We start from the raw sequence: 57671 nt of genomic DNA on the forward strand, positions 1-57671 counted from the left end.
ATACAAGCGGACTTTGCCCAGAGATGACATCCCCAACCCATGGAATATCCTTGATCAAGGGAATTTCCCATTTCGGTAGACCCACCATTTCATTATCGTAATAAGCTCCCTTTACATTAAAAATTGCTCGTAATAGGAAGGTCGTCATACCTGTTGCTAGAAAGTTCAATGATATCCCAACGACAATGGGATTAGCATTTAAGTTAATGCTCAAATAACCGAAGATGAGTGAGAATAGCATCACACACAATACTGCGAACAATACAGCTAACCATACATTCCCGAAAAGATAATTACCGACGATTCCCGAGAATGCGCCCACAAGGACAAATCCTTCAAGTGCTACGTTAAACAGCCCTACTCTCGAACAAATTGCCCCGCCTAAAGCAGCTAACAGAATGGGAGTCACCACGCGTAGCGTGGAACTGAATAGAGCCGCATCAAGTAGTTGTTCCATTCGTTTTTTTCCCCTTTCTGCGTTTCCAGATTGCATACCCTATCTTTGCGGATACGAACAATGTTAATACCGCTTGGATAACACTTGCCACTTCCAATGGCACATCGGTATTACGTTCAACACCCATCGCTCCCGTCTGTAGTGCTGCGAGCAGAATCGCTGCCACTGCCGTGCCGATTGGATGTGAATTCGCAAGCAACGTTGCCATAATACCACTCCACGCATAGTTGGCTGAAGTCATCGATCCATCAAGGAACCGGTACTGTGTACCGAGCACCTCTCCCGCTCCTGCAAGACCTGCAAGTCCACCGCTTACAAGCATCGCAATCATCATCATTCTTCCCCGCTTTACTCCGCCATAAGAAGCAAATAAAGGATTATTACCTAACATCCTAATTTCATAACCCATGACCGTCTTCTTCATAAAGAAGTACAATAACACCGCAGCCACAATAGCAATAATAAACCCAGCATGAAGCCCCATGCCTTGAAACAACTTCGGTAGCCACACACTCTGGTCAATCATCGCAGACTGAGCCATAGCCGCAGAACCTGTCTTATCCATGAATGGATAAGCGACCATGTATCCTGCAAATAGCGTAGCAATATAATTCAATAATAACGTCGTTATTAGTAAGTTCATTCCGAACTTCGCATCAAGCCAACCTGCGAAGAAAGACCATAGTCCACCTGTTACGATACCAGCGATAATCGAGACAACTAAGACCAACCAACCTGGACCTGGTAAATATATCGCGGTAAGCGCCGCAGATAATCCTCCCAGAATCATCTGCCCATCGGCACCCATATTAAAGAATCCTGCTCGAAATGCGAGCGCAACTCCGAGACCAGCTAAGATAATGGGTGTAGCCCTAGCTAACGTATTCGTAGTGAAGTAGAAACTACCGAATGCGCCTTTCCACATTTCCATATAAGTCTCTGTTACAGATCCACCCACGACTAGAATGGCGATCGCCCCAGCAATTAGACCAATAATAACCGCTATTAATGGTTGTATTAGTCCACGTAGACTTTGTTTGATAATACTCATGTCTGTCGATTCCCCCCTGACATCAGCAGACTGATCTTCTCTTCAGTCGCATCCATTGCCGATATCTCTCCTGCAATTTCTCCTTCATACATCACGACAATCCGATCGGACAACTGAAGAATTTCAGTCAATTCCGAGGATACAAGTAGAACACCAACTCCAGCATCTCTCTTACGAATCAGCTCGGTATGAATGATCTCCATCGCTCCAATATCAACCCCACGGGTTGGTTCAGCCGCAATAAGTAAATGTGAATCATGTGCAAATTCACGTGCAGCAATCAGCTTTTGTAGATTACCACCTGATAAGTTCTGGACATTATTATCAACCGTGCCTGCTTTAATACCGAACTGCTTAATCCACTCAGTTACCTTGGTACGTGCCTCTTTCCCTTTAACTAAGCCTCTTCGTTTAAGCTTATGATGGTGTCCCATCAGTCCATTATCCAGTACCGTCGCATCCTTAGCCGCCCCCCAGAGGTAACGGTCTTCAGGAATATGAGCAAGTCCCTGTTCACGAATATCGCGAACATCCATCCCTTGGATATCAACTCCAGAGAGTTGAACCTTTCCTTCATCTATAGAGCGTAATCCTGAGATAGCCTGTATGAGTTCGGATTGACCATTCCCCGATATTCCAGCGATACCGACAACTTCACCCGCTCGAACCTCAAGATGGATATCCTTCAGAAGAGCTTTACCCTTGGGTCCACGAATGCCAAGGCCTTTGACCTCAAGGACAGCTTCACCAGGCTCTACATCCTTCTTCACGATGGAGACAAGCTCTCTTCCCACCATCAAGCGAGACAATTGCTCTACATCCGTATCTGACGCTGCAAGCGTTCCTGTTACTTGTCCATCACGCAATACGGTAATACGGTCCGATACCTCCATCACCTCATGAAGCTTATGGGTGATGATGATGAAACTCTTACCTTGAAGGGCAAGGGATTTAATATTTACAAGCAGTTCTTTAACTTCCAGTGGAGTCAAAGCCCCAGTTGGTTCATCCAAGATAATGATATCTGCACCCTGGTATAGTACCTTAAGGATCTCAACTCGTTGTTGCATGCCCATTGGACATTCTGATACGACAGCCCACGGATCGACCGGCATCCCATATTTCTCTCCTAGCTCCTCTACAAGAGCAGCTGCCTTGTTACGGTCAAATACGCCACCTACAGTAGGCTCTCGACCGATCACGATATTCTCTGCAACTGTGAAAGAAGGAAATAGCATGAAATGCTGATGCACCATTCCAATTCCGCTCGCCATGGCACTTGCAGGATTATCGAAGGATACGTTATTCCCCTTCACCTGTACCGATCCAGATGATGGCTGCTCCATCCCGTACAGAATACGCATTAGCGTCGTTTTACCTGCGCCATTCTCGCCAACTAGTGCATGTACTTCACCTTCACCCAGATCGAAGTTCACAGCCTGATTAGCGGTAACATTACCATAATGCTTCGTTATGTTCTTCATCTGCAACAGCATAACCGTGCTCCCCCTTCTATCCCCGCTTGTTCATATCAATCATATTGACACCAAAACCGGCCCCCTACTGGCAGCCGGTAATGAATTCCCATCCTTACATTTCTGCTATCTACTATGGTTGCAACGGATTCGTAACTGTAATTGTACCTGCTACAATATCGTCTTTAATTTTCTTCACCTGATCGATAACTTCTTGACCAATAAACGGACTAAGTGGAGACACGCTCTCACGAGTTACAAATGTCAAACCAACACCGTCTTCTTTCAAGCCATAGTTCACTGCACCATATTCGAAATTATCATTCACGAAATCTTTTACTGTCTCGTAAGTCACGGTATCCGTTGATTTCAACAGTGACATCACGATGTGCTCTGGATCAATCACGGTACGGTCCACATCTACTCCTGAAGTATAGAAGCCTTTTTCTTTCGCAGCTTCGAATACACCAAGGTCTCCTGTTGCTGCTGCGCCTGCGATGAAATCAGCTCCATTACCGAACTGTACCAACGCCAATTCCTTCGCTTTAGCTGGATCGTTAAATCCCCCTACATAGCTCACAAGAAATTCAGCATTTGGATTGGTTGTTTTCAATCCTTCTCTGAACCCTTCTGTATACTTCTTAATCAAAGGAATATCTACTGCTGCGACCATACCTACTTTATTTGTCTTGGTAGATAGCCCAGCTGTTGCCCCAAGTAAATAAGAAGCTTCATATTCTTTAAAACCAACACTGCGAACATTAGGTAGATCTACAATCGTATCAACAATTGCAAATGGTTTATTTGGATTCTCTGCAGCGACCTTCTTCAAAGCATCTTCTGCTTGGAACGTTGCTGTAATAATCAAATCATAGTTCTCAGCGACAGTTGCACGCAGGTTTTGTTCAAATGCAGCAGGATCACTTGATTCGATCGTTTTCACTTCAGCACCGAATTCTGCACCAGCCTTTTTGAACCCTTCATCCATTTGAACGAAAAATGGATTAACTCCTATTTTTTCAGGTAACACCAAAGCAATCTTTTTCCCTTTTGCCTGAGTTTCCGGTTTTTCACTTGATTGTTCGTCTTTTGATCCATTATCCCCACAAGCAGCTAACATAATTGCCAACAAAACGATAGATAATACGAACGATAAACTTCTTTTCATATGAAATAGTCCCCTTTTAGCTGTTTGAGTTCATCCTATAAGATCGGTCGATATTTGTCAACAAAAAATGAAATTAGTCGAACCCTGCAATCATAATGTTGTTCGGATTTATACGAGTGTCCTGACCACACAAAAAAAGCATGTAATCCAGTATCTTATGATACTAGGGCTACATGCTTCTCTTTTCCATTAGAATGGATTCTATCCGTTATACATTATTAATTCAATCTAAGTCCTACAAGGACTTAAGCATCTCTTTTAGTAGATTCACTAATTTATCTGTTTGTGCAGAAGAGTCTACTGGAGTAGCTGGTACTGTAGATTCATCTGGTGTACTTGGTGTTGTCGGTGTAGTGCTTGTCTTGCTCAAATCAATAGAGAAGATTCCAAATCCTTTGTCATCTGTTTTATTCAAATATTTGATGTTAGTTGTCAACTTAGCAAATGCTTCCGCTTTTGGAGAAGAAGTAAACGTAACCTTCACATCACCGTTAATTGGTGCGATCGACCAGTTGTTATCAATAGAAGGGTTAATCTCTTTATTCGCTGAAATATAATCCATCAGAATCTGACGATTCTCATCTGGACTATCAATGATATAAGTACTTCCTTTGACACCAGGGAAGTTACCGCCACCGCTTGCACGGTAGTTGTTCGTAATAATAACGAATTCTTGATCCGGATTCACAGCTTTACCTTCGTATTGAAGGTTCATGATACGATTAGATGTAGCTGCATTCACAGTTCCATCTGCTGTGTATTTAGCTGGTTGTGTGACATCCACTTGATAAGTTACCCCATCAATAACGTCGAAATTGTACACAGCGAATGCAGAATTCAATAATGGCTGTTCCTCTTTGCTGGTTGGATCGATCTGATTGAATTTGCCTGCTGACATTTCCAACCATTCCTTAACAACCGAACCTTTTACAAGAATAGCTTTAAGCGTATTGTCATACAAGTAAAGATCGCCTGCACTCTTAATCGCTAATGGACCTTTTGCAATATCAGTGTACTCTTCTACACCATTACGTCCCGCTTTAAAAGGAGCTCCAACGGATAAGATTGGTGTTTGCGCGTATTTAGGAAGGTTCTTCTTAATATAGTCACTTACGTAATCTTTCTGAGCATTCGTCACAATCTGAACGGAAGGATCATCTTGTACAAGTGCAAAATAACTATGAATAGGTGAAGCCGTCGTACCAATTGGACTGTTCGCGTATTTAATCGTTGCTTCGTGATCCTCAGTTATTACATCTAGAATCGCTTGATCTGGTTCTACCGTCGATTTCTTAGCTACAGCATCATAAATAGCTCTAGTTGAAGATTGTGTAGATTTGACAGCCCATTTGCCTTCTTGTTTCTCAAGTGATAGATCGATAAGGCCTAGGTTAGCACCACCGTATCCTGCTTGAACGGCTGCAACACCGTTTATTGTTCCCTTGGCATTATCTACACCAGGGTACAATTTACCTGTGCTATCTTTGAAAAGGTTGTCCAAAGCCTTCTCACTTACAGCAGGGAATACTTTATGCGTATGCGAGAACGTAATGGCATCAATTCCAGGAACTTTACTTAAAGGTAGAATTGCATCTTCTGCATTTACGCTCGCTTGCGCATTACCATTAAATCCTGAGTGAGACATTACGATAATAAGATCTGCACCCTTCGCCTTCATCTCAGGCACGAATTTCTCTGCCGTAGCTACGATGTCTTTGGTAATAACTTTGCCTTCAAGACTAGCTTTATCCCATTCCGTGATTTGCGGAGTCACTAGACCTAACACACCGAGTTTTAGCGTCTGCTCTTTGCCTGCTTCATCTGTAAATGTTTTGGTAAGAATCTGATAAGGCTTGTACCGATTCACATCATTATCTGGATTCTTATCTTTATCGTCCACGAATACGTTAGCATTAACATAAGGGAAGTTAGCTCCCTTGATCGCATTATCTAAGTAATCCAGACCATAGTTAAATTCATGGTTACCGAATGTTGCTATGTCGTATCCCATAAGATTCATAGCTTTATATACCGTGTGAACTTCACCTTTCTTAATTGGAGCTATAAGTGCTTTGTAAGTTCCAAGCGGAGTTCCTTGAATTAAGTCCCCATTATCTACTAAAAGTGTGTTAGGATTCTCTTTCCGTGCTTCTTTAACGATTGTTGCCGTTCGTGCAAGTCCTACTGTAGGGGCAACAGCACTTTTATAATAATCATAAGACATCATATTTGTGTGAATGTCTGTTGTCTCCATAATTCTTAACTTAAGAGACGAGTTGTCTGATTCCGCTGCGGAAACAAAAGTACCTCCGATAGGTACTAGCAACACACTTAAAGCTAAAGACGATGCTACCATTTGGTGAACTTTATTTTTCAAAATCTTTTTCATCAACTATTCCATTCCCCTCAATGTTATACTTTGTAACTCTTACGAGTTACCCTTCTATAATAGAATAGATATAGGAAAAAATACACAGTTATTTAAGAGCGCTTACTTCGCTTTATCCCAAGTAAACCAAGGGTTAAATCTCGCTTTTTCGCTTCAGCGCAATACATTTACCTCCATTTTTTCGCTCGACCACTCTTGGATCATGGGTATCTTTTGGGTTTACTCCATGTTTCTAGTATAATGTGCATACTAAGAGTGTTACTAAGGAGTTACATCATGTCAAACAGAAAATGGAACCTAAGCATTGTGATTTTATTTGTTATATTTGCTACTTTAATGCTAGGTTTCTTGTTCTCTATGTTACATATTCGCGAATTAATACAACCCTTGAAATCCATACCTAACAATGATTCTGCCGCTCGTCATGTCGTATTGATCTCTCAAGAATTGGACAATCCCTACTGGCGTTCTATTGAAGAAGGAGCACGTAGGGCCTCTCTGAAATATGACATGAATCTTGAATACATCGGGCCATTCCGCATCAATCCTGATGAACAAATGATTCTATTAGAGAAAGCGATCGCTGCCAAAGCAGATGCTATCTTGATTCAAGGAATCAATGACCCCATATATCGTTCGTTAATTGATAAAGCCATGGACCAAGGAATTCCTATAATCACTATAGATACCGATGAACCTGGAAGTGGAAGATTGTCTTATGTGGGCACAGATAATTATGTGGCTGGGAAAAGAATGGGCGAACTTGTCGTTCAAGCAACCGGTACTCAAGCCAGTAGTATCGGTGTGTTGATTGGAAATGAGATGTCCTTCAATCAACAACAACGTCTACAAGGTTTCCGTTCGGTCATCAACCAACATGAAGATCTCACGATTGTCGAAGTCAGGTCATCTAATATATCTCGTCTTCAAGCTGCTGAGCAAGCAGAGGACATCCTGTTAAATCATCCAAAAGTTCGCTATATGGTTGGTCTTAGCTCACTCGATGGACTTGGCATCTTAGAAGCGACTCAGCGTGTCCCATTACGAGATATTACCATATTCGCATTTGATGATTTGGACGAGACGAAAACACGTATTAAGCAATGCAAGATCCTATCGACCATTGTGCAACAGCCTAGCCGAATGGGATATGACGCTATATCACTGGTCCATGAATATTTCCAGGGCCATACTCAACAACAGCAACATTTCACGGCAATTACAGTACTGGACCCTAATACATCCAGTGCTAAAGATGGGACCCGTTGCCCATGACGATTCGCAAAAAGTTACTCCTGTTTATTCCATTACTAGTCCTTCTCGTCAATTTAGTGACTTTCTTCTTATATGAAAGCGGAAAAACTGTTCAACAAAGCTACGATATTATGATGGAACGAATCCTTATGTATAAACAATCCTCCCAAAGTGCAGATCTTAATCTTAGGTTGCTTTATCGTGATTTGATCCATACTGAAGATAGTAACGCTACTGAACTAGAACAAGAGCAGAATAACCTAGAGCATGTACGTGCCATTCTCTCGGGCATTTCGAGTCCCTCTCTCGCACCATCAGATATGACAAGTTATGTCCATATGCTGGAGACACTCAAGGAGCAGATGAGCGCCGCCATTGCAGCAAGCAAAGCACAAACGCCACGCATTGCATTTGCCCATTACGAGGATGCAGAGCAAACAACTGGTTTTATTCGTGCAGAAGCGCAACGACTTGTTGATTCAGAGATTAGCTTCTATCAACCCATTTATCGAGAAATTCAACAAGAAAATACACGTATGAATTACTTAAGTTCAGCTATATTTGTTATCAATACGCTGATCAGTATTGTCCTCGCTTACTGGATCTCTCGAAGCATCACCATCCCGGTCAGTCAACTTGTCGGTATGGCAAGAAGGATCTCCAAAGGTGATCTGCATGTTCAACCTCTTACGACACGATCTGATGATGAGCTTGGCATATTGTCAGGAGCTTTTGAACAAATGACGAGCGACCTCTTAGTCTTTATCGAGAAAGATAAAGCAAACATACAACAAGAGAAACTTATCAAAGAATTGGAGTTACAAGCATTACAGAACCAGATGAATCCACATTTTCTTTTTAACACATTAAATGTTCTGTCTCGATTGGCCTTACTCGAAGGTGCAGAGAAGACAAGTGATCTCATCGTATCTATGTCGAATCTCCTGCGCTATAATCTGCGGAATTTAGACCAACCCGTGACGCTACAAGATGAGTTAGCCATGGTGCAAGAATACTTTACGATTCAGCAAGCTCGGTTTAGAGATCGTATTTCGTTCGAACTAGACATCGATGAATCTACGTTACAAGTATCCATTCCTGCCTTAACCCTACAGCCTATCCTAGAGAATTCTTTCTTACATGGGATACAAGGAATGGAACAAGGGGCTATCATCCGTCTTGAAATAGGTAGAGTTCCGGACGGTGGTGTACTTGTTACACTATCGGACAACGGGTGCGGAATGAACGAGATAACCAAACAATCCTTGCTGCGAATGGAAGCAGGCCCTGAGAAGGAACACTCCACAGGCCTCGGCACCAAAAATGTGTTCAAACGTCTGGAATTATTCTATGGGCAACAGAATCTTGTGAATATTCATAGTGCACCAGGGCGAGGAACAACCATTACTATCCTCATTCCACCTAGAAAGGAGGAAGAACACCAACATGTATCGGATATTGATCGCGGATGATGAAGCATTAGAACGTGAAGGACTGGAATGGATCATTCAACGTATGATGCCTGATACGTTTCAGGTGATTCATGCGGATAATGGGCGAACGGCGATTGAGCGAGCGGAAGAACATCGACCCCATATCGTGATGATGGATGTCAATATGCCAGGTATACAAGGCTTGGCTGCCATACGAGAGATTAAAGAACGACTTCCTGATACAAAGTTCGTCTTAGTCACAGCTTATGATTACTTCGCATATGCCAAGGAGGCGCTAACACTTGGCGTGAAGGAATACCTTCTTAAGCCAGCCAAACGTGAACAAATCGTAACGGTCCTCGAGGAACTAATCTCAGAAATAAAGGTTGAGAAGCAAAGGCGCCAGGATGTGCTAGAACTCAAGCATAAATTGTCGCAGTTATTACCGCTGGTCGAGAATGAACTCTCATTAATGTTCATGGTCGATCAGACATTGGATACCGATGCTGAACAATTATCCGAATGGCTCGACTTTCCTCTTGCGCAAGGATGTGCGATTGTGGTTGCATTCCCTGAACACGCTCACTCACAGTCCCATCAGAAAATATACGACATCATCCGAAGTTTCGCCAAAACCAATGAATCGAGCTGTATCATAAGTTCATTAATCGAACGTCATATGGCGATTTTCTTAGGAAAAGAATCCCGTATTCAGGAGGATCTATGGAGAGAGCAAACCAAACGGTTCGGAGAGAAACTTGCTATGCTGACAGAACGTCAGCTTCAATATGAAGTGTCCATCGGAATTGGAACCCTTGGAAGTGGTGCGGACGGGTTTCGCAAATCTTATTTTGAAGCCGTATTTGCATCTACCTACGACGCCCATCAGGGAAACGTCTGTCACTTTGATGAATTGAAACAGGCGGTTGTTCATCCCCTATCGGAATCAGAGAGCCATTCTTTCACTGCTGAATCTACTCATAGATCGTATGTCATATCCGCCTTGCACCATATCCGGGAAGAACGTGAGAAACAAACGTTAACGGTCCTCGACAGAGCCCAAGGATACATACAAGAAAGATTCACGGAGGATTTATCTCTTGAAGAAGTTGCGGATTTCGTCCATCTCAACCCCCACTATTTCAGTAAAATATTCAAACAACAAACGGGAAGCACATTTATTGATTATGTAACCAATTTACGGATCGATAAAGCCAAAATCCTAATGAGCTCAGATCATCTAAGCCTCAAGGAAGTATGCTACAAAGTAGGTTATAACGATCCCAACTATTTCAGCCGTGTATTTAAAAAAGTGACCGGAATCACCGCAAGTGAATTCCGTGGTCAGACTAAATCGTAAAGGTCCATGTCCTTGAACATGGACTTTTTTGTGTTGCTTAGACATATTTGTGCTAATTCAGCATCATCATAAGGCCATAAATAGATATTATGAATTAAATGCGGGAAGAACACCGATAAGTGAAGGGATTTGTTTCCTAAGACACCGATTATCCGTGATACAATGAGTTCGTTTTTAAAGGGTAATCTGGAGAGGAGTTAACTTAAGTTGGAGAGTACAATAGAGAAACAACATGAACACGTTAGTATGAAATTTGTTATTCTAGTGTCTATTGTATCCGCTTTGGGCGGATTATTATTTGGTTTTGATACAGCAGTTGTGTCGGGTGCCATCGGTTTTATGGGGGACCATTTTCAATTAAGTCAGCTACAGGTAGGTTGGGCCGTATCCAGTCTAATTATAGGTTGTATTGTTGGAGCAGCATCCTCAGGGGTATTGAGTGATAAATTCGGTCGCAAAAAAATCCTGATTAGCGCAGCCATCCTATTCATTATCGGTTCCCTCGGTTCTGGACTTTCAGATACGTTCTCACTTTATGTTATAGCCCGTATGATAGGTGGAATTGGTATAGGGATTACCTCTACCCTATGTCCACTCTACAATGCCGAGATAGCACCTGCGAAGTATCGTGGACGTCTCGTCGCATTAAATCAGCTTGCTGTCGTAACCGGTATCTTCATTACCTATTTCATTAACTTGTGGATTTCCAATTCTGGAGATGCCGCTTGGGGTATTAGCACTGCTTGGCGTTGGATGTTCGGAGTAGGTGCCGTTCCGGGAATACTATTTCTAATTCTACTCTTCTTCGTTCCTGAAAGCCCTAGATGGTTGATTAAGCAAGGAAGACCCGCCGAAGCATTGCCTATTCTACTTCGAATTCACGGTGAAGCATTAGCGAAGAAGGAAGTCGTCGATATTAAGAAGTCGTTCGAGCAGGAAAGCGGATCAATCCGCCAACTATTCAAACCAGGACTACGCATGGCACTCATCGTTGGTGTTGTAATCGCGGTTCTACAACAGATTACAGGAATAAATGCAGTCATGTACTATGCACCGGAAATCTTTAAGGCAACAGGTGCAGGTACCAACACTGCGTTGACCCAGACGATTCTTGTAGGTTTGGTCAATTTCCTATTCACGATTCTGGCCATTTGGCTCATCGATAAAGTTGGACGTAAAGCACTGCTATTAGTTGGTTCAGGATCGATGATGATCTGTCTGATTGTGATAGGTGCTGCTTTTCAAACAGGAAATACCTCAGGACCTTGGGTTCTGATCTTCATATTGCTGTATGTCGCTTCCTTCGCCATATCGCTAGGACCCGTCGTATGGGTCATTATGTCTGAGATCTTTCCGAACCGAATTCGAGGGAAAGCTACAGCCATTGCTTCCATGGCATTATGGGCAGCAGATTATATCGTATCCCAATCGTTCCCACCGATGCTTGGATCTATAGGACCTGGAATTACGTTCTGGATCTTCGGTGCAATGTCCTTGATTACATTCCTATTCACTTGGCGTGTTATTCCCGAGACGAAGGGCAAGACGTTGGAGGAAATCGAATTATTATGGTCAGCACCAAACAACCGTAAGACTCTTTAAGAGTCTTACGGTTTTCTTTTTAATAGACACTATATAACTACATCTATAATCCTTATTTATAATCATTATAAAAAAGTATTGATTATATTTTGAAAGTTGTTATCATATAGATATGAAAGATTGTTTAACCACATGTGATCGGTATTAACAATCCAGCTTTTACAAACTATCCTATGAGGTGATTCTATTATTATGACTAACAATAATCTTACAACCAGTTGGGGTGCTCCTGTAGGAGATAACCAGAACTCATTGACAGCAGGTCCACGTGGTCCCGTATTAATTCAAGATGTGCATCTCCTAGAGAAATTGGCGCATTTCAATAGAGAACGTGTTCCAGAACGTGTTGTTCATGCCAAAGGCGCTGGAGCACACGGTTACTTCGAAGTTACTAATGACTTATCCAAATATACGAAAGCTGCATTTCTTAACACTGTAGGAAAACGTACGCCTATGTTCGCTCGGTTCTCTACCGTTGCCGGTGAGCTTGGATCTTCTGATACGGTGCGTGACCCACGTGGATTCGCTCTAAAGTTCTATACAGAAGAAGGCAACTATGACTTGGTAGGTAACAACACACCGATATTCTTCATCCGTGACGCCATTAAATTCCCTGATTTCATTCATACACAGAAACGTCATCCTCAGACACATCTGAAAAGTCCAAATGCCGTATGGGATTTCTGGTCTTTATCTCCTGAGTCTTTGCACCAAGTATCTATTCTCATGTCCGATCGTGGTATCCCTGCAACCCTAAGACATATGCATGGATTTGGAAGTCATACGTTCAAGTGGGTGAATGCTGAAGGCCAAGCGGTATGGGTTAAATATCACTTCAAGACAGAACAAGGAATCAAGAATCTTAACACTGAGCTTGCTGCCAAACTTGCAGCTGATAATCCTGATTACCATACAGAGGATCTATTCAATGCCATAGACCAAGGCGATTTCCCTGTCTGGAAGCTACATGTTCAAATTATGCCACTAGCAGATGCGAATACGTATCGTTTCGATCCATTCGATGTTACTAAAGTGTGGTCCCAGAAAGACTACCCACTTATCGAAGTAGGTCGGATGGTCCTCGATCGCAACCCAGACAACTATTTCGCTGAAGTGGAACAAGCAACGTTCTCTCCTGGCTCATTCGTACCGGGTGTCGAGGCTTCTCCAGATAAAATGCTTCAAGGTCGTCTGTTCGCATACGGAGATGCACATCGTTATCGCGTGGGTGCGAACCATAATGCGTTGCCTATCAACTGCCCGCATGCAAAAGTAAACAATAATCAACGTGATGGACTTATGCGTCCTGATAACAATGGCGGAGGTTCCGTATATTATGAACCGAATAGCTACGGTGGTGCTACAGAATCACCTAAACATCAACCTGTAGCCTTTGAAGTATCCGGTCAAGCGGATAGCGTAGCCTATGATGAAGCTGATCATTACTCGCAAGCCGGTGACTTATACCGTCTTCTAAGTGAAGATGAACGTACCCGTCTAGTTCAGAACATCGTAGGTGCTATGACTCCTGTAGATAAAGATGAGATTAAGCTTCGTCAAATCGGTCACTTCTATAAAGCCGATCCAGAGTATGGACAGCGGATCGCAGATGGACTCGGATTGTACGTACCAGAATTGTAAGCCTCAGCACTTATACGATAAATATCACATATAAAAGCGGCTGTTCCATAGTAGATTTGTCTACTGACGGAACAGCCGCTTTTTTATTTCCTGTGGAAATTTATATTTCATATTATAGTTGGCAATTATTAGAATGCAGGTACAGCAATTTCATCGTAGTTATCTTTGAAGAATTGTTTCACTTCAGGACTAGTCATTCTCTTAGCTAGCTTCTGAATCGGTTCTGAATCTACATTATCTTTACGAGCGACTAAGGTAATGACGAAATCAGAATCATCGCCTTCTGTAATCAAAGCATCCTTCTTAGGTGTCAGGTTAAGCGGTTTAGCATACGCTGGCGTCATGGCAACAAGATCAACATCATCTAATGTACGTGCCAACATTAACAAATCCACTTCTTTGAATTTGAAATTCTTCTTGTTCTCAATGATGTCTGCTTGCGTTGCCTTGATTCCCACGCCTTCTGTTAACTTGATCAAGCCGTTTTTCTCAAACATGACAAGTGAACGACCGATATTCGAAGGGTCATTCGCGATCGCAATCGTTGCTCCTTCAGGTAACTCCTCAATGTTCTTATATTTCTTGGAGTATGCACCATAAATGGCGTTATAGATTGATTGCACGGGTACCAGTTCACTATTATTGGCCTCATTGTACTGCTTCATATAGGGAACATGCTGAAAAAAGTTAGCGTCAACTTCCTTATTTGCTAAAGCATTGTTAGGTTGAACGTTATCTGTCAGTACGACGATTTCAAGATTGATACCATCTTCTTTCAACATCGGTTTTACGATATCCAATACTTCTGTCATAGGTGGAATAAGCGTCGCTACTTTCAAAGTAACTTCTTCTGATGCGCTCACCTCTGCCTTGTTCTTGTTCTGTCCGCATCCCGCAATCACTAGCATGAATACGACCATTGTAATGATCATCATTTGTTTGTTTCTTTTCATCTGAATTACCTCCGTTGTCTAATTGCTTATCTTTTATCTAATACCCTCGCCATAAAGCTACCCGTATACTGGATAGCCTGCACCAAAATAAGCATGATAATAATCGTAAATATCATGATTTCCGTCTCAAACCTTTGATATCCATATCGGATGGCGAAATCGCCAATGCCGCCCCCACCTACAATTCCCATCACAGTTGAATAAGAGATGAAACTAATTGTAGACGTGGTCAATCCTAACATAAGACCTGAACGTGCTTCCACATAGAGAAATTTGACGATCATCTGCAATGTTGATGCCCCCATCGATGAAGCCGCTTCTATTACGCCTTTAGGTACCTCTAAGAGGGACTGCTCAACTAATCTGGAGTAATAAGCAATAGCCATGATAGATAAGGGGACAGACGCTGCAAGCGTACCTATGGCTGTTCCTACTACGAATCGAGTAAATGGAATCAAGAATACTACGAGTAGTAGAAATGGAAACGATCGAACAACATTAACGAGGATATTCAGAATAGCGAATAGAACACGATTCTCATACATTTGGCCTTTTCTGCACAAATATAATAATGTCCCAACCGGAAGTCCCAACACAAGGGCTGCAGCTATCGAAATCCCTACCATCATAAACGTCTCACCAATTGCATGCCATATCTCAGACTGATATTGCATGATATAGTCAAACATAAGTCTCCCCCACTTTAACCCCTGTCTGTGTCGCAGTCATTCTGGATAAATCCTCAGACGAAATGGTATTCCCCTTATCCGCCTTGAACGTATGAATCAAGCTACCGTTCTCCATCACCGAAACGGTCGTACACATGCTAGTAACCACATTCATCTCATGTGTTACTATAACGACCGTAACTCCAAAAGTACGATTAATATGTTTCAACACATCGAGGATGCCTATAGTCGTTTGCGGATCTAAGGAAGATGTCGGTTCATCACACAGCAACACCTTCGGGCGACTCACAAGCGCTCTAGCGATAGCTACTCGTTGTTGCTGACCTCCGCTTAAACGAGATGGATATTCATCTGCCTTATCCACAATCCCTACAAAGTCCAAATACTCTCGAACTCTCTCTGAGCGCTCCTTCTTCGGTATCCCTGCCATTTCGAGCGGTATAGCGACATTGCCACTTACCGTTCGATTGTTAACCAGATTGAAAGACTGAAAGATCATCCCCATCGATCTGCGGGCTTCCCGGAGGTGCTTAGCGGTCATTGAAGTCAGATCTTCACCATCTACGATAACAGTCCCCTCGTCTGGTCTTTCCAACAGATTGATCATCCTCAAGAGAGTTGATTTCCCTGCACCACTGCTTCCGATGATGCCATGTATCTCTCCCGCTCCCACATCGAGTGAAACCGCATCAACCGCTTGGAAACGACTGTTCGATGTAACAAACGTCTTACTCACTTGATGTAATGAGATCATCAAGATTCCCCTCCTTCTGTAGGGATTCATTCATTTAGTCATTATCCGCACCATTCATGAACGAATATATAGCCTTTGTAAGGCTAGACAAGAATAAGGCCCGCTAGACATAACGTCTGAGCGAGCAGTCATAACCACAATTAGTAATCGGATTTCTATCACGGTTCTAGGCAATGACATGCAGAAATTAGTATACCATAAATTTAATTAATAGAATTTCAAAAGATAATGGAAATCTCTGCATATTTTTTTGCTTAGTCATAAAACAACACTTATTTTCTATTAGTATACAGCTCATATTCTGAATTAATTCCTACGTTCAGAGAATATGCACCACTGACAATTACGGAGTTCTTAATAACCAACTTTATATCCCACTGCGTTCTATTTAAACATCTAAATTCTATCTGACATATGATCTCAACCAACCTATCACAACTTTACTGAAACAATCTATTTCTCATATATCGTACGTAATAATTTTGCCGCTGTCTACTACATAACTACTTCCACCTGAATCCTTTGATTAGTGAAAATTAAAAACAACACTTATCCCTAAAGACAGTCCACTCATATTATTCATTAACGGATTTTTTATTGGAACGCAACATAATCCTCTTTTATAACCTATTCTTGTAGCAACTCCTTAATTTTGATATAATCCATTCAAATATTTAGAAATTAAGGGATGTGACATGATTCGTGTTAAAAGAATTTAAAGCTTTCGCGCTCAAAGGAAATGTAATGGATCTTGCGGTTGCAGTCATTATCGGAGCTGCCTTCGGAAAAATCGTTACTTCCTTGGTTAATGACCTACTTATGCCATTGATTGGCTTGCTTCTGGGAGGTAAGAACTTTTCTGGATTGGAACTTCCATTAGGTGATGCCGTTTTGAAATATGGGCTATTCATCCAAACGGTTATTGATTTCATTATTATCTCTTTCTCTATCTTCCTATTTATTAAATTGTTGAGCCAATTTAAACGCAAAGAAGAGGCGCAACCTTCTGAGCCCCCAGCTCCTTCTAATGAAGAAGTATTACTAACTGAAATTCGAGACTTGTTGAAACAACAGAGTCAAGGTACGGATAACTAGATTATCTAACTCTATGAGGATGATTCGTTCTACATCGATTCTAATTCGGTCTAGAATGAATCATCCTCATTTGCAAAAAACAAACGAAATTTAGTCCGATAAGTCTAATCCAAACCTACAACTCTCTCATACATTGTTATCATCTCATAATAAGGAGTGATAGCAATGCAAGGGAATTTCTTCAATAACGGTGTTCGCCTCTCCATGTTCTCTGGAGCGAACTTTACAGGCAGACGTCTCACATTTAGACGCGGAGGGATAGCTGTTAGGAACCTAGGAGCATTTAGATTCAATAATGTGCTCACTAGTTTCAGACTTAGAAATGTATTATTTCCTTCAGCCGTAACACTTGTGCTGTTCTCTCGTAACAACTTTCAAGGTTCATTTCGTATATTTTGTGGGAGAACAAATGTCGCTAACTTAAGCAGATTCAACTTTAACAATGTGACCTCTTCATTTATTCTCGTAGGATCTAGACTCAGCGAAGGTCAAGTCCTCGAAATTCAACGTACAGGCAACCTACCTTGTGATATGGTGGTTGTCACACAGTAATCGATTTCGTTGGATTCAATATTCTGAAATTCAAAAATTCTGGAATAGCCAATTAAGCCGTTCCAGAATTTTTCTAAAATCCTTTATTTTGCGTATCATATTTGTTCTGTCCTCGAACTACTGAAGATCCTTTAATCCTATAAGCGTCTGTATAACATGATCGACAACCTCTGGAACATCCTCCATTTGATCCTCATTTATTTTACGTTGGAACCTCACCTCAATCGTATCCGTAAAGAGCGTACGCTCTTGTCCATATACATAACTTAAGGTTTGTGTCGGGGTTATCGAAGACTCCCAGATCTGAGGAAGCATCTGAGCGATTTGACTACACTGTGTCTCCACGTTCTCAATCTGCATAACAAATCGTAAACGTAACGTACAAGCAGGATTCTCATCGGGAAGTTCTAGTATTTCAGCCGCTAAATCTTGGAGTGATGCCTCTAAAGCAATCTCTGCCGTAATCTCCCTATGTTCAGCTAGTACGAACTGAATAGCGAACTCTCGTGACATGACCGACATTTCCATTCGGTCCATCCGATTCGTTATATGGATTGTTCCATCTATATTATCCAAATCGTACAACGTATTCTCGAAAGCGACCTTCAAATTCTCGTATACCGTAGGATCATACATATTAGGTTATATCCGCCGGGTACTGAAGACCAATCTGACGTCTAGTTTCCTCCATCACTTGCGCAACAGCTAATGATGTTGCTAAAGAATTGATAGATCCATCCCGCTTACCATTCGTAAGCAATCTCATAAATTCCTGAATTTCGTAATACATCGATTCATGTAGTTGCGGTTGAGATATATCTTCAATCGTACCGTCTCTATAATGAATTTTCACATCATACGGCTGACTTATTTTATCAATAACCATCGTTCCATTCTCTCCCTGAATCTCTGCAGGTAAATAAGAGTCACTAATCTTGGAATGCATCACAACGGCATCCATATCATTATATTTCATCACGATACTTCCTTCTCCGTCTACGCCTGAGGATAACATCACACCCACAGCGTGGACAGCATCCGGCTTACCGAATAACGCCACCATCGGATAGATACAGTAGATACCTAAGTCCATTAAAGATCCGTTAGAATATATTGGATTAAAAGCATTCAGTACATTCCCCTGCTTATATGCGTCATACCGTGAGGAATATTGGCAGTAGCCTGCAAAATAACGTCGAACCTGACCTAGTTTATATAAATTGTCTTTCATAATCTTGAAGTTCGGCATAAGTGTAGATTTCAACGCTTCCATTAACAGCACATCATTGTCCTTTGCTACGTTAATCATTTCTTGCATCTCCGTTGCATTGGAAGCCATAGGTTTTTCACATAGAACATGTTTCCCATGATTCATACATAGTATGGCTTGCTCGGCATGAAATGAATTCGGACTGGCAATATATACGGCATCAAATTGATCACTCGACACCATTTCCTCTAGATCAGTGTATACCTTAGGATTATTATATTTAGCAGCAAAAGTCTTGCCCTTCTCTTCCGTACGGGAATATACCGCAGTAAGAACGAATTGCTCTGTCTCCTGCGCCGCTTGAAGGAAGCGTTCTGTTATCCAGTTCGTCCCAATAATAGCGAATCGTATCATAATTTAAGCTCATCCCTCTCTTATGTGATCTTGATAATATCATTCTCTCATTATCGATTCTTCATGTCCAACTTCTAATCATAATCACAAAAAAATCCATTCAACCTCATTATTGAGATTGAACGGATTCTTGAGTATTATTTAACATTTCAATTAAAAATCATTTAAAGGGAAGGTTCTTGTGGTTGTGTCCCTGACTGCTGATTCATTTGTTTCGACATTTTAGCTGGCAATGTCCAAGCTGTCGCTACTGCAAACACGACAAAGAGGATATCCATTCCACCGAAAAATTCAGTAATATTATCTTGAAACAAGGTTATTAGCTCACTGTTGAACATACCATTAAATCCATCGTTGATTATGTAACTGAAAATAAAATACTTACCAAGTAAAATACCTATCAAGCTAGCGATGACTGCAATGATTTGATGAATCTGATTCGTCTGTTTTTTCGCTAAAAATGCTACCGTATATCCAGCTAACCCTCCGATACCCCACGCTATAAGCCCTAATTCATACTCTGTTAACACTGCTATCGTTGCCCAGATCGCGCCCCCAATAATTGCAGCTAATAACGCTCCTATTACAGGTAATACAATTCCATTTCTTTGCACTTTTACATTCCCCATTTTCTACATTTTTTAAAAAACACCTTTTCTATATTAACATAAATACTCCTATAATTCGACTATTTTTGTAAATATATTCTTCACACTACTAAAGGAAGAATGTAATATAATGTCGATCACTTGTAATATTCCTGCAATCTAATTTTCATCTTGCATTAATGTATCAACGTTACAATGAAGTTACCCCTTTTAATAATATATAAATTTAAAACCCACAGCCCGTTGCTGTGGGTTCCTTTTTTTTTATTTATTTAAACCATCCTTTTTCCTTAAAACGTGTGATGGCTTCGATTCGGTTAGTAACGTCGAGCTTATCTAGAATAACAGATATATAATTACGTACGGTTCCCGTTGTAATATACAAAGTGGTAGCGATTTCCTTCGTATTCTTACCATCGGCAATCATTTGTAGAACTTCTTTCTCCCGATCAGTAAGCGGACTTTCCTGACTGTAAGCACCATCTACGAGCTCTGGCGCATAGATGCGTCGTCCCGCCATTACACTGCGAATACTACTCGCAAGTTCCTCACTTGGGCTGTCTTTTAACAAATAACTGCTTACTCCCGCTTTAAGCGCACGTTCGAAATATCCAGGTCTAGCAAACGTAGTTAATATAATCACTTTACAGTTGTATGCCTTCAATTCCTCAGCCGCATCAAGGCCACTCTTCGCCGGCATTTCAATATCCATGATACAAATATCTGGTTGATGAAGGTGAACCAAAGATACGGCTTCTTCACCATTACTTGCTCTGCCGACAACCGTCATATCCTCTTCCAAATCAAGTAAGGAAGCAAGAGCACCCAGTAGCATTCGCTGATCTTCAGCAATGACTATACGAATCATAACCCCGTCTCCCTTTCCGGTTTCTTGACATTGTTAGGTACTGTAATGACCAGAAGCGTTCCACTATCTGACACGACTTTAAGGCTTCCATTAACAAATTCAAGCCGTTCCATCATACCGTTCAGACCATTACCTCTAAAGCAATTGTTACTTTCATCCATAACGATACCGATCCCATTATCTTTTACTCTGATAACTAGATCTGTCCGAGAAGCTTCAATGCCTATGGTGCATGAGGACGCTTCGCTATGTTTCACCACATTAGTAACAGCTTCCTTGAGGCACATACTAAGGACATTTTCCGTAAGCAATGAGGTGTACTTCAGTGTCGGATCACCTTCAATACTGCACTCAATATCAGCTGCCTTAAGAATCTGACTAACACGATAAATCTCATCTTCAACTCTTGTTCCACGCATCTCTGTAACCATTTCTCGTACTTCCTTTAACGCGCTTCTTGCTGTTTGGCGAACATCGTTAATTTCAGCTTGGGCTTGCGTAATATTCTTACTCATTAATTTGCTAGCTAGATCGCTCTTCAATCCAATGAGAGAAAGCTTCTGACCCAAAGTATCATGCAAATCACGAGCAATTCTCTGCCGTTCCTCTAGCTTTACAAGTTCAGATATTCGTTTATTTGCATCCTCAAGCTGACCTTGCAGCTTATCACTCTTGTTCCGATTATAGGTATTCACAGGAAGCAGAATTACCCCAATCAGACTCATGACAATAAATGGAAACTGTGTAATGAACAAAGGATTTTGTGATACAAATCCATAATTAATGCTTACAAATGTCGTGACAAGGTGAATGCAATACAGTGTAATAAATCCAGGTTTACTCTGAATATTTCCGATAAAAAGAGCTAAGAAGATAGCAAAATAAACATAACCAAACAACAAGGTCATGCCTATTGAGATGACAATCTGTACGCTTGTCCAAAAGTATATCTGCCATCCTCTTGTTACAAACGACAGCACATAACATCCTAGAAAGACAATAGTCATAATAACGCCGGAAGCGATCTGATAGGATGATGACGCGCGAAATATGAAATAAAAAGGGAGGATACAAAAGACGACCCATACGTATGGACTTAGTCCCGTGTTCTTATGGAATATTTGATACCATTTCGGCATGGTCGTCTCACCCTCTTTTTGTATGCCAACTGAATTTATTTGAATATATTCTAATCTATTTTAGTGTACCACACTTCATTATTTTTCTTGTAAACTAGGTTTAGTAACCTTTAATTTCTCTGCTACGGAATCCAAGTTACGAAGCCGATTTTTTAACTCACCAAAACCAATAAAGGTTTTATTCTTCTCATCCCACAGGCGGAAGTTAAGTGATTTCAGACTCGTCCTAAGTGTAATGGTAGTCGCATGATGAAGAGGTGGTGTTGAATTATGCGCTTCTTCCAAACGATAGTTCGGTACTTTTGGGCTCAAATGGTGAACGTGGTGGAAACCAATATTACCTGTGAACCATTGAAGAACCTTTGGAAGTTTGTAATACGAGCTTCCGTCCACTGCGGCTTTTACATAATCCCATTCATCTTCGTTCTCAAAGTAGGAATCCTCGAACTGATGTTGGACATAGAATAACCAAATCCCAAGACACCCTGACACGAAGAAGACCGGACCTTGAACCAATACAAATGCCTGCCAGCCAATAGCCCAGATCAACAATGAATAGATCGCTACAAGAGATATGTTCACAACGTAGGTATTAATACGTTCTTTGCGTTTCGCGCCTTTACGGTTAAAGCGATATTGAAACAAGAATACACTGATTGGACCGAGTCCAAACATGACTAACGGATTACGATAGAAGCGATATGCCAATCTGCGCATCTTAGAAGCCTCTAAATATTCATCTATGGTAAGAAGCCACATATCTCCTGTGCCCCGTTTATCTAGATTACTACTGGTTGCATGATGCATAGTATGCGTGTATTTCCATTGTTCGAAAGGAACCAACGCAACGATACCTGTAATCGTTCCAACGATCTTATTAGCTAATTTGTTTTTGAAGAACGCTTGATGTGTACAATCATGGAAAATAATAAAGGTTCTGATCACAAATCCAGAAGTGACAATCGCCAATACTATTGTCAACCAATAAGAAACAGAAAGACTAAGATAGGCGGCATACCAGAGCACTATTAAGGGTCCAATTGTATTTATTAGCTGTCTAACACTCGATTTTATCTCGGTTTTCTCAAAAGGTGCAACCTTTTTACGTAAGCTGTTGACTTGTTTAGCCTCGGACATCTCGTGTTTTCCTCCTCAGATACAACGCTTTTTGGGGAACGTATCACAACGTCAGCGTAGTTTACTTTCATTATTATAAATTGGCAACCTCGATCGTAGTAGTCATAAACGTCAACTCGAGAGTATGACAAACGTCATGTTTGCTGGTAATAAATCACAATGTTTAAATTCACATGTAGCCTATTCCTCCGTATTATTTCAGATTAACTAAACGATTACATTATATCCAACCACAACATCAATAACCTCCCCAGCTCGAATTGAGCATGAGGAGGTTGGTTCTTGACCCTTGTTTTACTGAATTTTATGGAGTAAATTCACAATAGCTTGAGCGCTTTCTGCACGGCTCGTGTTGGACTTCGGAACGAATTCTTTCTTGCTGTGTCCATTCATTAATCCAAGCGATGTAACCGCTCGAACCTCTTCAACAGCCCAAGAACTAATCTGCTGTTCGTCAATGAATGCAGACGCCGAACTATTAGGTACAGCTGATGCTTCGTTGTTCAACTGATAGGCACGCAGGATCATCATAGCCATTTCTTCTCGTGTAATGGTTGCTTGTGGTGCGAATGTGGACTCATTCTTACCCTTCACCAATCCATTGTGGTACGCAGTCGAAACCGCGGAAGCATACCAAGAACTACTATCGACATCTGTGAAGGACACGCTACCTGCATCCTTTAAGCTTAAAGTCCGAACGAGCATAGCTGCGAACTCAGCACGAGTCAACTTTTGGTCTGGATTAAATGTACTGTCCGTCGCGCCTTCTACCACATGCTTAGCTGCGAGTTCCATGATAGCAACTTGAGCCCAGTGACCTTGTACATCTGCAAACAATTTATTATATTCTATTACTACATACTTACCTGAATGGTTCACGTTCGCTTTAAGTTTACCATTCTCCCAATAGCCACCAACATACTCGACCTTTCCATCGTCCGAAACGGAGTACACACCAAGGAGTTTCTTATCTGCTGATGGATCAACAGTAAAGGCTACCGTTATTGCTGATGAGAAAGACTCTGTTTTCACTTCTTTTCCATCCTTCATTTTGAGCGATAGGTCGAAATCAAACATCTTACTTGCTAATTTCAGCTGCGTTGTCGAGTTATCTGATTTCCCGATAAGGGATTTTGCTGAAGCTTGGGTCACTTCATCCATCTTAAAGGAGATGACAGCGCCCTCAGATTGGCTAGCCGGAATCAACTCCTGAGTGACCTTCAATAACGATGAAGGAAGTTGAACCGAGAAATCGCCTTTATTGATTTCAATTGGATTGGCTCCCACAAGTTCTGCTGCTTTCAACGGTAGCAGAACACCATTCTCTTTCGCTGCGAGATCAATGGAAATTTTCTCTTTTCCTTTTCTCAATAATTCTTCACTCACGATCTTCTGCGTCTGGGTAGCACTATTGCTATTGCTATAGTTACTACTACTGTTACTATTGTCGGTTCCAGGTCCTACTCCAGTTCCAGTATCTCCCGGTACTGCTACAAGAATAACGGTTCCACCTTCATTCATCCCTGGAAGACTAAAGCTTACTTTCTGATCGTTCGTTACGTTATAAATCTTGCCGCTGTACTCGTCTTTCACTTGAATTCCTTTCTCAAACGGCACACAAATTGTAACGTCTTTAGTAGCTGTTCTTGTGTTAATGACTGTAACAACATTCTGGCTATCCACATTTTTGCTAAATGCCAGGTATCCTCCTTCATTAGAAGCAGCAAGTGATGTCCGTGTTCCTTTGGAGAACAATTTGGAATACTTAGCACGGATAGTCAACAACTTCTGGTAATGATCATGTAATGCTTTTTCCGTATCTAATTGATTCCACGGCATATCTGAACGGTTTTCGCTGAACTCCCCTTTACTCATATCACCCGCATTGTTTCCGGAACGACCTAATTCTTCACCGTAGTAAATAACAGGCTGCCCTTTAGAAGTAATTTGTAGCGCTGCAGCGATCTTCAGCTTGCCTTTATCTCCTTTTACGTAATCGTTCAAGAAACCATTCTCATCATGACTACTTAGGAACTGTCCCATAGTTCTTGTGTTATCCATTTGTGCTTCTCGGTTAGCTAAGTATGCTTCTACCGATTCTATCTTTCCATCGGCAAAGTCTCTTGCATTCTCTTTGAAGCTGAAATCAAGAAGACTGTCCATTTGACCACTTTGGAGCGTACCTCCGTCACTGCCTACGCTTGCACCAAAGTATTCTCCAATCATTTTGAAATCGGGATCAATCGTAGTCAATGCATTCTTGAATGCTTTCCATGTCGTGTCATCCACATGTTTGACTGTATCTACGCGGAAATAATCAATCGTATCTCCACGATCTGTTCTAGCCCGATCTAACCAGCCTGCCTGCCAATCAATCAGTTGCTTTCGAACGTCACGATCTTCTGTTTTTAAATCAGGAAGTTGTGCTAATTCTCCCTTAATTGGATCTTCCTCTGATGACATGCCATCTGTTCTCAGCATGTTAGCGAAACGATCCTTATCAGCCTGTGTGATACCAGGTCTAGCGTCATTTTCTTTAAGACCGTAGCCCGTATGATTCAAGACTACGTCTACCATAATCTTAATCCCTTTATCATGAGCTGTATCAATGAGCTCTTTGAACGTTGCTAGATCGCCAAGATGTTCGTCGATCTTCGTGAAGTCCTTAGCCCAATACCCATGATAACCATACTGTTTACTATTGAAATCAAGACCTTTGTTGAAATCGATATTGTCTACGATCGGTGTAATCCATAATGTATTTATACCCAACTGTTGCATATAATCCAACTTATCAATAAGACCTCTAAAGTCACCACCATGGTAAGCTTCGAGATGCGTTTTATCGACATCTTGATTGTTCGTTGGATCACCATCCTTATAACGATCCGTTAAAGCGAAGTAAATGCGGGCTTCGTCCCAATCGAAATCGAGTTTGCCTGTGTACGTTCTCGCCTTAATTTCTATGGTTGCTCGATGTGTATGCTTGTTACCGAATTGATCCACCAAAGTAATTGGAATGTTCTTCAGTCCGGTAGCAATGGAATCCTTTACACCAAAGGTTTGTTCCATAAGATCCGTATCGATCTTCACTTTTGAAGGTCCACCCAATGCCGTAAGATCCATATAGGCTTCCTTGTAGGTCGTCGATTGATCATTTGAAGAAACTTTCAGTTTCAATACAGCATTCTCCTTAGACGAGATTACCGTTGGATTGATGGTCGATTGAATTTTGACCACAGGGATGTAGTATTCCACGACCGATTTACCGTTAACCGTATTGTGCGGATCTGTAACTTCAATCGTTTTTCCATCATTCGTTATCAAGAATGTGTATTCATAAGTACCATTCTTCACGTTACTTAATGTATAACTAAACCATTCCTTCGTTCGATCGTAAGTCATAGCATATTCCGTACCGTTGACTTTCACTTTTGCATTCGTGATTTTGGTCATTTGACCGCTTTCATAAAGAGCATCGTCTCTATACATAAACGTAATGTTTCCATCATTCAGAACGGGTCCCCTGATGCTTGGCAATATATCAAGTTCTTGGACCATACTCGTCACATTAACTTTGGTAAACATAGCTCCAGGTGTCACCGGAATAGTGCGATCATCCGGAAAATCCTGTTTGGCAGTGTTCCAATCTGTCCCTTTGCGAAGAACAAAGCCGACGCCCATCGCTTGAGGTCCAATTTCAATCATCACAGACGCCACACCGTTCTCTACCTTTTCAAAATTAATCTGGTCATTCTTCACACCCGTGTTCCATACCCAAAGATTCCAATCTTTGTAATCCTTATCTGGACGGATGTAATTGAATTGGACGTAACGCTTGTCGTTAACGGGTTCCGTCGTAACGGTAACCGTTATGTTTGTTGTCTTGCCGCCATAAGTGACTTTAATCGTTGCAGTGCCTTTAGCGACTGCCTTTACTAAGCCTTTTGCCGTCACGGTAGCCACTTGCATGTCACTTGAACCGTAAGTAGCTTGATTCGTTACCGTTCTCTGGCTGCCATCATCGTATTTCGCATTTATGGCTGTTTGATGACTTTTACCTACTTCTAGAGCGTATTTGGTTGTGTCGGGTTCTAACGATCTAACTACTGCTGCTGCAGTATCTTGTTGGATAATAACTGCAGTTAAAGGATTAAGAGTAATCGAATCCGCCTTTAGTACAAATCCAGATTTCGTAGAAACCTCATTGAGTCCTGCTTCATCATTATCTACTAGAACCTTACCAGTCGTTAAATCTTCATCCAACGTCATGGTTCTCTCCTTACTGTCTGCATTCACAAATACATAATAATGACCCGTTCCATCTGTTGCTTTGTTCTTGTAACCCATAATAAGATCCCTTGATTGAACCTCTGGCGCTGAGATCAAAGTGATATTAGAGTCTACTAGTGACTTATCACCTAGTCTAAACGCATCCGTTGATTTTCTTAATGCTATCAATCCTGTTGTATATTCTCTAGTTGTATTGTTCACAGGATATTGCATTTCGTTCGTTGCTTTCTCCCAATCAAACTTGTTAATTGCATCGGAAGAGTCATAGGAGTCATGTACGAAATAACCAAACACACCACCTGCCTCATCTGCTAATTCATGATATTTCTGTTCTGGCTTTCCTGCTGCTTTCCACTGCTTGGTTCGCCCATATTCCTGTCCTGCATGGAGAAAGGCAGTCCCTTGGGACGTCAGTATTAACAGATTTCCAATTCGTATCCGCTTATGGATCTCCAGATCATTCGCCGCTATGGAAGGATCTTTCTTAATCGACTGAGCAATAATATCATACAACGGCAGGTTGTCATGGGCTTCGATATATTGCACCATGTCACCCGGGTCATCATCAGCCGTATTACTTGGCTGCGCTTTGATATTGTTGAGGATCACGTTGATGTCGCGCGCGCCACCCGTGATAAATCTTGGCTCTCCTTCATTACCAAAACCGGATTTCAATTCGTTTCTTATCTCATCGGAGAACACGCCCACACTGTCGGTTTTATCCATCCAGTCCTGGTCTGCCCCTTTACCTGCTAACGAAGGATCTGCCGCGGCTCCACCAAAGGTTCTCCACCCTTCGCCTATAAATAATGCTTTAGGATTGATTGCTTCTGCTGCATCATAGGCATTCTGTACAGCATCATAGGTTGCATCGCCCATCATATCCCAGCGCATTCCATCAATTTTGTATTCGTCAAACCAATATTTAACAGAGTCTACCATCAATTTCTCTGCCATCTTATGATTCGTTGCTAGATTGTTACCGAAGCCACCAATGTTGTTTCCATTTGCATCTTGAAATGCATAGTAGTTAGGGACGATATCATTCAATAAACTTGCTTGAGCCATATGGGTATATACAACATCTAAGACTACACCCATACCGGCATCATGGATCGCATCAATCATCGCTTTCAATTCTTTAATTCTGAGTTCCGGATCTGTAGGATCTTCTGAATAAGCACCATCCGGTGAGAAATAGTTGTGTGGATCATAACCCCAGTTGTATTCATTGTCTCGAGCTGAATAATCCAGTTCTCTTTCCTTCATCAAACTTTCATCCCCGTAGTACCACGCCATTACAGGTAGTAATTGAATGTGCGTAACACCAAGAGATTGAAGGTAATCCAGCTTACTTTTGAAAGCATCGAAAGACCCCCACGTTGCATTATTCAAATCATTCTCAATCGTTGGGTCTGATGTAAAGTCTCTCACATGGATCTCCCAAATGATTGCATCCTCTCTATTCTCATAGCCCTTAATATCGGCATAATCAAAACCTGCTGGATCCGTTCCACTTAAGTCCACGATAGCGGCCTTTCCTACAGCATCTCTGTCAGGACCCACTTCTCCTTTGGTGTTCACTCTGAATTCCGCCATAGATTTAGCGTATGGATCAAGTACCTGTTTCGTTTCACCATTATTCGTTACTTCATATTGATAGTAATAACCTTTGAGATCCGTAACATTGGCTCCTATCAGATCACCTGGGGCAACCCCAGCAGTCCATACGCCCTTGTCTCCTTTAACTAAGTTAGCACTACCCATCAACTGTGTAGAATCATCTTTGTTGTACACATTCGCAATAACAGAACTTGCCTTAGGTGCCCATAGTTTAAATGTTACACTCCCTGCCTTATATGTTGCTCCGAGATCATCACCCTCGTAGTTGTACATTTCATCGAGCATTTTCCAACCGGTGATAGCGGTTACATTTCTTCCTGAATAAGTGATACTTAACGGGGTATTCTCCAATTCAAACGGGCTTGTATTCACTTCAACCGTTCTTGAACTCGTGATTTGAACATTCTTCACCGTTACGATATCACCGTTCTTGTCCGTAATGCTCAATCCACTTTTCACAGCTGACGCTTCTAACCCTTCGGTCATCGTGAAACCTAATAGAACTTTACTTTCAGATAATACTTCTGCGGACAATAACCCCGTAGCTACTTCTCCGTAAGGAGACACATATACGGTATCATCACCTTGTTTAATCCAAATTTGCTTGTATCGATCGAGGAGATTAAAGGTTTTATCTCCACCGTCTTTATTGCCGCTTGTTTTATTCAGAGCAATCATGCCGATTTTCTTCGCACCCTCAATAAGCGGTACATCAATATATGCGCCATAACGATCCGTTTTATCTGCTGTAAAAGACGTTGCCCCCGCCGGCCATGAGCCCACTGTTTCCGATTTCACAGCAACGTCATTAAACAACCAAAGACCAAATGCGCTGTGATTGTGGTCTTGCCTTACATAATGGATACGTACTGTATTTGCCGGAAGATCTACAGGTTCAAACATGGAGATCGCATCCGATCCCCGTTGGATCCATACTTCATTTACTTTCGCTGAATCCAATTTAGCAACTTTATCTCCGCCATCTTTATTACCAGTTGTTCGATTTACGACAATAAAACCAACTTCCTTTGCATTTGTTATGAGTGGAACGTCAATATATACGCCATAACTATCCACTTTCTCTGCAGTGAAAGGCGTTGCATCCGTTGACCAAACCTTTGATGGCATCACAACATCTTTGAACAACCATAACCCAAGACCAGCTGCTTCATCCGCATCTTGGTTGTAGTGAATTCGTAGATGGCCTGACGGCACTTCACTAGATGGTTCTTCAGGTTCAACTGGCACAACAAAATCAGCTGTTACATTATGATCTATTGCATTGTAATTAAATGTGACTGGAAGTTCTTGAGAAAGACTCAATAGCTTATTACCACTAGTTGGATAAGCAGGATCATCCCATGTTGAACCTAGAACAATTTTATATTCATAGTCATCCCCGTATACGACCTTTGTGACCGAGTACACATTATCAAAGTCGTCATCCGTCATCATGGCACTGGCACTTTGCTGTGACCAGTCTGTTCCATCTCCAATTTCAGTCTGCAAATTCCCAACTACCCGAGGGAGCTTATCCATAGCAAGTGGAGTATAATACGTTGAATCTGCAATTTTGTGGGTAGCGTCGTTGTAGTAGAAAGCCACTTGCGTATCTTGAAGTAATGTAATGCGGATGTCACCCTTATGATTCACCCCAGCTTGGTTTGTATAATTGTCAAATCCATAACTAATGCCCCCCGCTCCGCCTATGGCAATTTTATAATCATAAGTACCTGCGGGTAAATCACCCGTAAACTGATAGTTTCCGTCACCCATATCGATCATTTCAGTAGCTGAATTCGCTGGGTCCCAATCGCCACTCGCCCCCAATTCACTCTGTAAGCTACCTACCAACACGACTTTAGTTGGAGCGGATGCACCCACTTGTGAGGGATAGAACCCAATACTAGAAATAATAAGAATAAGTATCATAAAGATGGACAACATTTGCTTTCTTCTAAAAGTTGACTTCATTTGGGTAACACTCCTTCATATAAAATTCAACAAAAAAATGCAAACGATTGCACAAAATGATAGTATCCCTCCTTTTATAATTTCCGTCAGTAAGACCCTATATTGATGATATTCATTCCCCTTCATGAGAATTCCAATTGAGGTGTTAAACGGAACCATACGCCAATAAATGAAACCGTTTGCATTCATATTATAACGCTTTTATCCAACCGTCAATTTATAAATTTGAAGAATTAGCCTTTTCGTCTTTGAACCTGAATAGGCGACATCCACTCTTGTATAATCCCTGAAATTTCGTTGTTTTTTTTTTAAGAAGGAATAATTACAATTATGATTTGATTTTTATCTTTACAAAAATTAGTTTGTGGTTTATTTTAACATTAAGTAAAGTTTAAATGTTATATAATAACATCTAATATTTAATGGAAATGAAAATATTACACTTAGGAGGTCATTATGAAGGATTTATTGAATACAAATATCAGTTTTGCTTATAACGAGGCTTTAGAAATGATTATCTCCATGGGGATGATTGCATGTAAAGGACAGCTGCTCGCACTGGCAGAGGATTACAAACTTGAGCTAGACCCTCTTGCTTTGACCTTTCATAATGATGCACAAGCCAGATTGTCACCTCATACACTTCGAGAGCTTCAGTTTTTTTTCCAATATCACTTTTTACATAAAGGACTTGATTTCGCATTCTATGAATCCATCTGTTCCTTAACGAAACCACAGTCCGCCGAAGAATGGATTAATATGTTAGAACAGAGTCCTGCTGAACATGTCGTAGTACAAATGGTCTACGGCGTATATTGGGATCAAATGGAGGAGTTTCTACAAGGACAAGAATGGGAAACTGTAAAAATCGATCTTCGATTATTGACTGAGCTCGTGACAGATACGACACCACAACCAGAACTTATAAATGCTCATGCCCCTTTACTCGAATGTCTAGCCCACCCAGAAGAGACGAAACTACGGTATATGCAACTCATACGGCTGTTCTACCGCGATGCCTTTGTACTCTGGAAAGACCGCTTCAGGGAGGAGTCTGAGCAAGCTTCACTGATTTACAAAGAATATTTCCATGCCAATCCCGTGCGATTCATACAAGAATTCAACAAAGTCGAACCTGCTGTTTATGACATACCTACAACCTTTCATATTAGTTTCATATCACAAATAGGTAACCATCACATATCCATTAATACCGGAACCGCTTGGATATCATGGGTTATCTTTGGTATACATAACAATCGCGTATTCGGACCCGCTGCCGATCGAGAGAAGACAGAGTTGTTCTTAAAGGCATTCTCAGACAAAAGACGTCTCGACTTTATATTACTGCTTCAAGAACGCCCTCACTACGGACAGGAATTAGCGAAAAAGCTCGGCATAACGCCAGCCGCAGTCAATTATCATGCCAACTTCTTATTCTTCTTAAATTTACTTGAAATGAAAAGGGAAGATCATCGCATGTATTACCATCTTAATATCGATATATTGCGAGAGTTGTTGGCTGTAACCACTAGAGTTATGCTCGGTGAGGATTACTAACAATATAGATTAATAGTAATGAATCTAATTGATCATAAGGAGGATGTTACTTGAGCGGAGCAACGAACGGAGAGGCTATCCATAACCGAACCATACCGGCACCTTCTAGCACTTTGAAACGTCTAATGAAGCTTGGCAAGCCTTACTTGGGTAGGTATATTATATTGTGCATTCTCGCGGCTGTCGTCTCACTTGCGACTGTTGCCTTAGCTGAGTCTTTACGTCGTATTATCAATGCCGCCACCAATCAGGATATGTCAGCATTGACGTCTAGTCTCATATTTGGGGCCGTAGTCGTTATCGTGGATGCATGCGCTAACTTTCTCAGGACCTATTTATCAGGGGTGCTTGAATTCAAGTCAACCGCTACACTTCAAGCCTCCATTCTCTCTAAGTTATTGAAGGTACAAATGAAGGATCTAGACCGCTATCATTCTGCTGATCTCATCAGCCGTATGAATGATTCTGCCGTTGTTGCCCAACAAGGTATCAATCAAAAAACAATCGAGTTACTGACCAATCTGATGCAGCTCACCTTCCTCCTTACGTACTTATTGTCTCTCCAATATGTATTAACTTTGGGGGTTATGATTATCTGTTCATTAGTCCCTCTAATCATGCTACCTTTTACCTCTCGTCTACGCTCCATGCATGAGCGAAGACAACAAGTAGAGTCAACACAACAAGTATTCATTCAAGATACTGTACAAGGTGCTGAAGTCGTTCGGGCCTTCTCACTTTCTCCCACACTTCATGCACAATTTGCACAACGTGTTAAACAATATTTCAAAATTCATCTTCCGATTTCTCGCATAGAAGCAGTAGGTTATAACATGCCCCTTGCCGTTATCCTTGGTGGCTTGCTATACGTTCTTTCCTTTGGCGGTTACCTCGTCATTGATGGTCGCCTTGATGTAGGAGCTGTCGCAGCATTTCTCTTTTGTTTCGAGCAAATCACGACCCCTGTATCTCGCATTGCAAATCTATGGACTGAATTTCAGGCTTCCTTAGCACAAGGTACTCGATTGTTTGAAGTCCTAGATTTGCAGGAAGAAGGCATTGACCGGGAATCTAATCTTAATAAGGATCATAAAGATATGTCCGTATCCTCTAATCAAGTTGTTAGTAGCACTCATGCTATCACATTCGAGCGAGTCGGATTCCGCTACGGTTCTGATCAAGTATTGACTGACGTATCCCTTTCGATCGAACCTGGGAAAGTAACAGCATTTGCAGGTCCCAGTGGTAGTGGCAAAAGCACAATTCTTAATTTACTACTTGCCGTTTATGAACCCTATGAAGGCATCATAAGTAACGGCGATGTACGTTTAAGCACCATTCATCCTCGAGTCTGGCGTAAAGGTATCGCCTACGTATCTCAAGAACCGTATCTGTTCTCTGGTACGCTGTACGAGAATATCGCATGGGGGAGTTCAGAGGCCACTCGTGAAGACATTATTAAAGCTGCACAAAGTGCAGGTATTCATGAATTCATCATGCGAACGCCTTTACAATACGAGACCTTCATCGGTGAACGTGGACTTACTTTGTCCGGAGGAGAACGACAACGGTTATCCATCGCAAGAGCGTTTGTCAGAAAGCCTACGCTATTGCTTCTCGATGAACCTACAGCAGCACTTGATAGCCACAATGAAGGGCTTGTTCAACAAGCTCTTCAACAACTTATGTACGGTCGAACTACTGTAGTTATCGCTCACAGATTATCAACGATTAGAGATGCAGATCGAATCTATTATTTGGAGGCCGGTTCTATTATTGAAGAGGGTACACACCACGAGTTAATGACCTCAGATGGTAAATATCGAGCCATGGTTGAGACAACCTTTAAGAAAGATAATGTCTCTGCTGCCGCTATGGAGGTCAAAGCATGAAAGCAAATAGTCCTTCCAATCATACGTTCCCATACATTCTACGTAAATTAATGTCTTATGCAGTACCTTACCGTATCGGATTTATTCTTGCCATCCTTCTTTTGTCCGCCAAACTTGTTATGGACATTGGTTTCGCAGTCGTTCAACAAGTCTTCATTGATACGATTAATAGCTCGAGCATGGACTCTCTTATGCGTGCGACATTCATTTGTGCAACCGTCTCTGCCATTATTATCTGTTGTCTCATGGTACAATATTACTTCCGATTCGTTGTGCAGAGTCGTATGTCTTGGGATATCCGTGCCAAACTTTTTGACAAGAGTCAACGCATCCCCTTCCGTCAGGTCCAAACGATGCATTCGGGAGATCTTACCTCACGCATTAATAAGGATGCAGGTATGGCCATCGGTATGGTAAATAGCATCGTATACGATCTGGGGTACAATCTTCTTCTCTGCTTTGTTTCGTTTATATATCTTGCCCAAATGGACGTATGGATCGCGCTTCTGGCTCTAGGTTCGGGACCTATTGTATTTCTTTCTGGCCGATTCTTTGATCGAAAGCTACGTAAATTATCCACTGAGATTTATAAGAAAGAAGCAGAACTTCGTAGTCTTTTACAAGAAACATTACAGGGAATGAAAGTGGTACGGGCGTTCGCCCTAGAAGATACTCTTCTGAATCGATATGTACTTGAACGTGAAAAGTTGAACCAATTGCAACGAAAAAGGACAATTCTGAATGGACTTTTGTGGCAATCATCGGCCTTCGTCAATAATCTGATCATGGTTGCATGTGCTGGTTTGATTGCTATGTCTGCTATGAGAGGAGGAACCACAACTGGTGAAGTTCTAGCATTTATCATATTAATGGGACGTGTACAGTGGCCCTTTGTTCACATGTCTCAGACATGGGGAGGGGTACAAGAAGCTTTAGGTGCAGCTGATCGTGTATTCGATATACTCGAAATACCCAATGAAGGGAAAGGCGGGCTTTCGCCAGAACCTACCACGTTCCCGCTAGCTTCAGCTGGAATCTTTGCCTTGTCCTTAGAGAATGTCCATTATAAACACCCCTCTGTTGATGGAAGTGAATCATCCCTTTTTTCCGGAATCCATTTAAATGTTTCTCCTGGGGAGACCATCGCTGTTGTGGGGCCTAGCGGTTCAGGGAAGACGACACTTGTTCGGTTATGCTGTGGGCTCTATGAACCGGATATTGGCACCATCTCCATTTACGGCAAATCTGTTCAAGATCAACTCGAAGAAACACGCGCAATGATTACGTATGTACCTCAGAACCCTTATCTATTCTCGGGAACCATACGGGACAACATAGCCTTCAGCGCAAGTGATACGACCGATGAAGATATTCAAGAAGCAGCCCGACTAGCAGGCGCAGAAGAGTTTATTTCAAAAATGCCTGCAGGCTTCGACACGTTATTAGGTGAACATGGATCGACCTTATCCGGTGGACAAAGACAACGTATAGCCATTGCGAGAGCCTTCCTTCGTAACGCTCCACTTCTTCTTTTGGATGAGGCTACCTCCGCTTTGGATAACGAATCCGAACGGATTGTTCAGCAATCCCTTGATTTACTTATGAAGGATCGCACAACGTTGGTCATCGCGCACAGATTATCCACGGTGCGGGAAGCTTCTAGAATTATTGTATTAGATCAAGGTGCTATCGTCGAGGAGGGTTCTCATGAAGTTCTGTTAGAGATGAATGGACTGTACGCCGAATTATACAACATTCAGTTTAGTACTTCAGAAGCTGAAGTTAAAGATGATGTACAATCTATGCTCCCTGTATAAAAGTTAAATTAATAAACGAACCAAATAAACGGTAGCCAAGAACAACCTTGGCCTACCGTTTATCAACGTCTATATACATTTCTTGAATTCAATTACACCATGATAAACTCACATGAATCTCTTAAATACTCATTACCATCAATTCGAACAGCTTCCGCTGTAAAAGATTCCACTCTACCAATGATGGCTAGCTCTTGCTTAATCCACACTTCTATATTTCTTTGAAAGGTTACCGATCTTTGGAAATCGGTATCTAGCGTACAACTTTTTCTGATCATGACCATGCTCCCATTCTTATGGAAAACTCCGCGATTTGAAATGAATTCTTACAAGTAGTATATCATAATAAGACAAAACCCCTTCTATCATCTTGAAGGGGTCCGCTTAACGTTATATGTTGATTACAGTGCACTTCCACCGAATAAGAAACGTTTCTCCCAGTGCGTACCACCAATCTTACTAATCGTTACGCCACCTGATTCCTTAGAATAGGTATGCAGAATTTCTCCATTTCCTAAGTAAATCCCTGTGTGTGTAATTGTAGCTTTTGCTTTGTTCGCATTAGAATAAGCTGACGAGCTCGTCCCTTTATAAGACATGAAGTACATCAGATCGCCGCGCTTCAGCTTGGTCCAATCCTTCTGAACGCTCCCTTTATTCTTCACGTAATCGCCTTGACCTCTTGAATCCGCTGGTAGCTTTATACCAACACCATCAATGAAAGCCTGACGTATAAAGTCGGAGCAATCGAATGTAGAGGTATTTGAACGACTTGAACCATACTCATATGGTGTTCCCAAATACTTCTTCCCTGCTGCAATTACTTTCTCAACACGATTATTGACCGTAGTGTTATTATCAGTGGCTCCTGAAACTTTCTGCGTATATTTGGACGACGAAGAAATATAACCAACTTTTCCTTTGGTGTCCTTAACTTTAAGCCATGCTGTTCCAGATTTCCCAAGAACATCGACCTTTTCACCTTTAGGAATCATTCGAATAATTGTTGACGAACTGGATGGGGCCTGACGTAGATTTACTCCCCAAGTTACTTTTGAAGTTGTTGTTGTAGCAGCCTCTACTTGTTGTACAAAAGCTGTTGTGGACAAGCTTCCGAACAGCATTACTGCTGTTAGTGATGCAGTTATCACTTTTTTACTAATCATCATGTTGTAATTACCTCCTGAGATGCTAATGTTCCTGCATTGCTTGTCCTCATTGTAGAGTTCTTCTTCCCCATAGATAATCGGTCTTTGGTCTTAATTCACAATTAGAAATTCAGGTACAAAGAACTGTCATGTTATAAATAAAAACCATAAATATCCTAAATTTTATTAAATGAAAAGTTTGTAACCAATTAGTTAAATTATTGTAACCTTTAGTTATATCAATACTTTGATCCACATATTAGTGAAATGATGACAGAAAAATAGTTGTAGGTCTATAGACCTACAACTAAAAAACTAACATTATCAATATTACCAATAATTACTATGAAATTTTACCGCTTTATTAGCCAAATTCATTAATAATCATTACAATAACTAGCAACTGAAGCTCAAATGTTGTCTAGATACATTTGAACTTACTGTTCAGTCGCTTTAACTTAAAAAGCCGCATATTACTGATATTAAAAAGGAAGGAAACACCCTGACCATTGTTCTGGCATATAGGAGATCCCCTTCCACATCATATCTGATTCACTTATATCGTTGTAAACTGGCTGTTATATAGCTCAGCATAATGCCCGCCACTCGCTAACAATTGCTCGTGGCTTCCACTTTCAACAACATCTCCGTTCTTCATATACAGAATCAAGTCTGCTTCTCTAATCGTGGATAGTCTGTGCGCAATCACAAAGCTGGTTCTACCCTCAATCATCTTCTGAAAAGCTTTCTGAATACGAATCTCGGTTCGAGTATCAATGCTACTGGTTGCCTCATCTAGAATTAGCATCGGTGGGTCAACGAGCATGACGCGTGCAATCGTAAGCAGTTGTTCCTGTCCTTGAGATAGACTCCCACCTGTACCCGTAATAAGCGTGTCATACCCCTCAGGTAACCTCTTGATAAAGCTATGAGCATGCGCTGCTTTCGCTGCTGCAATGACTTCTTCGTCAGTGGCATTCTGCTTCCCGTATGCTATATTATCCCGAATACTTGCCCCATACAGCCATGTCTCTTGCAACACCATACCGAAGTTGTGCCGCAAGCTATCGCGAGTAATTTCATTAATATTGACGCCATCTATCGTAATGGTCCCACTGTTCACCTCATAAAATCTCATGAGAAGATTAACCAATGTTGTCTTACCCGCCCCCGTCTGACCGACGATGGCAATGCGCGTACCCGGTTGCACTTTCAGGCTGAAATTCGTGATCAGAGGGCGATCAGCTTGATATGCAAACTTCACCTTGTCAAAGGTAATCATCCCTTTGCTATGTTCCAACTGAAGTGCATTGGCTTGATCAGGTTGTTCAGGCTCCAAATCAAGAACCGCGAAAATACGCTGTGATGATGCTGTTGCCGACTGAAGTTGTGTTAAGACGCCTGTGATTTCATTAAATGGCTTAGCAAACAAGTTAGAGAAGATCAGAAAGCTTGATAGTTCCCCCACCGTTACGGTGTTTAGAATGACAGCCACGCTACCAATCATGGCAATAATCGAGAACGTAACATTGTTCACTAGGCGGGTTGCAGGATTCGATAGAGAACCATAGAATTGGGATCGCATTCCCTTTTCATATAACTCTTGATTCTTCTTCTCGAACTGAGTAAAGGATCGCTCCTCATATTGAAATGCCTGCACCACTTTTTGTCCACCAATCATTTCTTCTACATACCCATTTAATCCACCTAGAATTGTAGCCTGTTCCCGGAACAGTTGTTGAGATCGTGTCGTAATAAACCGTGCAACATAATACGATACCGGAGCAGAAATAAGAACAACAATGGTCATCAGCGGACTAATATACAGCATTAGCACGACAGCTCCCACGATTGTAATGACCCCTGTAAGCAATGTCGAGAAGCCCTGAAGAAGTCCATCTGACACCGCATCCATATCATTAACGAATCGGCTAATACTATCACCCTGCGGGTGTGTATCGTGGTAACTCAACGGTAAAATATTCAGCTGGTCGAAGAGCTCACGGCGCATATCATACACGGTCCGATAAGCGATTTTGTTCGTCAAATTGATTAACAACCAACCAAAGAGACTACCCATGACGTATACGGTCGCCAATATAACCAATAACTTCCCAATCGCATCGAAATGGACTGCTCCTACTCCTATCATTTGATCGATCGTTTCACCAATCAACAACGGACCAATAAGACTTGCGGCAACACTAACCACAGCACATATCACTGCCCAAATCGCATTTTTTTTATATTGTCCAGCATACGTTAAGAGTCTATTCCATGTTTGCTTATTATTCATGTACGTGACTCCTCACTGGAAAGTTGGGAAAGGCAAATTTCCTTATATACCTCACAACCGATCATCAGCTCATCGTGTGTACCTATGCCGGAAATTCGACCTTCCTCAAATACGATTATTTTATCGGCTTGCTGCACACTACTGACCCGCTGTGACACCATAAGTACAGTCATCTGTATACAGTTCTCCTTCAATTCGCGTCTTAGAGCGGCATCCGTTGCAAAATCTAGCGCACTTGATGAATCGTCCAGAATGAGAATGTGTGGCTGGGCTACTACTGCACGAGCAATCGTCAACCGTTGCTTCTGTCCACCAGATAAATTGATTCCGCCTCTAGATACCCCCGTGTTATATCCATCAGGAAGCTTAAGTATAAATTCCTCAGCTTGCGCAATAGCAGCAGCCTTCATGATCTCCTCGTCCGTCGCATGTTCGTTACCCCAGCGGATATTATCCGCAATGGTACCCGTAAAGAGTAAAGCCTTTTGCGGAACAATACCTATCATCCGTCGTAATTGCTGTAACGAATAATCCTTTACGTTAACTCCATCGACCTTGACGTCCCCTTGTGTCGCATCATAGAACCTTCCGATCAGGTTGATGAACGTGGATTTACCCGAGCCGGTACTTCCGATAATTCCAATCGTTTCTCCATGCCCAATCTCAACTGAAACGTCCTCAAGCGCCAATTCACCCATCTTACTGTACCCAAAGGATACGTTATTAAATTGGATTGCAGGTACATTTATTCTGTTAGTAGTACTGGTCGAATCAATATCTCCGAGATCAGGAATGGACGTTGCCGTCCCTAGCACTTCATTAATTCTCGCTGCCGAGGAAGAGGCTTTCGTGAAAATAATGACGAGGTTCGATACGACGATCAATGCCAACAATATTTGCGTTATGTAATTAATAAAGGCGATAATCTCACCCTGTGAGAGTTGACCTTCATCGATATGGATACCACCAACCCACAGAATAGCGATAATAGCGGCATTGACCACAAGTGTTGTCATAGGATTCAACAAGGCTGATATCCGCCCAACACGAATCGCAGTACGAGTTAGATCCTCCGAAGATTCATTGAACCGTACTCTCTCCTGTCTACTCTTTGCGAATGCGCGAATAACTCGTACCCCTGAAAGATTCTCACTCAAGACAAGTGCAATTCGGTCCAACTTCTGTTGGTATACTCGATAAATCGGTGCTGTACGTGTGATGATAAAGTATAAGATAATACCAAACACAGGTGTAGCTACCAGTAAAATAAGTGACAATCTGAAATCTAATACCATCGACATGATGATCGCACCAATACAAATAAATGGGGCTCTGATAACTAGACGTATCAGCATGGCGACAGCCAATTGAAGCTGATTAACATCATTCGTTATCCGATTTATGAGTGACGATGTACCATACTTATCCATCTCTGTATAGGAAAGTGATGAGATGTGTTTGAATAACTTATTACGCAGTGTGGTGCCGAAACCTTGTGAGGCACGGGATGCATAATACTGACAGATCAATGAACAACCAAATCCGACGATCGATAGGCTAAGCATGAGTGCACCCATTTTAAAAACATAGTTGGTATCCCGCATCCCTATTCCTCTATTGATAATAAGCGCGACAATGGTTGGAAGAAGGAGTTCGAATATAGCTTCCAATAGTTTGAAAATCGGACCAATAATAACCTCTTTCTTATACGCTCTTAAATATACAGCTAGCTTAAACAACCTTAATCATCACCTAACGTAAGTATTAGTTGAAGCATGTGATATGCAAATAGTACCGATTATGATTATTGCATACCTTTTCTCATTTTTAAAACATTCAGTTCATATCTGTTCGATCCGCCTTAACGCTCTTCTGAATAATAGGTTGAATTGTGGTGAACCATAACGCTCATATACCAAATAGGGGAGACCCAAAGACGGAGGACCCATGAACATCTTGAACATGACGCGAATACTTACCATATTTACAATTGCCAATCTCTTCATCAACACTACATATGCCGCGCCTCATTCTACCTTAGGTAAAGGAAGAGAATATTATGAGAAGCGTGGTGATATCGTATGGGAAGTTCCCACCCAGAAGAAAGTTATTGCCCTTACCTTTGATGATGGTCCCGATTATACAAAAACGCCTGAGATCCTTAGTCTTCTAAAAAAATATCAGGCCAAAGCTACATTCTTTGTTGTAGGCAATCGTGTAGAGAAATTCCCCCAACTTGTTAAGCAAGCATCTCTCGAAGGACATGAGATCGGTAATCATTCCTTTGATCATCCTTCTTTTCAGAATATCCCTAGAACTAAATTACTCAACGAACTGACTCGAACACAAGAAGCGATTTATAAAGCTACAGGACAAAAACCAACACTATTTCGTCCACCAGGTGGTAGTTATAATGAATCTGCTGTTAACATTTGCAAAGATAATCAATTGTTAATGATTCTGTGGTCTTGGGATCAGGATACTAAGGATTGGACGAGTCCAGGAGTAAACAAGATTGTGAATAAAGTACTTAATAACGTTGATAATGGCGATATCGTATTGATGCACGATTATGTCCATAACAGCATACAAACAGTCGATGCCTTAAAAATCATTTTGCCAGAATTAATCAAAAGAGGTTATTCATTTGTAACGGTCTCCGATCTAATATCCAGAAAAGAAAAAGCAGGACAAGACATAAGAGTTACTCACTAATCATTTAAACAGACGAAACTGCAGCCTATCTTTATAGAGATAGTACTGCAGTTTTTACTTTAAGAAATAACTTATTGACTTTGACGTTACGTCAAGGTGTACGCTTATGAAGTCAGGGAGGTGAACACATGGAATATACCGTGCACAAGTTAGGACACATGGCAGGTATTAGCACTAGAACTTTAAGATATTATGATCAGATTGATCTACTTAAGCCCGCTAGAACGAATTCATCAGGATATCGCATTTATGGTCAACCCGAAGTAGATCGGTTACAGCAGATCCTTTTTTACAGAGAGTTAGGTATTAGTCTTGACAGAATAAAAGAAATCATGACTTCGCCCTCCTTTGATGGGAACAAAGCACTGATAGAACATCGTGCGAAACTTCTTGAGAAACGAGCACAATTAGACCAATTAATCGCTAATGTTGATTCAACATTGGCTCAAGCAGAGGGGAGAATAACAATGACAGACCAAGAGAAATTCGAAGGGTTCAAACAGAATTTGATCGACGATAATGAGAAGAAATATGGCAAGGAAATTAGAGCGCAATATGGGGATGATCAAATCGATCTAACCAATCAAAAGATTAAAAACATGACTGAAACACAATATGCTGATGTTGAACAATTAGAGGCTGCTGTCCATGAAGCACTAGCTAAAGCCATCACCACAGGTGACCCTGCAAGTGAACTCGCGCAAGAAGCTGTAGATCTACATCGTCAATGGTTGAGTTATTATTGGAATACGTACAGTAAGGAAGCTCACGCTGGGGTTGCTCAAATGTACGTGGATGATGAACGATTTACTGCTTATTACGATGAGAAACAACCGGGTACTGCTGCATTCTTAAGAGATGCTATTCTAATATACACTGCGTAAATAGTCATATATTGCTAAGGATTATGTTATAATCAGGAATAAGTTGTCATGGGGAGTCGGAACGTTCGGCTCCTTTGTTCATGTATACATAGTGACACAACCCCGTAGATGGGACAAATATATTAAAGGAGGTAACATATGGTGAATGAAAAACCATTATCATGGAAAATAGTTCAATCATGGTGGCTGCTGCTAACCCTAATTTTGTTCTTACACTGGTCAGCCTTCTTCTATATTGCCATAAAAGTAAAAAGTAGATCGTTTGCAACTTGGGGCTTAATTTATGCGGCGTCCTGCTTTGGAGGAATTGCAATTTTTTTATCAGTTGAACCAACCAACAAGGTAGCTGCCGTTGGATTTATTCTTGTTATCTATGGTTGGATTTCTTGTATTATTCACGCTTTCTTGGTTAGCAAAAAATATATAATTCAATTAGAAGCATATCAATTATCTTCTATACGAGTAGAGAATGAACTTAAACACAAGATTGAATCAGAGTACGGAGTTGACTTCAACCTCAATAAATCTGAGTCGGAACGATCAAAACGTCCTCGTCCACAAACCGTACCAACAAAGGGTAATTTAATTCGACAATCATCACACAGTGAGTAGCACTAATTACATATTATCATGGTAAATTTCAGAGTATATACCGTTTCAGCATTTCTAGTCCTATCACCGAGATTAAGCATTAATTGGAGGTTTATCTATAATGAATACAACGCGTAAAAGTTTATTCTGGAATGTAGCACACTCTTGGTGGATTTTATTAACTTTCACCTTTTATTTAAATGGGATTGCCTTTTTATATATTGGCACAAAGGTGAAACACAAACGTTGGTCCATTTTTGGAGTAATCTACTCCTTACCTATCATTTTCACAATCATAGTGATACTTGTTCATCCAGAATTCGGAATTTTACCAACAATATCTATGATATTACTTTTTTCTGGAGGATTAATTTCTATAATACATGCTTTCAGAATTAGAAGAGAATTCCTTATTCGATTAGAAGGCCAACAAAATGTAAAGGACGATCTCTTACATCAGATTGAATCTGAATATGGGCTGGGCCCAGATGTTCCCAAAGATACTCATTCTGATAGACCTGTACCCAAAACCGTATTTACGAGAGGCCTTCTTACTCGGCAATCTTAATATAACAATAGGATTCGTTTGGAAATAGGGTTGTTGGGAGGCTAATAGCAGTGAACAATACACGAAAAGGATTATTTTGGAATATAAGACACTCATGGTGGATTTTGTTACCCTTCACCTTTGCTTTGAATTGGGTTGCCTTTTTATATATTGGTATGAAGGTAAAGAACAAACGTTGGACGAAGTATGGATTAATCTACGCCATCCCCTTCTTTTTGCATTCTATAAGTATACGAATTTTTGAAGGCAACAGTTTGGATACTGCTTGGGGAATAGCTTTTCTTATAGGTGGTGTCATTTCTATTTCACATGCCTTCAAGGTTAGGAAAGAATTCTTAACTCGATTAGAGGCAAGTCAATTCGCCAAGAGATATTTAGATGAGACTTTCATACATCAGATTGAATCTGAATATGGGCTGAACTCAGATGTTCCTAAAGATGCTCATTTTGATAGACCTGTACCCACAACGGTATTCACAAGAGGCACTCTTACTCGGCAATCATAATACATAGAAGCCGCAAACCAGACAATGGTCTGCGGCTTCTTTTGTTATTCTACGTAAAGCTATGAACACTAATTCATGGGTCATACTTGTTCGTTAAAGTGAAACATAGATTAGAATGTCAGAGGGGCCGACTTAGATTTTCTTTTTCTTATGACAACAAGACATGCCATTAAGAGGATCACCGTAGCCAGAATACTTCCCTCTGCACCAAATTCCCCTCCTGAAATGATACTATTTCCTTGCGAACTTATTGAGATAATCGTGTCACTGTCTTTACCACCTGAGACTGCAAGTCCATATATATTCCCTTGGAAGAAATTCCATGTCAGGTGGAATCCAATGGCTAACCATATTCCCCCCGTCAGTTCACGAGTAACCGCAAAAAATATCCCTACCAGAAATATATTGATCAGAGGAAAGGGTGTTGATAAAATCCCAGGATTCATAAGATGTACTAATGCGAACAGGATAGACGAATGGATAATAGCTATGTTTTCCCCATAATGGTTTCTTAATAATCCTTGAATATAACCACGAAATAAAATTTCTTCACTAAGTGCTACTAAAACAAACAAGCCAAAACTAATGCTAACCCCACGAAGTATTTCAGTGTCGTATTGGATGGAATTAATATGTAACCCATTAAACAGCCAAATTGCCAGAAAGCTTAAGCTTATTAATAAAATGCCTACCGCTAAGCCTTGTATCGTACTTTTCACTGCATAGGACTGTTGTAATCCCATACGCCATTTATTCTTTCTCTCAAATATCGCATATGTTAGAAATGGCGCGATTATCATACTTACCATTGAGAAAATGCGTGATATCAATGGATTACGTTCTCCTATCATAGAAAGTAACATCATTCCTAAAGAAAACAAGACAACAAAGATAAGAAGGGTCAGTATTATTTTCCCGGTAATCACGGATATTTTTTTCATTTGAACCTCCTAGAGATATGTATTAGATTTCACTAGATCTAACAGATCCCCATAATTATATTATAAAATATCCCAATACGAAAAACCCACCTATTAATTACGAAATCTTAAGGTGGGTTTCTACTTCTCTTGTGCTATTAAAATCACTTCCTACTACAACTCAACTGGGTTCAAAACAAAGTTCGCCTTCACTACACCAATCTTTGCGTTTCTCGCATTTAATACGGGTGCATCAATGTAATCTTTCAATAACTCATTTGTTGTCTCATCACCGATCCCAAGCTGTCTCAACACTTCCATTGCCGCAACACCTGCTGCACGATCCGTTCCATCTTCAGTCTTAATGGCAATGCCAATGCCGCGATCGACGATACCGATACACTGTACCCCTTCAGCCCCCACTTTTGCGACGATGTTCCCTTTAAAGGTTCTCATTACATCCGAATCGAAACGCTTCGTCCCAGCTACCATCTCAGGACGCTCCATCATCGCATCTCGGATGGTTTCCAGCGCTACTGATCTTCCCTCAGTTACTATTCCTTCTGGTTGTGCCAATCGCGCGAAACCCAACGCTGCATTATAGAGTGGGACTTGATGTACAGGCAGGCCACAACCATCTACACTAATACCTATTTGCTCCTTAGGACACTGACAGACTTCTTCGATCACCTCTAAAATTCGCTGTTGAACTGGATGCCCAATCTCAGGGTACGTGTGAATATCCTCATTCATGTGCACCGCTGTAGCCAACATCCCGGAATGTTTACCCGAACAATTACTAAAGACAGGTGTCAGTTCCTTGCCTTCTCGAATCAGCTGTTTATAACTAGCTGTATCCCTCGGAACATGGGTTCCACACTGTAAATCACTTTCTTCTAAATCAGCTCTTCCAAGAATATTCATCACCGCTTCACGATGAAATGGTTCCCCGCTGTGGGATGCACAGCTTAATGAAATCTCAGCAGCACTATATCCGAGCGCTTTCGCTGTCCCCGTCTCCACTAATGGAACTGCTTGAAAGGGTTTCATTGCCGAACGTGGAAACGTCAATCGGAACGGATCTCCATATGAATACAGTAGCTTTCCTTCATTATTTACAATGGCTACGTGAATGTGATGTGAACTCTCTACAAATTCCCCTCTAAATACTTCGATGGCTTCAGACATAAATAATTTCTCCTTTTTGCTTATGCGTATCGCTATGCGTCGAAATAATAACCATTTCCTCAAACTTATCTCATCATAAACATTTTTACATAAAAAAGAAACACCACTACCTCTTATGGTATAAGGTAGAACAATAACATACTACATGTAGTGTGTCTAAGAGCACATTCTTTATCTTTTCAATATGATATGCTCACTGTCGACACTTGTAAATGTTACTCAATCACTACATTTACAAATAAAATATAAGGGTGATTATTATGTTAGTTATCAAACGAGATGGATCAGAGGTTTCCTTTAACCAACAGAAAATTATCGATGCTATTTGTAAAGCTATGGATCGAACAGAGAAGCAAATAGATCTAGATATAGCAAAGCGAATCGCTGATAAAGTAACACATAAAATATCTAAATTCGAAAAGATTGATATTGAACATATTCAAGATGAAGTGCAATCTGCGCTCATGAATAGTTCGAGGAAAGATGCTGCCGAAGAGTACATAGGATATCGTGAGATTCGGACATTGAAGCGACGTGAACGAGGCAGTCTGGATAAAAAAGTACAAGGACTGCTCGACTTGACTAATGAAGAAGTATTGAAAGAAAACTCAAATAAAGATGGGGCTACGATTCCAACGCAACGAGACTTACTTGCAGGGATTATGGCAAAGGACTTCGCTCAGACCTATATGATTCCCAAAAGAGTCGTAGAAGCACATAATCAAGGTCATTTACATTTTCACGATCAGGATTACAGCCCGTATTTCCCTATCTATAATTGCATGCTAATTGATCTAAAGGGCATGTTAGAGAATGGGTTCAAGCTCGGTAACGCTCAGATCGAAACACCCAAATCCATTACAACCGCCACGGCGATTACAGCACAGATTATTGCCCAAGTTGCTAGCCATATCTATGGCGGAAATACGATAAATGAGATAGATATCATACTTGCGCCCTACGTCACCCATTCTTTCAAGAAACATTACAGAAATGGTCTTGAATGGCTGTACACGATTGATTCCAGTATGATCGATACCCTAGACATTTCTTATGACAATCAAGAGCTTCATGCAGAGTATCCACGATGTTTCGATTATGCTAAGAAACTGACAGAGAAGGAAACATTTGATGCTTTTCAATCCCTAGAGTATGAGATCAATACACTGGTCAGCGCAAACGGTCAGACCCCATTCAGTACCTTCGGATTCGGTAGAGGAACGTCTTGGGCAGAGCGACAAATTCAGATCGCTATCCTCAAGAATAGAATTAGAGGGCTCGGCAAAGACGGTAAGACACCGGTGTTCCCTAAGCTTATCTTCGGCATGGAAGAAGGCGTAAATCTAAAGCCTGACGATCCTAACTATGATATTAAAAAACTGGCTTTAACATGTAGCACACTACGCATGTATCCAGACATTATCTCTGTACCCAAAGTGAAAGAGATTACAGGCTCCTTCAAATTCCCTATGGGATGCAGATCCTTCCTAGGTGTACACGAGGAGAATGGACAAGCTATTCATGATGGTAGATTCAATATGGGCGTGGTGACAGCGAATCTACCGCGGATTGCCATTCGTGCTCAAGGTTCTGAAGAAGAATTCTATACTCTACTCGATGAATTACTTGATACCTGCAAAGAAGGTCTGATGTATCGCGTACAGCGTTTGAAAGGCGTCAAAGCCAAAGTTGCCCCTATTCTATATATGGAGGGCGCCGCAGGCAGTCGACTCCAACCGGAGGATACCATTGATCATCTATTAGAGAATGGTAGAGCCAGTATCTCCCTAGGATACATAGGCATTCACGAAACCATACTGGCCTTATATGGTCAACATATGTTCGATGATACAACGCTTCGGCAAAAAGGATTAGACATTGTGAAGTATATGAGTGCCAGAACAGAGCAATGGAAGATTGAAACGGGCTACGGATTCAGTCTATATTCTACGCCAGCGGAATCATTATGCTACCGCTTCTGCAAGCTCGATGAAGAGCAATTCGGCGTGATCGATGGCATCACAGACAAAGGATATTACACGAATTCTTTCCACTTGGATGTTAACAAGAAAGTGACTCCTTTCGAAAAAATATCGTTCGAGAAAGAGTACCCTCAGCACGCGAATGGTGGATTTATCACCTATTGCGAATTCGATTCGCTTGTAAAGAATCCCGAAGCGTTAGAAGCTGTGTGGGATTTTGCTTATGAGAATGTCCCTTACTTTGGAACGAACACCCCAACGGACAAATGTCTCGAATGCGGATTTGAAGGAGAATTTGAAGCCACGAATACAGGATTCGAGTGTCCCAATTGTGGTAACCGCAATCCAAAGACGTCATCTGTGATTAGACGCTGCTGCGGGTATTTATCTGAACCAAGTCAAAGACCATTTAATGCGGGCAAACAAAAAGAAGTCATCTCTCGCGTAAAGCATATGTGACTCCATGAATATAGCGGATTATAAGAAATTTGATGTCATCAATGGCACCGGACTGCGCCATTCTATCTTCACATCAGGATGCCAGCATCACTGTAAAGGATGCTTCAATCCACTCACATGGAATTTTAACTACGGTACACCTTTTACACAGTCTTTCGAGGATCAGATTATCTGTGATTTAAATATTGACTATGTCAGAATATCGGGGCTTTCGATTCTCGGAGGTGAGCCCTTCCAGAATGTATCTGGATTATTGGGACTCGTTAAAAGAGTCAAGAATGAATGTGTAGGTAAAGATATCTGGGTCTGGTCAGGATATACATTCGAGGAAATCATCGCAGATGAATCTCGCTTAGAATTACTCGCGTATTGCGACGTACTCATCGACGGGAAATTCATATTAGAACAAAGGAATCTGAAGCTACAGTGGCGAGGTTCTGAGAATCAACGTGTGCTCGATGTAAAGCAAAGTTTGAGTCGAGGGCAAGCTGTTTGGCTGGATTTATCTTAAAGGGTAGCAGAATAAGTAAGGGGATATTGAGTGCAAACTCAATATCCCCTCTTCTCATTCCAACAACAATACTATCTCCATCATATCATCATTAATTTACTGGTTATTCAAGTTTAACACTTTCACCATTGCTGTGATCATACCCAAATGTAAATTCTCATGAGACATATTTAACGCTACGAGTTCACCAATCGTTTGTGCCTTCGCAAAGTTATCCTTTACGGCTACCGGATCACCCAGTCTGCCCTGAAGCGTATCTTGTAGTCCTTGAAATTGCTCTGTCAATTGCTGAATAAGGGTATCCCAATGTGGGGGCTCGTCCTGCCAATCTGCAGGTTTAGTTCCGTTGTTAAATAATTGTCCATATGAGGATGGAATCTTAGATTCAAAACCCCCATAACGAAGTGTGATGCCATCAGCAACCGTAATAATATGTCCAAGTTGCCAAAGAAGACTGTTGTTAAACCCTGTAGGTACAACATGTCTTTGGGCCTCCGGGACATTGTCTACTTGCTGGATTATTCTTTCTCTCGCTTTACCAATTAGCCCGAACAAAAATGCTTCACTCATCGCTGTTCCTCCTCCTTCATATCACTTCAGTAATCATGGTATTAGGACTACATACTTCTATAGTGTACTCTTTATTTGCAAATTTCTTCCACTTATTTTCTTCATTCCAAAGAAACCCCGAATCGATTATTTACGTCTCATGCATTGGATATAGATCGTGAGAATGATAAACGAGTAAATAAAGGGTACCATTAGCAACCAGACAATTTCAGCACCAGAATACCTTTCATAGTTCATTAACAGATTCATCGAATGAAATGTAGGCGGGAGAATCCAAGTCAACCATTCCAAGGAAGGACTTAATTGGCTTGATATGGCTCCTTGGCAAAAAGATAGCGTGATTACGATCAAAATGCCTCCTATGGAAACACTAGGCCTACTGACAAATTTGCCTGTAAAGAAGACCGCTATCGCTATTCCTAGGAACGATAATCCCAAATGAGACAGCAAGCCGACAAGGATGTCCTCACTTCCAACGGGTCTGTCAAAATAGTCACCCACAATTGGATAAGCCATTGCAACAATAAGCAGAATTAGGCTCATAAGAACGATAGCTATAAGTAAACCTATGTAATATTTCGCTGGATTTCTCAGGTGTAGCAAGGTTATCTCTTCTTGGACTGGGCTTTCTGATTGCATAAAACTATAACAAATCCACGCAGTTACAATGAACGATAGCACCGAAGTAACCGCGAAACTCCCCATCACGGGGTTCGGTTTATAGGTGTAAAACATCCCTATAAAAATTAAATAGGTGAATAATGGTGGAATGAATCTATAAGAGCGGTTGTAGTTGCGGAGCAAATAAATCAATAAATCCTTATACAATTCAACTCTACCTCCCCTCAACTGATAAAAGAATCACTGGCGATCCATTGTTTGTGTTCTGCTGGAGTAACCGAACAAACCGACCCACTGCTATTTAAAATCGTTAGCAAAGCCTTGTCAGAGAATTCACTTTCAACATGTAAACGGTAGGTTCCATCAACCTTCTCTAATTTTTCCGCTCCGCCTAATTGCTCCATACTCAAGGTAGATACATCATGAGGAAGCTTGAAATGAATGATGACATACGATTTCTGACCCTGTATATTGTTCAATACAACTCTTCCCTGCTGTAAGGAGATAACACGATCCGCCAACTCGTTCAGTAGAATAGACTCATGACATGTCAGAATCATCGTGATATTCTGTCGTTTCATCTCTTGTAATAAGCGTAGTAAATCCTGCTGCGATGCAGCATCTAAACCAGATAAAGGTTCATCCAATACTAGCAGATCGGGTTGAGCAAGAACTGCCTGCATAATATTAACTTTCTGAAGCATCCCTTTTGAAAAAAGGTTCATTCGTTTGTTCCTAGCCTCCGTTAGCCCGAACTGTTCCATTAATTCCTTTATTCTACGGTTCAAAAAATCTTTATTCAATCCTTGAATTCTCCCCATAGACAACAAATATTCTTGTGGTGTTAGACGAATTTTAGGGAATCTCTCTGGTACATAACTAATTCTCATCTCTTTGTCCAAGGTACTATGAATCTTCCCGCTTGAAGGTCTTATTAGACCACAAATAATACGTAATAATGTGCTTTTCCCAGATCCATTCGCACCGATCAGGGCTATCGTCTCATTTTGACCAATGGACAACGTCACATCTTGCAACACAGCCCTCTGATCAAAATCTTTAGAGATATGTTCTAGTCTAATCATGTCTTCCATGCTAACCTCCGCATCGCACAAGATAAATTTCCAGTAAAATCCACAAACCTTCAATTCATTTTATATTTTTTTATTTCACATGAATAGGTTTAGCTGAGAAATTACAATAATTTCACATAATTTGTTTCTTACCGTGCCATACAGGATTAGAACACATTATCGTCGAAGCCATAAAGACGACAACGTCATATATTTATTAAGGAGCGTGATTCCCAGTGATTGAAGAAGTCCATAACAACAATTTAGAGCGTTTTGCTGGTTTTGGTGAGCTATATGATCAGAACCGACCTAGTACACCTCAGGAAGTGGTCGACATCCTTTCAACCTATTTGCGTGGCAACCCCCAGACAGTCGTGGATGTAGGATGCGGCACAGGTCTATCCTCATTTATATGGCTGAATAGTTCAGAACATATTATCGGATTTGAGCCTAGTGATGATATGCGTGAAGTTGCGTTAGTCAAATGGGAAGCACTCGGTAAGCCGTCGAACATTACATTCGAGAACAGATTGTCTCATGAATTGGGACTACCAACCGAGAGTACAGACATCATCACCTGTTCCCAATCCTTCCACTGGATGGAGCCACACAGTACATTACACGAATTCGCCCGTGTTCTACGTCCAGGAGGGATATTCGCCGCATATGACTATGATTGGCCTCCTGTCTGCGACTGGACCGTTGATGAGCGCTATCAGCAACTTATCGCATATGCGGATAAGCGTGCAGCGCAGTTAGCACCTGAGGGACAGCGTGCGCATAAATGGAGTAAAGATGAACATTTACAGCGCATCCAGGAATCTGGATTGTTCAGATTCACCAGAGAAATCGTCTTCCACAGTTGGGAATTATGCGATGCCAATCGATACGCGAACATAGCTCTCAGTCAAGGCGGACTGCAAACGGCCATTAAATTAGGTGCGGAAGAACTTCATTCGCAAGTAACACAGTTCAGAGAACTTGTATCTAAAGCCTTTGCTGGGGAATCCCGCCACATTTTATTCAGTTACCGGATGCGACTCGGTATTCGATAGTGAAGGTTGAATTCCACTAATTCATTCATCAATACGCTCAAGGATACGTCAACAGAATTCGAAAGAAAATAGCCTACCGACATCCGATGTCAGCAGGCTATTTCTTTATTTCATAGATAACTTTATCATTACCCTTATCTATTGCTCATAGAAGGCTACAAGTTCTTTAACAATTTCTTCTTTATTATGATCAATGACCAACTGATGTTGTAACTTCGCGAACAACTGCTCAATCTCTGCTGGGAACTTCTGCTCGATGTCACATTGCTCAATTGCTTCATTGAACTTAGCTGGGTGAGCGGTAGCGAATGAGATACAGATCTCGTCTTCACCATTGCATTCTTCATATGCTGCAACACCACAGGCTGTGTGAGGATCTAACAAATAATCATACTCAGCTTTATACGTGCTGATCAATTGTAAACCTTGTTCATTGCTAGCTCCATGTGCTTCGAAATCATTTTGAACTCGCACTAAATCCTCTGCGCTAATCACAATCTCTCCATCGTTCTGAAGACTGTTCATGTAAGCTGACACTTTCTCTGCATCCTGTCCCAAGAAGTAATAGAGATATCTCTCAAAATTACTCGCTACTTGGATATCCATTGATGGACTATGAGTAGATCTGAATTCGCCAGGTTTGTATTCGCCGCTCTTCACAAATCGCTCAAGAATATTATTCTCATTGGTTGCAATGATTAACTTATGGATTGGCAATCCCATCATCTTCGCTAGGAAACCAGAGAAGATATTCCCAAAGTTCCCTGAAGGGACACTAACGTTAACTTTCTTCGGTTGATCACCTTGCTCAATTTGGAAATAAGCGTAGAAATAATAGACGCTCTGTGCCAAGATGCGAACGAAATTGATGGAGTTAATCGCACGTAGATTATGCTTGCTTTTAAAGTCTAAGTCTGCAAATTGCTCTTTAATTAATTTCTGACAATCATCGAAATTTCCTTTTACGGAAAGGTTCAAGACGTTCTTATCATCAACCGTTGTCATTTGCAGTTCTTGTACTTTACTTACTTTCTCATGTGGATGCAGAATACAAATCTTGATGCCTTCTTTACCACGAACCCCTTGGATCGCCGCTGCCCCCGTATCTCCCGAGGTTGCTCCAAGAATATGAATGATTTTATTCTGCTTCTTAGATACATAAGAATAGAACTCACCCATGAATTGTAAAGCTACGTCCTTAAATGCAAACGTTGGTCCGTGAAATAGCTCTAGAATGTAGAGAGAATCATTAAGTTGCTTAACAGGTGTTACTTCAGGGGAACGGAAACTAGCGTAACTCTTGTCCACCATTTCCTTCAGATCTTCTTTAGGAATCTCTTCATTCGTGTAGAGAGAAAATACTTGAAGAAATAACTCCTTATAACTTAATGTGCTCCATTCCTTCAAAGTCGCTGCTGAGACATGCGGAATCTTCTCTGGAATCATTAATCCCCCATCATCCGCTAATCCCATGAGTACAGTGTCGATGAACCCTTGAGGCGCTACGTGTCCTCTTGTGCTTATATATTTCATACGAATCCTCCATTGATATCATTTAGAATAGTTGACCAAAATCCTCTACTTAGATAGATTGAACGAAGTTTGCGCTCACGAGTTAAATCATTTCTAAAGAAGATCATGAATATGGGATTTCCTCTTTAGCTCATTCTTATATTTATATCTATAATACCTTCAGTTGCAAATATAGCCAATCCCTTATTTTTGAGGGTGACTCTTATATCACTTCATCAAATAATAACTCATAATTGGGCTTGTTTTTCCTATCTCTAACTTTATCTATTCTAATTATTGTATGATATATCTTGAGTATAGGCGAGTGAAACCTTCAACTTAAGAGTTTACATAGTTATTCTAGTCTAAATTATCCTTTGGTATGCCCTAATTAGGAGGTTCACTTCAAGTGATCACAAGAGAACAACTTGAGAATAAACAAATTTGGTTATATGTCATTTCTCTATTTATTGGAGCTATCATAGGTCTGTCGAGTCCTACCGTAAGTTCCCTTCTGTATTTTACCATTTCCCCCATTCTAGCGATCCTTCTATACAGCATGTTCGCACAGATTCCCTTTCTTCATCTAAGGGAGTCCCTTTCAAATGGAAGATTTATCGGAGCATTGCTAATTGTGAATTTCCTTATCGTTCCCATTGTCGTCTGGCTGTTAACACAACTATTCCCACAGTCTTCTCCCGTTCTAGTCGGGGTTTACCTTGTATTACTAACGCCATGCATCGACTATGTCATTGTGTTCACACAGCTTGGACGTGGAAATGAAAAGTTAATGTTAGCTGCAACACCCATTCTATTCGTAGTTCAAATGATATTACTTCCAATATATCTGTGGCTGTTTATAGGAAAAGAGGCATCTAACATTGTGAAAGTTGGTCCGTTTGTAGAAGCTTTCATCACATTAATTGTGCTGCCGTTATTCCTTGCAGTACTTACGCAACTGTGGGCTAAACGCAGACCTAAAGGACAATCCGTATTAAATGTAACGGCTTGGTTACCCATCCCATTCATGGCACTAACCCTTATCATTGTCGTAGCGTCCCAGATTGAGAAGGTATATGCCGATTTCAGTGTTATCGTCCACGTCATTCCGATCTATGCTCTATTTCTTGTCATCATGCCAGTTATATCAAGATTCATCGCGGTGCTGTTCCACTTGGATATAGGGGCAGGTCGAGCGCTTATTTTTAGTTCGGGCACGAGGAACTCACTTGTCGTGCTTCCCTTGGCATTGGCACTGCCAGATGCTTGGGCTACCCTCGCGGCGGCGGTTATTGTTACCCAAACGATTGTGGAATTGGTTGGAGAGCTATTATACATAAGACTAATCCCAGGGTTTGTTCTACGGGATCAACATAAGTGACTAGATTCCCACCGTTTCAAGTGGTTTAAGACAAAGACCATACCCTTGCCCCAATACCCAAGATGAAGGCATAGGAATAAATGAACCCGAAGAGTACATGTACGCTCCCTGCTGATTGATGAATCTCTCTATTAAAATTACTCGTTTCCCCTTCCCAAATAGCCCATAATATCTTATGGTTATATAGGTAAAAAAAACAGAAAATATATAGGAGTGTATATAATGTCAAATGCACATGCATCACCCATGACCGGTAATTTATTCAGGAATCGGTTCTACCAAACCATACTGATCTCAAATTTATTCCTGCAAATTGGAATATGGGTCAGAAACTTTGCGATTCTTATGTTTGTCACCGATCAAACGAACAATGATCCAATAGCCATCTCTCTCATATCGGTGGTCGAATTCGCACCAATCTTTGTCTTCTCCTTTATCGGAGGTGCATTCGCAGATCGTTGGAGACCGAAACGAACGATGATCTGGTGTGACTTCCTCTCCTCTATTTCAGTGCTGATCGTCCTCGTCACACTATTGTATGGTTCTTGGGAGATGATCTACTTTGCTACTTTCGTCTCAGCCATTCTATCTCAATTCTCACAACCATCTGTTATGAAGCTGTTTAAGCAACATGTCCATCCCGACCAGCTACAGCAAGGTATGGCATTGTTCCAATCACTTGTTGCTATCTTTATGATCATGGGACCTGCACTAGGTATCTTCTCATACCATCAATTCGGTATTCATATCTCCATCGCCGTGATGGCTGTCGCCTTCTTCTTGTCCGCAGTCGTGCTTTTCCGTCTTCCACCCGATGAAGTGCAGGCAAATACTAGCGAGAACAAGACCTTGAATTTACGTAAAGAATTGGCTGATGGTTTTCGTTATGTATGGAGAAGTCCCGTGTTGAAGGTACTCGCTGGTGCATTTGCCATTGCAGGGTTTTCCGTCGGGATCATCCAGACTCTGGGTCTGTTCGTTGTCACAGAACGGCTTGGTCAGCCAAAAGAATTCCTACAATATCTCATGATGGTTAATGGGGTTGCTATGCTCGTTGGTGGAGCTGCTATCATGACCCTTGCCAAAAAAGCGTCTCCTCAAGTTCTACTGGCATTTGGTATGAGCGTTAGCGCCCTATGTATCGCCGGTATGGGATTGTCCACTAGCATCCCTCTGACGTTAACATTGCAATTTATAAATGGCCTTACGATGCCGGCTATTCAAATTGGTATTAACACATTAATCCTACAATGGACTGAACAATCCTTCGTAGGACGTGTAAA

At 41.3% G+C, this 57671-nt stretch carries 45 protein-coding genes (2 of these 45 cut by a window edge); 20 read left to right on the forward strand and 25 right to left on the reverse strand.

Features of this window, described 5'->3' with window-relative positions; all coding sequences use genetic code 11:
- The 5 genes from PGLA_RS21210 to PGLA_RS21230 form a co-directional block, all read right to left on the reverse strand.
- Positions 1–457 carry the start of an ABC transporter permease gene (locus PGLA_RS21210; protein WP_068536739.1) on the reverse strand. 467 nt of this gene lie to the left of the window's left edge, so only the first 457 of its 924 coding nucleotides appear in the window; it begins with the start codon at positions 455–457; its stop codon lies off the left edge, out of view.
- Positions 441–1508, reverse strand: a complete 1068-nt coding sequence (locus PGLA_RS21215) for an ABC transporter permease (RefSeq protein ID WP_068536741.1) — start codon at positions 1506–1508, stop codon at positions 441–443. The genes PGLA_RS21210 and PGLA_RS21215 overlap by 17 nt, the downstream gene beginning before the upstream one ends.
- Positions 1505–3004 (reverse strand): ABC transporter ATP-binding protein, encoded by a 1500-nt coding sequence (locus tag PGLA_RS21220; protein ID WP_068536742.1) that lies wholly within the window; start codon positions 3002–3004, stop codon positions 1505–1507. Before PGLA_RS21220 ends, PGLA_RS21215 begins: the two co-directional genes overlap by 4 nt.
- A gap of 112 nt (positions 3005–3116) precedes the next feature.
- Entirely contained in the window at positions 3117–4151 is a 1035-nt protein-coding gene (locus tag PGLA_RS21225; RefSeq protein ID WP_068536744.1) for a BMP family lipoprotein, read from the reverse strand.
- Positions 4152–4386: 235 nt separating this feature from the next.
- Complete coding sequence (locus tag PGLA_RS21230) at positions 4387–6540, reverse strand: bifunctional 2',3'-cyclic-nucleotide 2'-phosphodiesterase/3'-nucleotidase (RefSeq protein WP_068536748.1); 2154 nt, start codon at positions 6538–6540, stop codon at positions 4387–4389.
- A 276-nt stretch (positions 6541–6816) separates the two neighbouring features.
- Between PGLA_RS21230 and PGLA_RS21235 the strand changes: the two genes are divergently transcribed.
- From PGLA_RS21235 to katA, 5 genes are all read left to right on the forward strand, one after another.
- Entirely contained in the window at positions 6817–7815 is a 999-nt protein-coding gene (locus PGLA_RS21235; protein ID WP_068536751.1) for a substrate-binding domain-containing protein, read from the forward strand.
- Entirely contained in the window at positions 7812–9266 is a 1455-nt protein-coding gene (locus PGLA_RS21240; RefSeq protein ID WP_068536754.1) for a sensor histidine kinase, read from the forward strand. The genes PGLA_RS21235 and PGLA_RS21240 overlap by 4 nt, the downstream gene beginning before the upstream one ends.
- Positions 9241–10587, forward strand: coding sequence for a response regulator (locus tag PGLA_RS21245; protein ID WP_068536756.1), 1347 nt, complete (start codon positions 9241–9243; stop codon positions 10585–10587). Before PGLA_RS21240 ends, PGLA_RS21245 begins: the two co-directional genes overlap by 26 nt.
- A 246-nt stretch (positions 10588–10833) precedes the next feature.
- Positions 10834–12189: a sugar porter family MFS transporter gene (locus PGLA_RS21250; protein ID WP_068537143.1), complete on the forward strand. Its 1356-nt coding sequence runs from the start codon at positions 10834–10836 to the stop codon at positions 12187–12189.
- Positions 12190–12381: 192 nt separating this feature from the next.
- On the forward strand, positions 12382–13830 hold the full coding sequence (gene katA / locus PGLA_RS21255) for a catalase KatA (protein WP_068536758.1): 1449 nt from the start codon (positions 12382–12384) through the stop codon (positions 13828–13830).
- 128 nt (positions 13831–13958) lie between these two features.
- Here the strand turns inward: katA and PGLA_RS21260 are convergent, their stop codons facing one another.
- From PGLA_RS21260 to PGLA_RS21270, 3 genes are all read right to left on the reverse strand, one after another.
- Entirely contained in the window at positions 13959–14738 is a 780-nt protein-coding gene (locus PGLA_RS21260; RefSeq protein WP_483823623.1) for a MetQ/NlpA family ABC transporter substrate-binding protein, read from the reverse strand.
- Between the two features lie 71 nt (positions 14739–14809).
- On the reverse strand, positions 14810–15472 hold the full coding sequence (locus PGLA_RS21265; RefSeq protein WP_068536764.1) for a methionine ABC transporter permease: 663 nt from the start codon (positions 15470–15472) through the stop codon (positions 14810–14812).
- Positions 15465–16226, reverse strand: coding sequence for a methionine ABC transporter ATP-binding protein (locus PGLA_RS21270; RefSeq protein WP_068536767.1), 762 nt, complete (start codon positions 16224–16226; stop codon positions 15465–15467). Before PGLA_RS21270 ends, PGLA_RS21265 begins: the two co-directional genes overlap by 8 nt.
- 702 nt (positions 16227–16928) lie before the next feature.
- On the opposite strand from PGLA_RS21270, the gene mscL reads away from it, so the two are divergent.
- Complete coding sequence (mscL, locus tag PGLA_RS21275; RefSeq protein ID WP_068536770.1) at positions 16929–17321, forward strand: large conductance mechanosensitive channel protein MscL; 393 nt, start codon at positions 16929–16931, stop codon at positions 17319–17321.
- Positions 17322–17486: 165 nt separating this feature from the next.
- Complete coding sequence (locus tag PGLA_RS21280; protein ID WP_068536773.1) at positions 17487–17873, forward strand: hypothetical protein; 387 nt, start codon at positions 17487–17489, stop codon at positions 17871–17873.
- A 117-nt stretch (positions 17874–17990) separates the two neighbouring features.
- Here PGLA_RS21280 and PGLA_RS21285 read toward each other — a convergent pair whose 3' ends face one another.
- The 7 genes from PGLA_RS21285 to PGLA_RS21315 form a co-directional block, all read right to left on the reverse strand.
- Positions 17991–18509: a hypothetical protein gene (locus tag PGLA_RS21285; protein ID WP_068536775.1), complete on the reverse strand. Its 519-nt coding sequence runs from the start codon at positions 18507–18509 to the stop codon at positions 17991–17993.
- A 1-nt stretch (position 18510) separates the two neighbouring features.
- Positions 18511–19497, reverse strand: a complete 987-nt coding sequence (locus PGLA_RS21290) for a Gfo/Idh/MocA family protein (protein ID WP_084411385.1) — start codon at positions 19495–19497, stop codon at positions 18511–18513.
- Between the two features lie 164 nt (positions 19498–19661).
- On the reverse strand, positions 19662–20111 hold the full coding sequence (locus PGLA_RS21295) for a hypothetical protein (protein WP_068536781.1): 450 nt from the start codon (positions 20109–20111) through the stop codon (positions 19662–19664).
- Positions 20112–20373: 262 nt separating this feature from the next.
- Positions 20374–20973: a response regulator transcription factor gene (locus tag PGLA_RS21300; protein ID WP_068536784.1), complete on the reverse strand. Its 600-nt coding sequence runs from the start codon at positions 20971–20973 to the stop codon at positions 20374–20376.
- Positions 20970–22112: a sensor histidine kinase gene (locus tag PGLA_RS21305; RefSeq protein WP_068536788.1), complete on the reverse strand. Its 1143-nt coding sequence runs from the start codon at positions 22110–22112 to the stop codon at positions 20970–20972. Before PGLA_RS21305 ends, PGLA_RS21300 begins: the two co-directional genes overlap by 4 nt.
- Positions 22113–22190: 78 nt before the next feature.
- Entirely contained in the window at positions 22191–23249 is a 1059-nt protein-coding gene (desA, locus tag PGLA_RS21310; RefSeq protein WP_068536791.1) for a Delta(5) desaturase DesA, read from the reverse strand.
- Positions 23250–23543: 294 nt separating this feature from the next.
- Complete coding sequence (locus tag PGLA_RS21315; RefSeq protein ID WP_068536794.1) at positions 23544–31139, reverse strand: pullulanase; 7596 nt, start codon at positions 31137–31139, stop codon at positions 23544–23546.
- A gap of 456 nt (positions 31140–31595) precedes the next feature.
- On the opposite strand from PGLA_RS21315, the gene PGLA_RS21320 reads away from it, so the two are divergent.
- The 3 genes from PGLA_RS21320 to PGLA_RS21330 are packed head-to-tail and all read left to right on the forward strand — an operon-like array spanning position 31596 to position 36408.
- Positions 31596–32699, forward strand: coding sequence for an ArsR/SmtB family transcription factor (locus PGLA_RS21320; RefSeq protein WP_068536797.1), 1104 nt, complete (start codon positions 31596–31598; stop codon positions 32697–32699).
- 50 nt (positions 32700–32749) lie between these two features.
- A complete protein-coding gene (locus PGLA_RS21325) occupies positions 32750–34591 on the forward strand; it encodes an ABC transporter ATP-binding protein (RefSeq protein WP_068536799.1) in 1842 nt (613 codons plus the stop codon).
- Positions 34588–36408: an ABC transporter ATP-binding protein gene (locus PGLA_RS21330; protein WP_068536802.1), complete on the forward strand. Its 1821-nt coding sequence runs from the start codon at positions 34588–34590 to the stop codon at positions 36406–36408. Before PGLA_RS21325 ends, PGLA_RS21330 begins: the two co-directional genes overlap by 4 nt.
- A gap of 92 nt (positions 36409–36500) precedes the next feature.
- Here the strand turns inward: PGLA_RS21330 and PGLA_RS21335 are convergent, their stop codons facing one another.
- The 4 genes from PGLA_RS21335 to PGLA_RS21350 form a co-directional block, all read right to left on the reverse strand.
- Positions 36501–36686, reverse strand: a complete 186-nt coding sequence (locus PGLA_RS21335; RefSeq protein ID WP_068536806.1) for a hypothetical protein — start codon at positions 36684–36686, stop codon at positions 36501–36503.
- A gap of 123 nt (positions 36687–36809) precedes the next feature.
- On the reverse strand, positions 36810–37577 hold the full coding sequence (locus tag PGLA_RS21340; RefSeq protein WP_068536808.1) for a C40 family peptidase: 768 nt from the start codon (positions 37575–37577) through the stop codon (positions 36810–36812).
- Positions 37578–38112: 535 nt separating this feature from the next.
- Positions 38113–39852 carry an ABC transporter ATP-binding protein gene (locus PGLA_RS21345; protein WP_068536810.1) on the reverse strand — a complete coding sequence of 580 codons (1740 nt, stop codon included), beginning with the start codon at positions 39850–39852 and terminating at the stop codon, positions 38113–38115.
- Positions 39849–41591, reverse strand: a complete 1743-nt coding sequence (locus PGLA_RS21350; RefSeq protein ID WP_068536811.1) for an ABC transporter ATP-binding protein — start codon at positions 41589–41591, stop codon at positions 39849–39851. Before PGLA_RS21350 ends, PGLA_RS21345 begins: the two co-directional genes overlap by 4 nt.
- A gap of 223 nt (positions 41592–41814) precedes the next feature.
- Between PGLA_RS21350 and PGLA_RS21355 the strand changes: the two genes are divergently transcribed.
- The 5 genes from PGLA_RS21355 to PGLA_RS21375 all read left to right on the forward strand — a co-directional run bounded on the left by PGLA_RS21355 (position 41815) and on the right by PGLA_RS21375 (position 45116).
- Positions 41815–42567: a polysaccharide deacetylase family protein gene (locus tag PGLA_RS21355; protein WP_145939642.1), complete on the forward strand. Its 753-nt coding sequence runs from the start codon at positions 41815–41817 to the stop codon at positions 42565–42567.
- Positions 42568–42695: 128 nt separating this feature from the next.
- Positions 42696–43451, forward strand: a complete 756-nt coding sequence (locus PGLA_RS21360) for a MerR family transcriptional regulator (protein ID WP_068536818.1) — start codon at positions 42696–42698, stop codon at positions 43449–43451.
- 138 nt (positions 43452–43589) lie between these two features.
- On the forward strand, positions 43590–44063 hold the full coding sequence (locus PGLA_RS21365) for a hypothetical protein (protein ID WP_068536820.1): 474 nt from the start codon (positions 43590–43592) through the stop codon (positions 44061–44063).
- Positions 44064–44163: 100 nt separating this feature from the next.
- Complete coding sequence (locus PGLA_RS21370) at positions 44164–44610, forward strand: hypothetical protein (protein ID WP_068536821.1); 447 nt, start codon at positions 44164–44166, stop codon at positions 44608–44610.
- Between the two features lie 50 nt (positions 44611–44660).
- Positions 44661–45116 carry a hypothetical protein gene (locus PGLA_RS21375; protein WP_068536824.1) on the forward strand — a complete coding sequence of 152 codons (456 nt, stop codon included), beginning with the start codon at positions 44661–44663 and terminating at the stop codon, positions 45114–45116.
- 110 nt (positions 45117–45226) lie between these two features.
- On the opposite strand, the gene PGLA_RS21380 is transcribed toward PGLA_RS21375, so the two are convergent.
- Entirely contained in the window at positions 45227–46057 is an 831-nt protein-coding gene (locus PGLA_RS21380) for a CPBP family intramembrane glutamic endopeptidase (protein WP_068536827.1), read from the reverse strand.
- Between the two features lie 153 nt (positions 46058–46210).
- Positions 46211–47224 (reverse strand): asparaginase, encoded by a 1014-nt coding sequence (locus tag PGLA_RS21385; protein ID WP_068536830.1) that lies wholly within the window; start codon positions 47222–47224, stop codon positions 46211–46213.
- Between the two features lie 260 nt (positions 47225–47484).
- Here PGLA_RS21385 and nrdD point away from each other — a divergent pair, with 260 nt between their 5' ends.
- Positions 47485–49665 (forward strand): anaerobic ribonucleoside-triphosphate reductase, encoded by a 2181-nt coding sequence (gene nrdD / locus PGLA_RS21390; protein ID WP_068536833.1) that lies wholly within the window; start codon positions 47485–47487, stop codon positions 49663–49665.
- Between the two features lie 4 nt (positions 49666–49669).
- On the forward strand, positions 49670–50176 hold the full coding sequence (gene nrdG / locus PGLA_RS21395; protein WP_068536836.1) for an anaerobic ribonucleoside-triphosphate reductase activating protein: 507 nt from the start codon (positions 49670–49672) through the stop codon (positions 50174–50176).
- Positions 50177–50272: 96 nt separating this feature from the next.
- Here the strand turns inward: nrdG and PGLA_RS21400 are convergent, their stop codons facing one another.
- The 3 genes from PGLA_RS21400 to PGLA_RS21410 form a co-directional block, all read right to left on the reverse strand.
- Positions 50273–50746 carry a DinB family protein gene (locus tag PGLA_RS21400; protein ID WP_068536839.1) on the reverse strand — a complete coding sequence of 158 codons (474 nt, stop codon included), beginning with the start codon at positions 50744–50746 and terminating at the stop codon, positions 50273–50275.
- A 126-nt stretch (positions 50747–50872) separates the two neighbouring features.
- Positions 50873–51574 (reverse strand): ABC transporter permease, encoded by a 702-nt coding sequence (locus tag PGLA_RS21405; protein WP_068536841.1) that lies wholly within the window; start codon positions 51572–51574, stop codon positions 50873–50875.
- Positions 51575–51591: 17 nt separating this feature from the next.
- Positions 51592–52461: an ABC transporter ATP-binding protein gene (locus PGLA_RS21410; RefSeq protein WP_068536844.1), complete on the reverse strand. Its 870-nt coding sequence runs from the start codon at positions 52459–52461 to the stop codon at positions 51592–51594.
- Positions 52462–52676: 215 nt separating this feature from the next.
- Here PGLA_RS21410 and PGLA_RS21415 point away from each other — a divergent pair, with 215 nt between their 5' ends.
- On the forward strand, positions 52677–53495 hold the full coding sequence (locus tag PGLA_RS21415) for a class I SAM-dependent methyltransferase (RefSeq protein WP_068536849.1): 819 nt from the start codon (positions 52677–52679) through the stop codon (positions 53493–53495).
- Between the two features lie 138 nt (positions 53496–53633).
- Here the strand turns inward: PGLA_RS21415 and thrC are convergent, their stop codons facing one another.
- A complete protein-coding gene (thrC, locus tag PGLA_RS21420) occupies positions 53634–55028 on the reverse strand; it encodes a threonine synthase (RefSeq protein WP_068536854.1) in 1395 nt (464 codons plus the stop codon).
- 388 nt (positions 55029–55416) lie between these two features.
- On the opposite strand from thrC, the gene PGLA_RS21425 reads away from it, so the two are divergent.
- Positions 55417–56388: an arsenic resistance protein gene (locus tag PGLA_RS21425; protein WP_068536857.1), complete on the forward strand. Its 972-nt coding sequence runs from the start codon at positions 55417–55419 to the stop codon at positions 56386–56388.
- A gap of 222 nt (positions 56389–56610) precedes the next feature.
- Positions 56611–57671 carry the 5' portion of an MFS transporter gene (locus tag PGLA_RS21430; protein ID WP_068536859.1) on the forward strand. Its footprint extends 199 nt past the window's final position, so the window shows 1061 of its 1260 coding nt (coding positions 1–1061); the start codon lies at positions 56611–56613; its stop codon lies off the right edge, out of view.

This window comes from Paenibacillus glacialis, assembly GCF_001637205.1.
Classification (GTDB): domain Bacteria; phylum Bacillota; class Bacilli; order Paenibacillales; family Paenibacillaceae; genus Paenibacillus_AQ; species Paenibacillus_AQ glacialis.

What these genes read in the sequence shown, in the direction of transcription:
- PGLA_RS21215 (WP_068536741.1), bottom strand. Translation starts at nt 1,508, where the DNA reads ATGAGTATTATCAAACAAAGTCTACGTGGACTAATACAACCATTAATA.
- PGLA_RS21220 (WP_068536742.1), bottom strand. Translation starts at nt 3,004, where the DNA reads ATGCTGTTGCAGATGAAGAACATAACGAAGCATTATGGTAATGTTACC.
- PGLA_RS21225 (WP_068536744.1), bottom strand. Translation starts at nt 4,151, where the DNA reads ATGAAAAGAAGTTTATCGTTCGTATTATCTATCGTTTTGTTGGCAATT.
- PGLA_RS21230 (WP_068536748.1), bottom strand. Translation starts at nt 6,540, where the DNA reads ATGAAAAAGATTTTGAAAAATAAAGTTCACCAAATGGTAGCATCGTCT.
- PGLA_RS21235 (WP_068536751.1), top strand. Translation starts at nt 6,817, where the DNA reads ATGTCAAACAGAAAATGGAACCTAAGCATTGTGATTTTATTTGTTATA.
- PGLA_RS21240 (WP_068536754.1), top strand. Translation starts at nt 7,812, where the DNA reads ATGACGATTCGCAAAAAGTTACTCCTGTTTATTCCATTACTAGTCCTT.
- PGLA_RS21245 (WP_068536756.1), top strand. Translation starts at nt 9,241, where the DNA reads ATGTATCGGATATTGATCGCGGATGATGAAGCATTAGAACGTGAAGGA.
- PGLA_RS21250 (WP_068537143.1), top strand. Translation starts at nt 10,834, where the DNA reads ATGAAATTTGTTATTCTAGTGTCTATTGTATCCGCTTTGGGCGGATTA.
- katA (WP_068536758.1), top strand. Translation starts at nt 12,382, where the DNA reads ATGACTAACAATAATCTTACAACCAGTTGGGGTGCTCCTGTAGGAGAT.
- PGLA_RS21260 (WP_483823623.1), bottom strand. Translation starts at nt 14,738, where the DNA reads ATGCTAGTGATTGCGGGATGCGGACAGAACAAGAACAAGGCAGAGGTG.
- PGLA_RS21265 (WP_068536764.1), bottom strand. Translation starts at nt 15,472, where the DNA reads ATGTTTGACTATATCATGCAATATCAGTCTGAGATATGGCATGCAATT.
- PGLA_RS21270 (WP_068536767.1), bottom strand. Translation starts at nt 16,226, where the DNA reads ATGATCTCATTACATCAAGTGAGTAAGACGTTTGTTACATCGAACAGT.
- PGLA_RS21280 (WP_068536773.1), top strand. Translation starts at nt 17,487, where the DNA reads ATGCAAGGGAATTTCTTCAATAACGGTGTTCGCCTCTCCATGTTCTCT.
- PGLA_RS21285 (WP_068536775.1), bottom strand. Translation starts at nt 18,509, where the DNA reads ATGTATGATCCTACGGTATACGAGAATTTGAAGGTCGCTTTCGAGAAT.
- PGLA_RS21290 (WP_084411385.1), bottom strand. Translation starts at nt 19,497, where the DNA reads ATGATACGATTCGCTATTATTGGGACGAACTGGATAACAGAACGCTTC.
- PGLA_RS21300 (WP_068536784.1), bottom strand. Translation starts at nt 20,973, where the DNA reads ATGATTCGTATAGTCATTGCTGAAGATCAGCGAATGCTACTGGGTGCT.
- PGLA_RS21305 (WP_068536788.1), bottom strand. Translation starts at nt 22,112, where the DNA reads ATGCCGAAATGGTATCAAATATTCCATAAGAACACGGGACTAAGTCCA.
- desA (WP_068536791.1), bottom strand. Translation starts at nt 23,249, where the DNA reads ATGTCCGAGGCTAAACAAGTCAACAGCTTACGTAAAAAGGTTGCACCT.
- PGLA_RS21315 (WP_068536794.1), bottom strand. Translation starts at nt 31,139, where the DNA reads ATGAAGTCAACTTTTAGAAGAAAGCAAATGTTGTCCATCTTTATGATA.
- PGLA_RS21320 (WP_068536797.1), top strand. Translation starts at nt 31,596, where the DNA reads ATGAAGGATTTATTGAATACAAATATCAGTTTTGCTTATAACGAGGCT.
- PGLA_RS21330 (WP_068536802.1), top strand. Translation starts at nt 34,588, where the DNA reads ATGAAAGCAAATAGTCCTTCCAATCATACGTTCCCATACATTCTACGT.
- PGLA_RS21335 (WP_068536806.1), bottom strand. Translation starts at nt 36,686, where the DNA reads ATGATCAGAAAAAGTTGTACGCTAGATACCGATTTCCAAAGATCGGTA.
- PGLA_RS21340 (WP_068536808.1), bottom strand. Translation starts at nt 37,577, where the DNA reads ATGATGATTAGTAAAAAAGTGATAACTGCATCACTAACAGCAGTAATG.
- PGLA_RS21345 (WP_068536810.1), bottom strand. Translation starts at nt 39,852, where the DNA reads ATGAATAATAAGCAAACATGGAATAGACTCTTAACGTATGCTGGACAA.
- PGLA_RS21355 (WP_145939642.1), top strand. Translation starts at nt 41,815, where the DNA reads ATGACGCGAATACTTACCATATTTACAATTGCCAATCTCTTCATCAAC.
- PGLA_RS21360 (WP_068536818.1), top strand. Translation starts at nt 42,696, where the DNA reads ATGGAATATACCGTGCACAAGTTAGGACACATGGCAGGTATTAGCACT.
- PGLA_RS21365 (WP_068536820.1), top strand. Translation starts at nt 43,590, where the DNA reads ATGGTGAATGAAAAACCATTATCATGGAAAATAGTTCAATCATGGTGG.
- PGLA_RS21370 (WP_068536821.1), top strand. Translation starts at nt 44,164, where the DNA reads ATGAATACAACGCGTAAAAGTTTATTCTGGAATGTAGCACACTCTTGG.
- PGLA_RS21380 (WP_068536827.1), bottom strand. Translation starts at nt 46,057, where the DNA reads ATGAAAAAAATATCCGTGATTACCGGGAAAATAATACTGACCCTTCTT.
- PGLA_RS21385 (WP_068536830.1), bottom strand. Translation starts at nt 47,224, where the DNA reads ATGTCTGAAGCCATCGAAGTATTTAGAGGGGAATTTGTAGAGAGTTCA.
- nrdD (WP_068536833.1), top strand. Translation starts at nt 47,485, where the DNA reads ATGTTAGTTATCAAACGAGATGGATCAGAGGTTTCCTTTAACCAACAG.
- nrdG (WP_068536836.1), top strand. Translation starts at nt 49,670, where the DNA reads ATGAATATAGCGGATTATAAGAAATTTGATGTCATCAATGGCACCGGA.
- PGLA_RS21400 (WP_068536839.1), bottom strand. Translation starts at nt 50,746, where the DNA reads ATGAGTGAAGCATTTTTGTTCGGGCTAATTGGTAAAGCGAGAGAAAGA.
- PGLA_RS21410 (WP_068536844.1), bottom strand. Translation starts at nt 52,461, where the DNA reads ATGGAAGACATGATTAGACTAGAACATATCTCTAAAGATTTTGATCAG.
- thrC (WP_068536854.1), bottom strand. Translation starts at nt 55,028, where the DNA reads ATGAAATATATAAGCACAAGAGGACACGTAGCGCCTCAAGGGTTCATC.